This is a genomic window from Limosilactobacillus ingluviei str. Autruche 4, from assembly GCF_000312405.1.
Lineage (GTDB): Bacteria > Bacillota > Bacilli > Lactobacillales > Lactobacillaceae > Limosilactobacillus > Limosilactobacillus ingluviei.
The window spans coordinates 886,705-943,674 of the sequence record NZ_HE997173.1; the positions used below are offsets into that span (position 1 = coordinate 886,705).

The window sequence follows — 56,970 nt, forward strand, 5'->3', positions numbered from 1 at the left end:
ATAAATATGTCGTGTGTCAGTGGCGGCGCCGATGGCAAAATTTGTGAAATTTAACTTTCCGGTTGTAAATTTTTCGCCGCTAAAACGGGTAGCCAGTGGGGTTGCGCTTTCTCATTAAAATTTTACCGTTCACAAAAATAATTTTCGGGCCAAAAAACGTATATATAAGTTAGGGGGAGCTTTCCCTACTACTTGATTTTCAGGAGGTCATGTTATGACAACCAGTCTGGCGCAATTCCAGGCCACCACCCGCCAACTCTGGCAGGCTTGGCAAGCCAAAACGATCACCAGCGATCTGATCTTTGAGATGGTGATGCAAAATCCGACCCTGTGTACCGAGCTCGTCCAGCGGGCCCTCCCCGAACTGGAGGTGGGCCCGTTGCACTTGGTCAATCCCCAACAAGACGTCCACAGCGCCTCTTGGCCCGGGCGGTCCGCTACGACATCTACGCCCAAGACGAAGCGGGGCGGACCTTTGTCTTAGAGATGCAAGTCAAAGATGAACGCGACTTAGCCGAGCGGATTCGCTATTACCAGGGCATGATGGACCAGTTGCTGCTACGCTCTGGCGACAGTTACCGCCAATTAGCGACTTTCCCGACCTACGTCATCTTTTTCTGCCAGTTTGACTACTACGGCCGCGGCTGGGCGCGCTACCGCTTTGAAGACCGGGAAATTACCGATCCCTTGATGACCGCGCACAACGGCCAACACAGCGTGATCTTTAACGCTACGGCCACCGACCACCGCCGCGCCGGCGCCCTGGGTCCCTTTCTTGATCTGATGGCCGGGAACGTGAATAATAAGGATAAGTTTATCGCACAAATTCAAGCCGAAATCAAATCGATCAAAATGAACCAAGAAAGGTGGCTGGAAAATATGCTTTATGAATTGAAAATGCAGGAACGCTTTGATGCCGGGGAAGAACAAGGAATCCAAAAGGGACTAAACTCCGAACGTGAACGAACGGTCCAGAAGTTTATCACTTGGTCTCGCCAACGCGGAGCGGATCAAACGACTGTGATTACCGATCTCGCTGAGCTCTATGGTATTTCAAAGCAAGAAGCTCAGCGCTACTACGACCAAGCGCAACTTACTAACAGCCACTAAGCTAACATCACTGTCAAAATGGACCAAGAAAGGTGGCTGGAAAATATGCTTTATGAATTGAAAATGCAGGAACGCTTTGAGGCTGGGGAAGAACAAGGGCTGAAAAAAGGTATCCACCAAGGCTTAAGTACCGAACGCAATCGGACAATTCTCAAACTCATCACCCGGGCCCAACAACGCGGCGCTGATCATGCCACCGTTATTGCCGATCTCGCTGATTTTTACGATATTTCAAAGGCAGAAGCCCAGCGCTACTACGACCAAGCGCAACTTACTAACAGTCACTAGTTCTTAAGCCCCATTCAAAAACGGCCAGTCCGCGCGGACTGGCCGTTTTGCTATGCTTCGGGATGCTGTTGATTGACCCAAGCTTCAATCTCGTCGTAATCAAAGCCCTTCCGAAAGAGGGACTGTTTAACCTTCATCGTCAACTGGTAACCACTGGCCTTGCGGGCATAGCGCTGCCAGATCTTCTCACCCTCCCGGGCCAAGAGTTCGGTCGTATCGACTGACACGGCTGGTGACTGGGCGGCCGCCAGCGCCGCTGAGATCACGTCGCTTTCGTAGCCCTGGGTGCGCAAGCCCAGCTGAACCTTTTCGCGCTGACGGCGGGCCGGCTGGCGCGCATACCGGGCCAAGAGCTTCGTCGCCAGCTTGGTGGCGTTGGCCCGCTGCTGGTCGGGGGTAAATTGGGCCAGGGCGTCATCAATTTCTAATTCCCCGACCCGCTTGGCGCGTAATTTTTGGCGGATCACCGCTGGTCCCTTCAGCTCGGTCTTCATCACCGTGCGAACAAAGGCGGCCGCGTAAGCCCGGTCATCCAGCAACCCTTCCGCGCGCAACTTCTTGCACACCATTTCGATTCGCGCCGGTGGCACCCCCTGACCCAGCAATTTCTGACTGACTTCATGTTCGGTCCGCAACTGGTAGGACAAATAATCGAGTGCCGTACCGTAAGCCTTGGCAATTTCATCATCCGTGGTAATCTGGGCAATTTGCGCCTTGTCCAGCACCCGCCCCTTGAGCAAGCGGTGCTTGATCAAGACACTTTCCGCAACTGGAAAGGCATATTGCCCGTCCAGGTAAATATTATAGCGCCCCGCCTGCTTCTGGGCGGCAATTTGGGTAATCGTTGGCACTACTTATTCCCCCTTCCGGCAAAGACTTGCCAAAAATACTTCCGTTCCTTGATTTGCCCTTCGATCGCATCTTGCAAGGTCGCATTGACCGTCGCCCCAAACATCACTAACATCCCCGACAAATCCAACCAGATCATCAACAGGATAAAGGCCCCAATCGTCTTGTAGGAAGTGATATTGTGGGAGAAAAAGCGGGTGTACAAGGAGAACAACCGCGACACGCCCATCCAGGCCAAGGCCACTACCAAGGCCCCGACCACCACGTAGCGCAGGCGCACCCGGGCGTTCGGGACAAAGTAATACAGCAGGGTTAAGGCAATAAAGAGCCCCCCAAACGTGATCGGCCAGCGAACCTGGGCAAAGAAGTTCACGTAGCGGGAACTAAAGTTAAAGACCCCCTGTAGGGCTAACATAATCTGTTCCCCCAGCCCGTAAGCAAAGTTCAAAATGAAGATAAACAGCAACAAGACCAAGACCCACACGAAGGAAGCGACCCGGTTAATCACCGGATTTTGGTAACGGGCAACCCCGTAGGCGCGGTTGACACTACGCTGAAAGGCGGCAATCCCCTGGCTGGTCGACCAAACGGCCACCAGGGCCCCGGTCGTCAGCAACCCGCCCGAGCCGCGGTCCAAAAAGTCGTAAATCAAGGGGCGGATAAAGTCGTAAATTGACGGCGGGACCGCCGTTTGCAAGTACGCTAAGACGGTCTTGGCGTTAAGCCCAAGCATCGGCAAAAGGTTCCCGATCACCAGGACGGCTGGAAAAATCGACAAAAGGGTATAGTAAGCCAGCACCGCTGCTGAGGTCGTAACTTCGGCCATCTGGAAGTGGTGCATAAAGAGGCGGTAAGTCCGCTGAATTTTTTGCCATCCGGTCATTGCAAATTCCCTTCACTGTTTCTTCTTTTTCCATTTTACCCGGCGGACGGGTGGTTTGCAAAGTAACCCCCGAAGGTCCCACCTTAGGCTTTGGCTCGACAACGAGCTACCCCGACTGGTAAAATTGGCCAACAAAAGCCCCAACAAACAGCTTTCTCACCATCCTAAAAACTGTGGAGGAAATCAGGAGGACTACTGTAAAACTTACCCATCAGGTAATTGCTAAAACCGAAGTCGACGTAATCATGACCCGTTACCAAGATTTATTTGACCTCTACCAACACGGCACGCCCGCTGAAATCCACACCGTCGGCCTGTACCAAACCCAGGAAGCCGACCGTATGCAACGGGAACTGCTTCACCAAGCCACCGCATTTCCCGGGAAATAATGAAGCGCCCTGCACCTGAAGTCGGGTGCGGGGCGCTTGCTTATTTATTTAAAGAGAAATTGCAGTAAAATTCGATCCACCTGCTTGTTCTCGCGAATTTGACTATGTGACAGCCCCTTGACCTGAACTTCCTGAAAGGTCGCGGCCCGGTGGGCAAACAAGGGATTCAACTGGCGGGAGCGCGCGTTGGGAATCCGCTGGTCGCCCGTGCTGTACAGGTTTAGGACTTTTAGGCCTTGAGGCACGCGCTGGCGCAGGTGAACAACCACTTCGTCTTCCCGCCCCGGCAGCAAGCCCCCGGCCAAAATTACCAAATGCTTGACCGGTGGCAAGGCCGGCGTTTCCCCGTAGCGATCCAGGTAGGCCAGGGTACTGAGGTTGCCCATCGAGTGGCCGACCAGGTTGATTTGTTTAAGGCTGGCTTGCCGGTTGACCGCCTGAATCACCCGGTGCAAAAGGGTCGCCGCGGCCGTGGGATCCGGGTTCTTATTGTCGGCGTAATTGACCTCGACTAAGGGATTGCGGGCTCCAGCGTGGATTTTACCGTGCAGGGTCACCGTCCCATCCTGGGCCACGTTGGCCCGGATAATCTGGTTGCTAGCGCCGTGGCCGACCAAGTACTTCGCCATTTGGTGCTCTGCGTGCCAACTGCTGCCGTAGCCGTGGATAAAGAAGGTCACCGTCAGCGGCCGGGCCGCCTGCACACGCCGGTGGTGGGCCACCCCACTGGCTAGTCCCGCTAAGGTGAGGACCAGCATGACAATTAACCACCGCACCCAATTTTTCATTGGGCTTCCTCCGCTACGTGGGCGGCGATGTCGGCCGCCGTTTCCTCTACCAACTGGGCGACCGTCAGCTGGGCCAATTGGGCTTCGACGCTCGCTTGAATTTCCTGAAAGTGCCCGGCTAAGACGTTCGGAAAGGCCACCCCGACGCTGCAGGATTGGGCGGTATTCTGGTCGACCACTAAGAGGTCATGGGCCGGTTCGCTGGCCCGGTAGACGTCTAAGGCCGTGATTTCCGTCAGCGGGCGGGTAAAGTGAATCTGGGTACTGCCCCGCTGGGTCTGCAACAGTCCGGCCCGGCTGAGCTGACCAATCATTTGACGCACCAAGCTGGGGTTGGTCTTGAGGCTGGCGGCGATCCGGCTGCTGGGGAGCTTTTCGCCCTCGTGAATCTTTAAGTAGACTAAAATTTGCAGGAGATCGCTTAAGCGGGTATTGGCCATTTTCTCACCTCATTTCTCATTTTTACCACTGATTTTCTTCCACTATATCATTTACTTTTTGTAAGTTCAATGCTTACGCTCCTTACTTACTGATGATTAGCCCCCACCTGTGCGCAGAAGATGGTATAATTATTTCAATTGAAACGATTTCATTGAATTTTAAGAAAGAAGGTTCCTCAATTTTATGCAAGCAACGTCTGATCCACTGCCCGCCACCACGAGCGGGGAGATGCACCGCAGCTTAAAGACCCGCCACCTGACGATGATCGCCTTGGGCGGCTCGATTGGGACCGGGTTCTTGATCGCCTCGGGTTCCGCGATTGCGACCGCCGGCCCGGGGGGCGCCCTGCTCGTCTACGCCCTGATGGGGGTAATGGTCTACTTTTTAATGACCAGCCTCGGCGAAATGGCGACCTTCCGCCCCACGACCGGTTCCTTTGTCCAGTATTCGACGGACTATGTCGACCCGGCCTTGGGCTTTGCGATGGGATGGAACTACTGGTTTAACTGGACGATCACGATTACCGTCGACGCCGTCTCCTGTGGGGTGGTCTTAAATTTCTGGCTCCCTCACGTGCCGAGCTGGGTCTTCACCCTCGGCGTTTTTATCTTGATCACGATCATCAATTGGCTGTCGGTCCGTTCCTACGGGGAAATGGAGTACTGGCTGTCCTTGATTAAAATCGTCACGATCGGTCTTTTTATCGTGATCGGCCTGGCAATCATCGTCGGCATCATGGGCGGTCACAGCGCAGTCGGCTTGCACAATTTCACCTATAAACAAGCCCCCTTTGTTGGCGGTTTCCCGGGCTTGTTTGCCGTCTTTTTGGTGGCCGGGATGTCCTTTCAGGGCACTGAAATGGTCGGGATTACCGCCGGTGAATCGGCCGACCCTGGCCACGCCGTTCCGAAAGCCATTCAATCGACCTTCTGGCGGATTTTGATCTTTTATTTGCTGTCGATTTTCGTAATGGCCTGCCTCTTGCCTTACACCGATAAGAACCTGCTGAGCCAAAACGTCCAGGACGTGGCGATGAGTCCCTTTACGATCGTCTTCCGCCGGGCGGGGCTGGCCGCGGCCGCCAGCGTAATGAACGCGGTGATCTTTACCGCCCTGCTGTCGGCGGCCAACTCCGGCCTCTATGCTTCGACCCGGATGCTCTACACCCAGGCCAAGGAAGGCTACGCTTGGCGGATCTTTGGTTACGTCAACAAGCGCGGGATTCCGATCTACGCGATGGTCGGTACCCTGGCGGTTTCCTTGCTAGTCTTTTTAACCCAGTTCTTAGGGCCGGCCGCTTACAGTTACTTAATCGCGGCGTCCGGGCTGAGTGGTTTTATCGCCTGGCTAGGGATTGCCGTCGCCCACTACCGCTTCCGGCGCGCCTTTTTAAAGCAGGGCCACCAATTGAGCGAACTCAAGTACCGGGCCCTGCTCTTCCCCTTCGGCCCCCTCTTCGCCTTTGGCCTCTGCCTGATCGCCGTGGCTGGGCAAAACGTGGACGCCTTTATCCACTGGAACTGGGAAAGTATCCTGATTACCTACATGAGCGTTCCGCTCTTCTTGATCCTCTTTATTTACTACAAGGTCAAGTACAAGACCCACCTGATTCCCCTCGACCAAGTTAAATTACGCTAAACACTAAAAGTGGCGGACCACAGCGGATCCGCCACTTTTTTATTACTTAGTTGCGTCAGTTTGGTGGTCCAGGTACTCAAAGAGCAAACCTTCTCGCAAACCGTTATTGGAGAACATGACTTCCTTCATCGACAACTGCCGCAAGAGCGCCATCAGGGGTAAGAGCCCGCCGACAATCACGTCGGCCCGGGCCGCCGAGATGCCACGCATCGCCGCCCGTTCTTCCTTGGTCGCCGCGACCAGACTGTGCATCAAGGCAAAGGCATCTTGGGTTTGCATCTTCAAGCCATGGACCGGCTGGACGGTAGCCGCTGAAGAGGCCAACTTCCAGCGGAAGAGCTTGGCCAGGGCCCGATTGGAACCGCCGAGGGCCACCACCCGGGTATGCCGGGCCCGGTTCAACCATCGCTGACTCGACAGGACCTGGTCAACCTTGACCACGGCATCGTAAAGGTCGGCCGGGTCGATCACATCCCCCAAGTGATATTGCTGGGACAAGAGCACGGAGCCGATCGGCAAGCTGACCACTTCTTCGGCCTGGCCTTCATCGACGAGGATCAATTCCATGCTGGCCCCACCGGTATCAATGATCAAACCATTTTCAATCGGCAAGGTCCGCGAAACACCGACGTAATCGAGGTAGGCTTCCCGCTCGCCAGAAATTACTTGCAGGTCAATGCCGACCTCTTGTTTCACCCGGGCCAAAAATTCGGCCTGGTTGGTGGCTTGCCGGACCGCTGCGGTCGCCACCGCAATCAACTTGGTGTCAGCTTGCGCTTGGCATTCCGCCGCAAAACGCTTTAACACCGCCAGGGTCCGCTCCACCGGGGCCGGTTGCAAGAGCTTGGCTGGGCCCATATTTTCCGACAGGCGGACAAATTCTTTTTCGTATTTTATGAGCTGGTGCTTGCCGCCCGGGTAAATTTCGCTGATCCGCAAGCGACAGGAGTTGGAACCTAAATCAATAATTGCCAGTTTGGTCATCTTAATCTTCCCCTCCGGTGGACTTTAAGTGCAAATTGGAGACGTGGCGGGTCAAGGTCTCAAAGACGTTCGACAAGCGCTTGTGGTTCTTGGCCTCCCGCGCTAAGCCGGCGACTTGTTTTTGCGCTTGCTTAACGAAGTATTCTTGGGAGTCAAAGCGCTTGCCCTCTGGTTCGAGCCGTTCGTAGACCGTCCCGTGTAAAACGCGGGTCTTGACGTTGTCTTTCCACATCGCTTCGAAAATGGCGATCGCTTGGGCCTTGGTGTCATCTTCCGTAACCGGATAGAGCTCTTCGACCCGCCGGTTTAAGTTCCGCGTCATCATATCGGCACTGGCCAGGTAGATTTCCTCGTGGCCGTCGCCTTCGAAGTAGTAGATCCGCGAGTGCTCTAAGAAGCGCCCGACAATTGAGTGAACCTCAATGTTATTGTGCAAAATCGGCAGGTCGTTGCGCAGACAAGTGATCCCGCGAATCAACAAGCGAATCTTGACCCCGGCCGCCGCCGCTTGGTAGAGGTGGGCGATGATCTGCTTATCGGAGAGCGAATTCATCTTCATGCTGATTCGGGCCGGATTGCCCCGCTTGGCGATCGCAATCTGCTGGTCAATCTTTTGGTTGATGAAGTCGCGAATGCCGTCCGGCGACGTGTGCAGCTTGTGGAAGTACCGGGTCCGCGCAAAACCAGATAAGGCGTTAAAGAGGTTGGTCAAATCCTCCCCGAGTTCGTAATCACAGGTCAACAGCCCCATGTCGGTGTAGAAGTGGGCGGTGACGTCGTTGTAATTCCCGGTCCCCAGGTGCATGTAGCGCCGGATCCCATCGTCATCGCGCCGGATGACCAGGGCGATCTTACAGTGGGTCTTTAAGCCGACCAACCCGTAAATTACGTGGCAGCCCATTTGTTCCAAGCGCCGGGCCCAGCGGACGTTATTTTGCTCATCAAAGCGGGCCTTCACTTCTACGAGGACCGTGACTTGCTTGCCCTGCTGAGCGGCTTGGCCCAGGTACTTGATAATCGGCGAATTCCCCGAGACCCGGTAAAGGGTCATCTTAATCGCCAGGGTCTTAGGGTCTTCGGCCGCCTGGTGGATAAAGTTGACCACCGATTGGAAGTTATCGTATGGGTGCTGCAGGAGGTGATCCTTTTCCCGGATCGCGGCAAAGATATTGTGGTCCATATCCAGGGCTGGATCCTGGTAGGCCTGGTAGGGAGCGTAGCGCAAATCTGCGTGCCCTTCGACCATCCCGCTTAACTTCTTTAAGAAGGTCAGATCGACCGGCCCGTTGACCCGGTAGACCCAGGCTTCATCGACCTGGAGGCGGTCAATCAAGTGGTGCTCCAGCCAACCATCAAAGTCTTCTTCGATTTCCAAGCGCATCACGCTCCCGTGCTCACGGGCCCGCAATTGGTGTTGGACGGCCCGCAAGAGGTCGGAGGTATCTTCTTCGGCCACGTCGAGGTCCATGTCCCGCATTACCCGGTAGGTCCCCGTCGACAAGACCCGGTAACCAGGGAAGAGCTTGGCGATAAATTCCTTGATGACATCATCAATCAGGACCAGGGCATTGCCGGTGGGCAGCTTGATCAAGCGCTTGTAGATATCGGGGACCCGGACCGTCGCAAATTTTTCCGCCGGTTGGTCACCCTTTTCGTGCATCGTGGTTTGATTTTCGGTAACTTCTTGGTCCCCTTCCAAAACCTTGCGGGGCTCCAACTGCTGGGTCAGGTCGCGAATCAATTTCACCGCCACGTTCAAGGAATTGTTGGCAATGAAGGGGAAGGGCCGCGAGGAGTCGTCGGCCATCGGGGTGAGGACCGGCATCAACTCGTCTTCAAAGTAGCGGCTGACAAAGTCGTATTCGGCTTCATTCAAATCCGTGACGTGCTTGATAAAGATTTCCTGCTTGGCCAAGGCCGGCAATAATTGCTCGTTGTAGACCTGGTAGCGTTTTTCGACCATCTGATGTTCCTTGTCATTGACGGCCGCCAGTTGTTCCTTAGGCGTCATCCCCGAGGCATCGGTCGTCGTGACGTTAAAGGCCGACAGCTTATGCAAAGAAGCAACCCGGACCATGAAAAATTCATCGACGTTGCTTTGCGTGATCCCTAAGAAGTTAGCCCGTTCCAACAGCGGGTTTTCCGGGGCGACCGCTTCTTCTAACACCCGCCCATTAAAGTCAATCCACGAGAGCTCCCGGTTGACGTAGTTGCTTGGTTGGTAAAATTCTGCTTCCTTCATCTTACTTAGCTCCCTTCACGATTAACTCCGGTTGCAGGCCATAGACCTGGGTAAACAGCTGGTTCTTGCGTAAGAAGGCCCACTTTTCCAAGACCAAATCGTCGGTGGCCTTGGCTTTGATCAACAAGCGGTCGTCCTTGAGCTTGAGGCCGATTTCGGTAATCTTTTGCTGACGCGAATCATCCAGGGAATCGGCCACCCGCAAGATCGCCGCCAACTGGGCAATCGGCAAGCGCAGCTGGTCGCTTAACTCCCGGTAGTGGTGCTGGTCGATTTCTGGCGCCTCGGAGGAATGATAGCGCGCAACTTCGGCAATGATGTGGTTGTCCTCATCCGAAATCCCAATTAAGGGGTTCGCCTCTAAAATGTAGGCCGAATGCCGGTAGTGGCCCTGGGGATTGATGAAATTACCGATGTCATCAATCTTGCAGGCCAATTCCAAGAGCATCCGGTAGTGCCGATCGAGCCGGTGGATCGGGGCCAGGGCATCAAACAGCTGCATGGCAACCTTGGTCACGAAATCCTTGTGGTAGACATCAATCCCGTAACGCACCGCCATGTTGTCCGCCGCCGTAGTGACCAGGTCGCGGACCGGGGTGTGGTCGGTGTGATAGTGCAGCAGGCCGTCTGGCTGGGCTAGGCTGGTCACGTAAAGCTTGCGGGCCTTGAGCAGCTTCATCGTTTGGCGGACCACCAGGTAGCTGGGCAGGACCCAATCGACACTTTGTTCATCGACGTCGTACTGGTGAATAATGTATTGGTCCGACGACGACAAAATCCGCCGGAAGCGACGCTTAAAGGAAGCCGTGTCCACCGGCGCCAAGACGTCCGGCGCCGTAATGTAGCGTTGGGCCAAGGTTTCGACCCCCTGCACCAAAAGGACCGGGGCCGGCTGACCACTTAATTCCGGCACCAGGTATTCCAACTTCGAACTGATGAAGTCCGTAATGATATCACTCGGTGTCGCCGTCGTTTGCCGTAAGTTCTCGGCCAGCTGGTTAATCCGGGCTTTGCCCAGGTCAATATCCCAGCAGGTCGCAAACTGGCCCTGGTTAAAATAAGCCAGGGTGCTGGTCGACAGCCCGACACACAGGACATAGCCAGTCAGCTGTTGGTCCCCCAGTTCATGCTTGAGCCGGGGCCACGTCTGGGCCAGGGTCTGGGCCAAGAGTTGATTTTTATTCAACCACTGAATCTGCAAGCCCACCCGGACTTCAATCTGGTCGGCCACGTACTGCGCCGAGACGCTGTCCAAGTCGTCGAGATCACCATAAAAGACCACGTCACTCTTCTTCACGGCGTACTCCTTGAGCACCCGCAAGAAGCCGGTCAGGTTGGTCGTGATCGCACCCATATTTTCCAAGTAGTTAGCGACTGTTTCATCCCCCACGCGCAAAGCGCCGGACTTGACCTGGGTTAAGATGGCCTGCTGGTCATCGCGAATCGTCAGCGTCAAGCGGTCGGGCCGCAACAGGATGATCCCCTCGTATTTTTTGGTCACCGCACTCAATCCCTTCTAAAGTTATGCCTGTTCTTTGGGCCAAAACCGGCCAAAGAACCGTTTCCATTACTTTAAGGATACCACTAATTTAATGGGCGCTAAAGACCTGTTAAAGCGACAAAGTGAAGAAATTGTTGAAAGTTTGCATAAAATTGCAGATCGTGATCTGGCCCGCTGATTTAATCACTCGTTCGGTCAAATGAAAAAGTGAATTTTCGCTTTCATGACGTATAGACGTATATAAGAAATAGGGGCTAAATTTAGTCCCGCAATTTTGAAGGAGGCGAAAATGATGCCAGAGAATTTAACATTGGAACGGGCGGCTTTGCGAGCTGAGTGGCAACAAAAGACGATCAAGGAACAAATTGAATTGCGCCGTCAACTGCGCAAGAGTCGGGAAGCAGAACGAAATAAAAACACGTTAGGGCTGATTAAAGCGTTAGAGAAACGTGGTATGCCTACCCCAGAGATCGTTGCCATGATCGCTGATGCCCAGTCAATTTCCCAAGCCGAAGCCCAGAAATATTATGATCAGCTAGTTGTTGTCAGTTAAATTGCCCTAGCTTTAAGCAGTTTAACCAAAAACCAGCCCCACCGCCAGGTTCGCTCCTGACCGTGGGGCTGGTTTGCTAAATCGATGGTGCATCAATAAATTCCACCGGCACCAGGCTGGTGGCAGAGCGGGTCGTTCCGGCCGCAATCTGCTTCAATAAATTCCGGGCCGCCAAGTTGCCCATCGTTTCCATGTCTTGCTTGACCAGGCAGATCCCGTCGCCAACAAAGCGCGACCAGGCCCAGTCGTCGTAACTGACCAAGCCCACATCCTGCGGAAAGTGCCAGTTTAGGTCCTGAAAGATCGCCAGCAGGTCAAACAAGACCGGACCCATCAACGACACAATTACCGTTTTGCCCCGCAAGCTGGTTACCCATTTTTGCAGCTGATCGGCCAAGGTCGCTTGGTCGGTCCCCTTTTGCGTTGCTAGATTCAAGTAATTGATCCCAGTCTGATTTGCGGCCGCTTTAAGCCCCGCCATCCGGGGAATTTGCCCCGAAGCCTCGGCGTACTGGGCACTAACCGAAATGATATTTTGGTAGCCCCGGGCCGCCAGTTGGCAGCCCAGGTCGTAACAAGCCGTCAGATTCGGGCTGGTGACCTTGCCGACGGCTAACGGTTGGTTGGGCACTTCCCGGTCGACCACGACCAGGGGAATCCCGGCATCAATCGCCGGCTGGTACTGGGCAAAGTCCTTGGCGCTGGGCTGGACAATAATCCCGTCGACTTGTTGGGCGTACAGGCGGTTGAGGGCCCGCGCTTCGGTCGCCGTTGAATCATCGGTGTTCATCAACAACACGTCGTAGCCGGCTGGCTGTAAGACATCATAGACCCCCTTGGCCAGCATGGTTGAAAAGGGGTTCCCGACGTCCCCGACTAACAGCCCGACCAAGTGGCTTTGGTCTTGGCGCATCCGCCGGGCCGATGCCGCCGGGGCGTAATTTAATTTTTTGATCGTGGCGGCCACCTTTTCCTTGGTTGCCGCACTCATTCGCTCGTAGCGGCCGTTTAAGTAGCGCGAAACGGTCGTCACCGAAACCCCGGCCTGCTTGGCTACTTCTTTAATCGTTACGTGTTGTCGCATTTTCATTTCCCCCGCAAAGTCAATATTAGTTTATGCTAACCCGTTTGCCGCGAAAAGACAAGCAGTGGCAATGCAAAAAAGGACCATCACCACCCGGGTGACAGTCCCTAGAAAAGTGTTAGAGTTTGGTGATCCTAGACGAACATCGCCATCACCATGACCGTGGCTAAGCCGGCTACGGCCAGGACACAAGTCAAGGTCGTCCACGCGATGAAGTTTTCCTTCAAAGAGAGCCCGAAGTATTCCTTGATCATCCAGAAACCGGCGTCGTTGACGTGCCCACCGAAGACGGAGCCGGCACCAACCGCCAGCACCATCAGTGCGGCCATCGAGGAGTTAGCCCCGAATTGGTGTGCCATTGGGGCGATCAGCCCGGCGGCGGTCATCGCTGACACCGTCGAGGACCCCAGGGCAATCCGCAAGATCGCCGTGATCAGCCAAGCGGCCACGATTGGTGACAGGCTGGTGTGAGCAAAGAGGTCGGAAACGTACTTGGAGATCCCCCCGTCGACGAGGACTTGCTTGAAGGCACCCCCACCCCCGATGATTAAGAGCATCATGGCAATTTGCTTCACGGAAGTGACCATGGAGTTGGAAATTTCTTCCATCTTCTTGTTCCGCATCAAGCCCATCGTGACGACAGCAAAGAGCAAGGAGATCAGCATCGCAGCATCCGGTGCCCCGACGAATTGGATGAATTCGTTGAACGGGTTGCCCTTAGGCAAGATGAAGGAGCAGATCGTGGCCACGGCGATCAAGATAACCGGCAGCATCGCCGTCAAAACCGAAATCCCAAAGCCTGGCGTTTCATCGAGTTCAAATTCCTTGTATTCCCCTAAAACAGCAATGTCTAAGTTCTTGCGGTAAACCTTTGGGTAGAGTTTGTGCAGGAAGTAGTTGTACAGCGGACCGGCCACAATGATCGTTGGAATTGCGGCGATGATCCCGAGCAAAAGCACGTGACCCAAATTAGCCCCCAAGATATCGGTAATCGCCGTTGGGGCCGGGTGTGGTGGCAAGAAGGCGTGCGTGACGTTTAAAGTTGCCGCCATTGGAACCCCGAGGTACATCAACGGCATGTCCATTTCCCGGGCAATAATGAAGATGATTGGCAAGACCACGACCAGCCCAACTTCAAAGAAGAGCGCCAGCCCAATGATGAAGGAGGCTAAGATTACGGCCACTTGGATCCAGCGGCGGCCAAACTTTTGAATCAAGGTCGTGGCGATCCGGTAACCACCACCCGAGTCGGAGACCAATTGGCCCAGCATCGAACCGAACCCGAAGATCACGGCTAAGTGGCCTAATTGCCCCCCGATCCCGGTTTCAATCGTGGTTGGGATTTTGGCAATTGGAATTTGCAGCATCAAAGCGATTAAGAAGGCCGTAACCACCAGCGAAACGAAGGTGTTTAACTTCAGTTTGATGATCATAAAGATCAAGAGGGCGACCCCCAGTAAAACAATCAGTAATGGCATAATTTCACTCCTTTAGTTAGTTTCTTCAATCTTAGTGTGTGCCAGGTGCTTCTTTTTCTTGCAGTTGGGCAATCACGCCATAAGCCGGTGAAAGCAGTTCTTCCACTTGCTTGAAGAGCGGCAAGTACTCTTGGTAGGTTGCCACCGCGGCCGCTTGGGGTTGGTAGCTTTCAACTTCCCCAATCAACTCAGTCACGGCGCTCAGGTCATCAATCAGCCCGAGGCTCTTCATCGCCATCGTGATCGCCCCCAGGCAACCAGATTCAAAGGAAGCCGGGATGTTGACCGGGACATTTAAGATGTCAGCCATCATTTGCTTCCAGACTGCTGATTGGGCAAAGCCCCCGGTTGCCGTCACGCTGGCTGGTTCGCCAACCAACTCGCGGACGGCGGCAAAGACCGTCGCGATGTTCATGTTGATCCCTTCCATCACTGCTCGCAGCATGTCGGCGCGGGTGTGTAATGGGGTCAAGCCGAAGAAGGAACCCCGGGCATTGGCATCCCACAGCGGGGCCCGTTCCCCACCCAAGAAGGGGTGGAAGAGCAAGCCATGGGCGCCAGCTGGGGCCGTTTCAATCACTTGGTTGGCCAAATCATAAGCATCGCCGCCGTTTTGGGCTACCGCAGAATTGTCTACCAGGTGTTCAACCGCCCATTGGAAGACGTCGCCCCCGTTGTTGATCGGGCCGCCGACCACGTAGAAGCCTTCGTCGATTGCGTAACAGAAGAGCCGTTCTTGCGGGTCGATCACCGGGTGATCCGTGGCGACCCGAACCGCCGCCGAGGTCCCGATCGTAATCGCGACCGTGTCTTGCTTGATCGCGCCGACCCCGAGGTTGGACAAGGCGCCGTCAAAGGCCCCGTAGACAAACGGCGTGGTGGCCGGAATCCCTAATTCGTCCGCTACCGTTGGGACCAAACCAACCGCTTGCGTCGTCCCGCTGACGATTTCCGGCAGCTGGGCGGCACTGACACCGGCTAATTCTAGGGCTTGTTCATCCCAATCACTGGTGTGGAGGTTAAACAAGCCGGTACATGACGCAATCGAAATGTCGACCTTGAAGGTGTGGAAGAGTTCCCAGAATAAGTAGGACTTAATGTCGGCCACGTAGGCGGCTTTGGCCATCAGCGCGGGTTGATTTTCGTTCAGCCAAATCAACTTAGTAAATGGTGACATCGGGTGCAGGGGCGTCCCGGTGTGGGAGAACAAGGTCTTGGCGACCAAGTGCCGCCGCATCCGTTCAGCGACCCCGCGGGCGCGGGTGTCGGCCCAAGTAATCGACCGGGTCAGTGGTTGGTGCTGCTCGTCCAACAAGATGACACTTTGATTAGCACTAGAGAAAGCAACCGCTAACAATTTTCCCTGGCTTAAATCGGCCGCGGCGGCGGCTTGTTTAATCACCGTCTTAACAGCAGTCACGATCGCTGCCGGATCTTGCTCCGCCATCCCGCTGGCGTCCCGGTAGAGAGTGTAGCCGGCTTTGAAACTGTCTAAGACCTGCGCGTGCTGGTCGTATAACACTGCTTTCGTTGACGTGGTCCCCACGTCAATCCCAATCAAGTAATCCATCTTTCTTCTCCTTCGAAACCGTTTTCAGTTTATCGATACACCAAGTATAATATGCCACCTTGGTAGCGGTGTCAACACTTTGGGACAAATTAGTGTAACGTTTTCCTAAAGCGCTTTCTTCAATCCCCTGGCGCCCAAGGGATTCCGGAAATTAAAAAAAATCGCCAGCTCCTCACTGACGATTTAAACTAAGACAGATTGATTCAATTGTTTGGGTGGACATTCACCTTGACCACTTCGCCACTGACGACCGTCCGGGGCCCCGTGGGCGTTGCGACCACCAAGGCGCCGTGCGCATCAATTGCCACCGCTGGGCCGGTAATCGTCTCGTGGTGCCCCCGCAGCTCAACTTCTTTGCCCAAGACCAAGGAATGCTGGCGGTAAGCCGGTAAAAAGGCCCCGGTCTGATAATCACCGACCCGCTGGATGATTGCATCCAACAGGGCCGCGGCCAACTGATTGCGATCAACTTTCTCGCCTGGCCCAAGCGCCCCAGCTTTGGCCGTTAAATCAGCCGGAAAGGCGTCGCCGGTCAGGTTCATCCCGCAACCAATCACCACCGTCTGGGCGGTTTGGGTTTCCAAATCCATCATTGCCTCGGTCAAAATCCCAACTGCTTTTTTCCCGTTGCAATAAACGTCATTCACCCACTTCAGGCTCAACGCGGCTTGGGGATAGAATTGTTGCAAGACCGTCCGGACGGCTTCGGCAATCCCCGTGGTCAACAAGCCCGGGTACTGGAGGGGCTGGGCCAGCCGGCAGGCCAAACTAAAGTACAAGCCCCGCTGGGCCGGCGAATAAAACGCTCGCCCCCGCCGGCCGTAACCAGCGGTCTGTTCTTCAGCCAACCAAACCTGGGGCGTCGTCAACGTGTGCCGGCTCAAATAATTTTTCGCCTCATCCTGCGTCGACGGGGTCGTCGTCAGCACGGTAATCGCCCCCTTGAATTGGCGACAGGCATGCTCAATCACCTGGGCAGCCAACTGCGCTGTCCCTTGGTAGCAATAGCCCTTGGCGGCCTGACCCTGAATTTGAAAGCCGGCCTGGCGCAAGGCTTGAATCGCCTTCCAGATACTTTCCCGGCTGAGGTTGAGCTGGTCCGCCAACGCCTGGCCGGTCACAAAGGTCCCCGCGTGGTTCAGTAAGTAGGCCAGCACTTGTTCTTTGGTCGATTGCATTTTTTGTCCCCCATCCCATTTGCTGGCTTTAGTCTACCACAGGCTTAACGCACCGCCCAAATTTTCCGTAGGCGCCGGGCCACGATCACACTCAAAGTGGCCTTAAGCACATCCCCTGGCAAAAAGATCAACTCGGCTACCAAGGCCTGCCCAAAGCCAAAGTGGAAGAAAGCAGCTAACCAAACTACTTCGGCTAAGTTAATCAGTACCACCCCGAAGACGAGCAAAACCAGCCATTCCCGCCACCACGTCGCCGTAAACCAAGGCCACTGCAAGGTCAAGCCAATCGCCAGTGGCGCCACGACCCACGCCAATAACGCGCCCCCGGTTGGTCCTACGAGACTGGCAATCCCGCCATGGCCGCCGGATAAGAAGGGAAAGCCCAGTGCCACCAAAACCAAAAACAACCCCGCCGCAAGGGTGCCTTGCTTGGCCCCTAAGACTTCCCCGGCCAACATGATCCCCAAATTTTGTAAGACGATCGGAACCGGCAAAAAGCCGACCGGCAGCCCCGGAAACAGGCCTAACACAATAATCACGGCCAGCATTAGGCCGGTCCGGGTAATTTCTTTAATTGCCATTGGTTGCATCATTAAAATTCCTCTCTTTCTTGTGTAACCCTATTTTATCACAATGGGTTACAAGGTGGATAAAAAAGAAGGCTGGCAGCCCAGCCCCAGTGTTAAATTAAGTGGACGCCTTTATCAACGTAAATGACGTCCCCAACGATCCCCGTTGACAGGTCACTCATCAAAAAGGCACAGGTCCCCCCGATTTCGGCCAGGGTGACACTCTTGCCATCCGCGGTCCGTTCTTGGGAAACCTTCAAGAGGTCGCTGTGCCCCTTGATTCCCGTCACCGCCAAAGTCTTCATGGCGCCGGCCGAAATCGCATTAACCCGGATCCCGGTGGTACCCAAATCGCGGGCCAAATAGCGCACGTTGGCTTCCAAGGCCGCCTTGGCCACCCCCATCACATTGTAATTCGGGATCGCCCGCTCGGAGCCAAAGTAAGTCAAAGTCACGACACTGGCCGGATTCTTCAACAAGGCCTGGCGCTCGGCTTCCTTCATCACGGCCAACAGGGAGTAGGCTGACACATCTTGGGCCAGGGCATAGCCCGCCCGGGTGACGTTGGTAATCGAGCCTCCCAATTCCTCTTTTTTAGCGTAAGCAATCGCGTGCACCAGCCCGTCCAGCTGACCAAAGCGGGCCTTGATCGTGGCAAAGGCGGTTTGAATACTTTCATCGCTGGCGACATTGCATTCAACTAAGCGCGTATCATCAGTCACCAGCTTCGCCACACTCTTCTTCATGCGTTCGTTTTGGTAGGTGTAGATCAATTCCGCCCCTTGTTCAGCCATCACCTGGGCACATCCCCAGGCAATCGAGCGCTGGTTGGCGACCCCCATGACCAAAATCTGCTTTCCCGTTAATAACTTTCCCATTTTTCTTTCACCCCTTCAAGTTAAATTTGACTGCATTAAAATTTTCGGTAGCGTTGCTGCCGCTTGGCCAATAAATCCGGCACTGCCAGTTGTTGCAAAGCTTGCAAACGTGGTGCGATCACTTTGTCAATGGCGGCAATGACTTTTTGGTGGTCGCGCGGTTCGGGAATAATCCCTTCAATTATTCCTGCTTGCTTAAGGGCAGTTGGCGTCAGCTGCATGAGTTCCGCCGCTTGATCAGCCTTGCGACTATCCTTCCACAAAATCGAAGCAAAGCCTTCCGGCGACAAGATCGAATAGGTACTGTGCGCCAGCATCCAGACTTCATCACCTCCGGCCAGCGCCAAGGCCCCGCCACTGCCACCTTCCCCAAAAATCACGGTCAGCACCGGCACTGGTAATTGACTGAGCGTCAATAGATTTTGGGCAATTGCCGCCCCCTGCCCATTTTCTTCGGCCGTTTGCCCCGGGTAAGCGCCCGGGGTATTGACCAAACACAGGACCGGGCGGTGGAAATGCGCCGCCTGTTCCATTAAGCGCCGCGCCTTGCGGTATCCCCCGGGACTGGGACAGCCAAAGTGGGTCGCCATTTTTTCTTCCGGCGTGGCGCCCCGGTTGGTCGCAATTACCGTGAGCGGCTGCCCGTGAAACCGCCCGATCCCACCAATAATGGCGAGGTCATCACTGCCCAAGCGATCACCGTGCAGTTCAAAGAAGTCGGTAACCAAGCCGTTAATCAACTCCGGCCCCGTGACTTTCTGGTCACTGCGGGCAGCTTTGACCACCTCAGCGGCCGTCATTGTTTGCGTCATCTTGGCGTCCCCCCATCTTCAGTAATTGCACCAGAACGGTGCGCTGCTTGGCCCGCGGCACGATTTGATCAATGAAACCGTGGCGCAGGACATTTTCGGCTTGTTGCAAGTCGTGGGCGATTTGCTCATGGGTGGTTTGTTCAATCACCCGCCGGCCGGCAAAGCCGACCAGTGACCGCGGTTCGGCCAGGGTAAGATCGGCTTCCATCGCAAAACTAGCCGTCACCCCACCGGTCGTCGGGTCGGTTAAAACGACAATCGACAGTAACCCGGCCGCGTGGTGCTGAGCCAAGGCCCCGGCCACCTTTTGCATCTGCATCAGGGAATGAATCCCTTCTTGCATCCGGGCGCCCCCCGAGGCGGTGTAGATCACCACGGGCTGCCGCTGGGCCGTCGCTCGCTCGATCAAGCGGGTCAATTTTTCGCCGGTGACCGTGCCCAGCGAGCCCATGATAAAGGTCGGATCCATGATCGCTAAATAAAAGGTCGTATCTGCAATCGTCGCTTGCCCCGTCCAAACCGCATCGTTCAACCCGGTGCGCGCCTGGGCCTGGGCGACTTTAGTCGGATAACCCGGAAAGGCCAAGGGATCCTTGGTCTGCAAATCCTGATCAAAGGGCTCCGCCGTATCGACCAGCCACGCTAACCGGGCGGCCGCGGCCAGGCGAAAACCGTACTCACACTGCGGACAAGTTTGGTACTGATCCATTTGGGCGGCCGCAAAAACGGTTTGGCACCGCGGGCAGCGCCGGTAGATCCCCTCCGGGACCCGTTCGTCGGCTTGGGGATCGACTTTGACGACCCGCTCACTTAAGGTATTGGCTTTTTCATAGAGCTTCATCGTTTTCCTCCTTCCAAGCCGGCAGGACCGTTTGTTCCAAGAAATTAGTGGTGGCTTGGCCACTTAGCCAGCCCGCATTTTGTAAAATCGCCAAGTGGAAGGCCTGGTTGGTCGCCACCCCGCTAATCACCATTTCCTGCAACAAGCGCCGCATCTTGGCAACCGCCGCGGTACGGTCTTCACCATAGGCGACGACCTTGGCAATCATCGAATCGTAATACGGACTGATCATCGCCCCCGGGTAAAGGGCGGTATCGATCCGGGTCCCTAAGTTGCCGACCGGCAAATAGAGGTCCTCAACAACCCCCGTGCTCGGCCGAAAGTGATGACGGACGTCTTCGGCGTTGATCCGGCATTCAAGCGCGTGCCCTTGCATTTGCACCTGGGCTTGGCGCACCGGCAAATCAGCCCCGGCGGCGACTTGAACCTGCATTTTCACCAAATCCAGGCCGGTCACCATTTCCGTAATCGTGTGTTCTACTTGGATTCGGGTATTCATTTCCATAAAGTAAAAATGATGGGCCCGATCCATCAGAAATTCCAGCGTCCCGGTATTAACATAATCCAAGGCCGTGACGGCTTTCACGGCCAGCTCGCCCAGGGCTTGGCGTTGGGCGGGCGTCACCAGCTGACACGGACTTTCTTCAATCACCTTTTGCTTATTGCGCTGAATTGAGCAGTCTCGTTCCGGAAAGTAGAGGACGTGGCCCGCTTGATCCCGAAAGACCTGGACTTCAATGTGTTTAACGTCGGTCATGATCTTTTCCAAATACATCCGGTCATCCCCAAAGGAAACCCGCGCTTCTTGCTGGGCCTGGGCAAAGACTTCCTGGAGCTCGGCTGGGGAGGCAACCCGGCGAATCCCCTTGCCCCCGCCACCAGCCGCCGCTTTCAGCAGGACCGGATAGCCGAGCTGTTTGGCAATCAAATGGGCATCCGTCACGCGGTTAACGTAACCATCACTGCCGGGAATCACCGGCACCCCGGCTTTTTTCATCTGTTCACGGGCGTGTTCTTTATTCCCCATCAGATCAATTGTCGCCGGGCGCGGCCCAATAAAGGTGATCCCGCAAGCCTCGCACAAGCGGGCAAATTCCGCATTCTCCGAGAGAAAACCATAGCCGGGGTGGATCGCTTCAGCGCCCGTCCCCACGGCCGCGGCCAGGATATTTTTCATGTTCAAGTAGGAATCCTTGGTCCGTGGTCCCCCCACACAAACCGCTTCATCCGCCAATTGTACGTGCAGACTATCGCGATCCGCAGTTGAATAAATCGCCACGGCCGTGATTCCCATTTCCTTTAAGGTCCGGATGATGCGGACCGCGATTTCACCCCGGTTCGCCACTAATACCTTCTTAAACATGCCGTTCACCTACCCAATCATAAAGGTTAGTTCTGCCGTGCAAGCCCGCTGGCCGTCGACGGTCGCGACTCCTTTGCCGACCCCAATGTGGCCTTTGACTTTTTCCAATTCTACTTTTAAGCTCATTTGATCCCCGGGCCGCACCACGCGGCGAAATTCCGCGCTCTTAATTCCCCCGAAATAGGCGGTTTTGCCCTTAAATTCCGGTTGGCTGAGCAGGGCCACCGCCCCGGTCTGGGCCAAAGACTCCACGATTAACGCCCCGGGCAAGACCGGGTTGTGGGGGAAATGGCCGTTAAAGACTTCCTCATTGACGGTCACGTTCCGCTTGGCAAGCGCCATTTTCCCGGGAATGACTTGATCAACGTGGTCAATCAATAACATTGGGTACCGGTGGGGTAAGATGGCTTGAATTTGGTTGACATCTAAATCTGTTAACATCGCTTTTTCACCCTTTACTTATTCAACCGTAAACAGTGGCTGATCAACTTCCACCAACTGTTCGTCTTCGACCAGCACTGCTTTGACGGTGCCGGCGACCTGGCTTTTGACCTCGGTCATCATCTTCATCGCTTCGATCACGCACACCACGTCGCCTGCATTTACCTGCTGGCCGACTTGGAGGTACGGCTTAGCGCCCGGTTTGGGCTGCAAATAGACCGTTCCCACTAAGGGCGCTTTGATCGTCTGCGCCACCTCCGCCGCTTGGGGGGTAGCTGAGGTGGGCGCAGGGGCCGCCGGCGCCGGGCTTGGCGTAGCTTCAACTGGCGCCGGGCTGGCCTTAGCCGCCCGATTCTTGCTTAAGCGCAAGTGAAAGTCGCCATCCGTCAGTTCCAATTCGCGGGCGGTGGAATCTTCAAATTGTTCCATTAACTTTTGGACCGCAGTTAGTTCCATTTTCATCCCTCCCAACGTTTAAAGGCGATAACGGCATTGTGACCCCCAAAGCCAAAGGAGTTGCTCAAGGCATAGCGGCTCGGGTGGTGTTGGTTGTGTTTCGTGACCAAGGTAACCGGGCAGGCCGGATCTTGGTGTTGGCAACCAACGTTAGGCGGCAAAATGCCCTTTTGCAAAGCGGCCGCCGTAATCACGGCTTCAACCGCCCCAGCCGCCCCCAACAGGTGACCGGTCATCCCCTTGGTCGAACTGACCAAGACGTCATGGTCGCCAAAGACCTGCCGAATGGCTTGGGCTTCACCAGCATCGTTGGCGGCCGTCGCCGTCCCGTGGGCATTGATGTAATCAATGTCTTCAGGGGTCAGCCCGGCTTCTTGCATGGCCAAGGTCATCGCCCGGGCAGCTTGGGTTCCGGCTGGATCTGGCGAAGTGATGTGGTAGGCATCCGAGGTCGTCCCGTAGCCGACAACTTCCCCTAAAATCTGCGCTCCCCGGGCTTGGGCGTGATCCAAGGCTTCCAGGACCAACGTCCCCGCCCCTTCACCAAGGACAAACCCATTGCGCGCCTGGTCAAACGGCCGCGACGCCTGGGTCGGGTCGCTGGTCGGCGAGAGCGCCGTCAAGGCCGCAAAGCCCGCAATCCCGATTTCATTGACGGAAGCTTCGGCCCCACCGGTGATCATAACTTGGGCGTGGCCGGCCTTAATGTGGCGGAAGGCTTCCCCAATCGAATTGGTAGCACTGGCACACGCGGTCACGATTGACGTACTGATGTTTTGAGCTTGAAAGCGAATCGAGAGGTTCCCGGCCGCCATGTTGGCAATCGCCATCGGAACAAACATGGGCGACACCCGCTTGGGCCCCTTTTCGTGCATCTTGATAATTTGGTCTTGAATCGTGGTTAAGCCCCCAATCCCCGAACCATAGATCACCCCGAGGTCTTCCGGACGGGTGTTGGCGGGCGTGATCTTGGCCATGGCCATCGCTTGTTCGGCGGTTTGCACGGCGTATTGCGAGTACAGATCCATCCGCTTGGCCGCCTTTTTGCCGACAACGGCTTGCGGGTCAAAATCATTAATTTCCCCCGCCACGCTGATTCCCGTAGCGTGGGCATCAAACTTGGTAATTGGCTTAATCCCAATCTTACCGGCCAGGGTATTTGCTACAAAGGTTTCATAACCATTTCCGTTTGGGGCAATTGCCCCCAATCCGGTAATCACAACTCTTGTCATTTCTGCTTGTTCATCCCTTTACTTTGTTTCAACCTGCTCATTCCTGACGGGCGGCCCGTTACATCGTCATGCCACCGTCAACGACCATGGTTTGTCCGGTCACGTAATCATTTTCGACTAAGAAGCGGGCCGCGTGGGCAATTTCGTTCGGTTGACCCAAGCGGTGGAGCGGAATTTCGGCGATCAGCTGAGCTTGAATCTTTTCACTCAAGGCCTGGGTCATCGCACTGTCAATCATGCCCGGAGCAATCGCGTTCGCCCGCACCCCCCGGGCGGCCCCTTCCCGCGCTAAAGTCTTGGTAAAGCCGACCAACCCGGCCTTGGCCGCCGCATAATTGGCTTGGCCCGCGTTACCGTGCAGGCCGACGACACTGGCTAAATTAATCACGACGCCGGCCCGCTGTTTGAGCATCTTTTTAAAGACCAGTTGGGTCAAGAGCATTGGCGCCCGCAAATCAACGGCTAAGACGGCGTCAAAGTCCGCCGGCTTCATCCCGAGCAACAATTTGTCGCGGGTAATCCCAGCGTTGTTAACCAAAATATCAATCTGCCCGTAGGCGGCCAGGGCCGCGTGGGCGACCTGCGCGATCCCTTCATCCGTCCCCAAGTCACCGGCGACGTATTGAAAATCACCGGACAAGTTGGCGGCGACTTCAGCGGGTAAGTCCCCCCGCCCGTTTAAAATGACCTTGGCGCCCGCCGCCAAAAATTCCTGAGCAATCGCCAGGCCGATCCCCCGGGTACTCCCGGTAATTAAGGCGACTTTATTTTGCAGTTCCATTCGCAACCTCCGTGACAAATGCTTCATATTCCGTCAAATTACTGATGTGGTAGTGGGCCAATTGGGGAACTTCCACCTTGGCAAAACTCGTTAACGTCTTGCCCGGCCCCAGTTCCAACGTCGCTTGCGCCCCCGTTTGTGCGACCAAACTTTGCAACCCGGTGCCAAAGTGCGTCGGTACCGCTAATTGGCGGGCCAATACCTCCCGCATGGTGGCCGCTTTAAAGGGTTGCCCCGTCGTATTACTGATAACTGGCACTTGCGGGTCCGACACCGGGGTCGCGGCCAACTTTGGCGCCAATTGGCGACCAGCCGGCGCAAACAGGGCGGTGTGAAAGGCCCCGCTGACCGCCAAGGGGATCACCCGACTGGCCGCGTGGGCCGCTTTAATCGCCGTTACGGCTTGGGCCACACCTGCCGTGGTCCCACCAATCACGACTTGTTTGTGGGTATTACAATTGGCGATTGCCACCAGTTCGCCCGTCGCGCTAATTTCCTCACATAGGGCGGCCACGGCCTTGACATCCGGCTTTAGCAGGGCCGCCATCGCCGACGGGGTCGTGTCGGCAACGGCTTGCATGTACCGCCCCCGCGCCGCCAACAGGGCCAGTCCGCTGGTAAATTCCAAACCGCCACTGGCCAAAAGCGCGGCGTATTCACCCAGCGACAAACCGATCATCCCAGCCACCGCCAAGTTCGTATCGCGCTTGAGCATCCGGTACAACCCTAGGCTGACTGCCACAAGGGCGGGCTGCACGTTTTTGGTTTGGGCCAACTCGTCGGCTTTGTCCTGCATGATTTTGACCAGGTCTAACCCCGTCGCCGTGCTGGCGGCTTGAATCGTGCTAGCAAAAAGGGGATCTGCCATCAGGTCGATCCCCATTCCCTTTTGCTGGGCGCCTTGGCCACTAAATAAAAGCGCCGTCTTCATTACTTCGCCGCTAATTGCTTGGCCACAAAGTCGACCACGTCTTGGATCGTCGTGACCCCTTCGTCCACGTCCAATTCAATTTCAAACTTGTCTTCCAATTCGTTCATGATTTCAAAGACGTCGAGGGAATCGGCGTTTAAATCGTCCTTGATCTTGGCATCCAAGGTTACCTTGGCTTGGTCAATGTCCAATTCTTCAGCCGCAATTGCTTGAACCGTTGCAAAAATTTCTTCTTTCGTCATCTTAATTTCCTCCAATTGGTTACTGTTTTAATTTTTTAATACTGCATTACAATCGTCGCGGTACTCAGCCCACCACCAAAGCCGCTCAAGACTAAGCGGTCCCCCCGCAGCAAACGCCCCGTTTGGATACATTCATCCAACAAGATCGGTTCGCTGGCAGCTGCGGTGTTGCCATAGCGGTCGATATTCAACGGGAACTTGGCCGCCGGCTGCCCCAAGCGCTTGGCAACTTGGGCAATAATCCGGGCGTTGGCCTGGTGCAACAAGAAATGGTCAATTTGGGCTTTAGTTACACCGGCCTGGGCCAACGCTTGTTCAATCGCTGTCGGCACGCGATGGGTCGCAAATTTGTAGACCGCCCGGCCATTCATCGTCAGCGGGGCCAACGTCGGCAGCGGATGGGGCAAGGTCGCCCATTGGCCCTGTTGCTTTCCGGCCGTCAAGTAGGCGCCCAACTCACCATCCGTAGTCAAGCACATCCCCCACGGCCCGGCCGCGGGCGTGCGTTCGAGCAAGACGGCCCCCGCCCCGTCGCCAAATAAGACGGCCGTGGCGCGATCATGCCAGTCCACCAAGGTGGACATCGTATCGGCCCCAATCACCAGGACCCGCTGAAAGGCTGGATTGACCATCATTTGATTAGCCACCGTCATGGCGGTAATAAACCCCGCACAAGCCGCTGACAAATCAAAGCCCGTTGCCCGCCCCGCCTTTAAGCGCCCCTGCACGGCGGCCGCCGTGGAAGGCATCAAAGTCGCAGGCGTCATCGTGGCCACAATAATCAAATCCAACGTCGCCGCCGCCCACTTGGCGCGCCCTAAGGCCTGTTGTGCGGCTTGCGTGGCTAAGTCGACCGTGGTTTCACCCGTACTGATGTAGCGCTGGGCAATCCCGGTCCGCGTGGTAATCCATTCGTCACTGGTGTCCAACCAAGCCGTTAACGCTTGGTTGGTGACCACCCGCTCGGGGGTAGCGCGACCGGTGGCGACAATTCGTAAATTTTGTGCTGTCATGTTAGGCATGTTCATCAACAAAGTTTTCCAAGTTTCGTAACGCTTTGCGCACGGTCTTCATTTCTTCATCGGTCATTCCATCCAAAAATTGGGCCACCATCATATTGTGAAAGGCCCGGTGCGCCCGGTAGAGGACGCGGCCCTTCTTGGTCAAATACAAGCGCACAATCCGACGATCTTGCTCGTCACGCACCCGTTTGACATAACCTTTTTTAGTCAAGCGATCGGCCGTGGCCGTCATCGTCCCCGGCGTTAAGTGTAATTTCTTCGCGACCGCAGAGGCCGTTTGGTGGTCGTACATGCTGATGGCATCAATTGCGTGCATTTCCTTAATCGTCAAATCGGCGAAGGTACTCTTGCGCAATTCATGTTCTTCAATCCACATGATCCCACTGTAAACTTTGATCAACGCTTGATTAATTGCTTGGTAGTCCCGACTTTCGTTCATAATGCATTCCCCTTTCAATTCTTTGATTGCTCAAATAATTTGATTTCCAAAATACATTATAAACCGAACCGCCGCTAAAGCTTGGCTTGCCGCTCGGCAACAAAAAAGACCAACTTGGCCGTGCAGACCCGCTGCCCGGCCACTGTCGCAACGGCATCGACCATTCCCATGTTGGCCCGGACCTTTTCCATTTCAATCGTCAAAGTCAACACATCGCCCGGCCGGACCATCTGCCGGAACCGGGCGTTGTGAATCGCACCGAGGTAGGCGGTCTTTTTATAAAATTGGGGCGACTTGAGGATTAAAATCGACGCCGCTTGGGCGAGGGTCTCAATGATCAAAACCCCTGGCATGACCGGATTATCGGGAAAATGCCCTTGAAAGAATTGTTCGTTGATCGTGACGTTTTTCTTGGCCACGATGCGCTGATCGGCCACCAATTCCTCAACCGCATCGATATAACAAATCGGATACCGATTGGGAATCAAGTCCATCACTTCTTGGGCTGTCATCACTGGCACAGCTTGCACCTCACTTCGCAAAAGTATTTCGAGTATCAAAATATCCGATGGTCGAATTATATGCAAAAAGTATTTTGGTTGTCAAACTAATTTGGCGATTTTTTATTAATCAAAACCTGATTTATCAATATTTTGAAGGTTCAAACTATCAGGTGAAAGTAATATGAATATTAACCCTTCTACGTTTTCAGAAAATTGGCGGGCACGGCTGAAAAAATTTTTTTGCTTTTTGGGCAACTAAAAAGGCTGGAAAAAAGCCTTGCCTTCTTCCAGCCCCTGATTTTTCACTTTTTAATCCACTACTTGGACCCCAGTTTGGTCGACTTGCAACTGCCAGACCTGGCCCGGCAAGCCGGCTTGTCGCACATGATTTTGAAAGGCCGCCACCCGGGTCGGTTTCAACAGGGTCATCACGGTTGGCCCGGCCCCACTGAGGTAGGTCGCCACCGCGCCAACTTGGTGGCCAATTTCACGCAACTGGGCCAACTCTGGCACCAATGCCGCCCGGGCCGGTTCGTGGAATTGATCTGCCTCCATCAAGGGCCCCACTAAATCATAACGCTGGGCAAACAACGCCGCCACTAAAGTATTAGCAATCGCACTGGCATGTGTGGCCACGCCAAAAGCTAAGTGCGCTGGCAAGGCCGCCCGAGCCGCCTTCGTAGCCAGGTTGTACTTCGGGATGTAGGCCACTAAGGCTACCGGCGGTACCGGGGCCTGAACAGCCACAAATTTTTCGGCCAGACTGGTGCCAACGACCACCCCGCCTAAAATAGCCGGGGCCACATTATCCGGGTGTCCCTCTAATCTGGCCGCATGCTGAACTTTAGCCAGCGGGGTCAGTTGGAGGTCGGCCAGCTGATTGGCCAATTCGATTCCAGCTACAATCGCCGCAGAAGACGAGCCAAGGCCGTGGGAAAGCGGAATTTCATTTTGCACCAAGAGATGGTGCGGGGGCAAGGCGGGCGTTAGTTGCAACGCAGCTTGCACAATCATGTTTGTCGCCCCATGGCTGACCTGAGGCAAGTCATGGTCCACCGCCCACGTCTTAGTCGGTTCTAAGACCGTTACTTTTAAGTACCGATCGACCGCCAGGCCAATTGAATCAAAGCCCGGCCCCAGATTAGCTGAAGAAGCTGGTACCTTAATTTGCATTGCCATCGTCCCCTTTACTCAATTACCCGGTAGGCACAGTGCAACGTAGCGGTCTTCAAGGCCGCCAGGGCGGCTTGCAATTGGGCCAATTGCGCCTTGCTCATTTCGTGGGTAATGATCATCACCCGGGCTTGGCCATTCTGGCCGGCTTGTTGCACGATCTGTGAGAAGCTGGCGTTGAGTTTGGCCATCTCCGTGGTCAGTTTTTGCATTTCTCCGGGTTGGTCCGGCAAAGTCAACGCCAAGTAATAGCGGTCCTTCACCGCCGCTGACTCCGCTAAGGTCAATTGCTTAGAATAGCGGTTAAAGGAATTGCCGTTTGTCTTTAAAATCATATTCTTCATGACCGTGGTAATGTCGGATAAGACACTATTCGCCGTCGGCAAGCCCCCGGCCCCGGGACCGTAAAAGAGCGTATCACCGACGGCTTGGCCCTTGACCATCACCGCGTTATTCTCATTATTGACTTCAGCTAAGGGGTGGTGGCGGTTTACCAGGGCCGGCGCAACCTCAACAAACAAACCGTCCCCGGCTAAGCGGGCCACCCCCACCAGTTTAATCGTATAGCCAAAGGCCGCCGCTTGCGCCACGTCTTGGGCAGCCACCTGGTCGATTCCTTCGGTTGCCACGGCCGCCACTGGGACCCGGGTCCCAAAGGAGAACTGGCTGAGGATCACCATCTTGTAGGCGGCATCCTTGCCCTTGACATCGTTGGTCGGATCGGCTTCGGCAAAGCCCAATTCCTGGGCTTTTTGCAGGGCCTGTTCGTATGACCAATATTGTTGGGCCATCTGGGTCAAAATGTAATTGGTCGTCCCGTTGACAATCCCCTTCACCTCAGTAATCTGGTCAGCGGCAAAACTGTCGGCAATCGTCCGCAAAATCGGGATCCCCCCGGCCACACTGGCTTCGTACAAGAGGTCACAGTGATTGGCGCGCGCCAACTCAATCAATTCGGCCCCTTCCGTGGCAATCAAATCCTTATTGGCCGTCACCACATGCTTATGGGCGGTTAATAACTGGGTAATGACTTCCTTGGCGGGGTGAATTCCGCCCATGACTTCCACCACGATTTGAATTTCGGGGTCCGTCAAGATTTCATTCAGATCCGTCGTCAGGTGCACCTGCTGGGCGACCGCCGCGTGTTTGGCCAAATTACGCACGACCACCGTCTTTAAGGCCAATTTGCGCCCCGTCACCGCGGAAATCTTCGCCGCGTGCTTTTGGACCATTTCCAACACTCCACTGCCGACCGTGCCGAGGCCAACCATCCCTAATTTAATTTCCTCCATCCTGTCTTCCCCGTCCTTTCTTTAAAATTACAATTAATTTCTTCTCATCATTTTTTAAAGTTTACCACAGAAACCCGGTCAAATGGGGTATAATAAAGCAAAAGTAACCAGAAAAATTGGCCCAAGGAGGATCTATCAAATGAATTACCGCAGTACCCGTGACCCGCAAGCCCAGCCCGTAACGAGCGCGGCTGCCATTATCAAGGGCTTGGCCCCGGATGGTGGCCTCTTTGTCCCCAGCACGTTTCCCCAGCCCAGCTATGATTTAGCTCCGTTTACCACCCAGCCCTACCAGGCCATTGCCCAGCAAGTTTTAACCTGGTTTTTCCCCGATTTAGCCGCCTTGCCGGGGGCCGTGCAGCGCGCTTATGGTACGCAATGGGATGACCAACAAATTACCCCGCTTTCCGCGCGCCACGGGGGCAACTATTATTTAGAACTGTTCCACGGCCCGACCCTCGCCTTCAAAGACGTGGCCTTGCAGGCCTTACCGCAACTGCTGCAACTAGCCAAGGTCCAAACCGGGGAAGACAGCGAAACGATCATTTTAACGGCCACCTCTGGTGATACCGGTACGGCAGCCCTGCGTGGCTTTCAAAACGTGGCCGGGACGCAAGTGATCGTCTTTTACCCGCGCGACGGGATCAGCCCGGTCCAAAAAGCCCAAATGCTGGGCCAAGCCGGGGCCAACCTGCACGTCGTCGCCGTAACTGGCAACTTCGATCAAGCCCAGACGACGGTCAAGCAGCTTTTTAGCGACCAGGCCCTGGCCCACGAATTAGCTGCCCGCCAGCAACAATTTTCGTCCGCCAACTCGATGAACGTTGGCCGCTTAATCCCGCAAATTGCCTACTACTTTGCCGCCTACGGGCAATTATTGCAACGCCAAGAAATTCAAAGCGGGGACTCGGTCAACTTTGCCGTCCCGACTGGAAACTTCGGTGACATCCTAGCTGGGTACTACGCGAAAAAATTGGGGCTGCCGGTCGGGAAGCTGATTTGTGCTTCCAATGCCAACAATGTCTTAACCGACTTTTTTGCCACTGGGACCTACGATAAGCGCCGCGAATTTTACGTCACGAATTCACCATCCATGGACATTTTGGTCTCCTCTAACTTAGAACGCTTGCTGTTCGACGTCAGCGACCACGACGCCGATCTGGTGGCTCAACTGATGAACCAATTGCAAACCACCGGTCACTATACCGTGCCAGCTGAGGTGCATCAGCGTTTAACAACAACTTTTGCCGCTGGTTATGCCACCCCCATGCAGCTGCAAGCCGAAATCAAGCGGGTCTTTGACGCTGATAATTACCTGATTGATCCGCACACCGCCGTGGGATCGTTCGTGGCCCGCCAATACCAACAAGTCACCGGCGACCAGCGGCCGTGCGTGGTCTTGGCAACGGCCAGCCCGTACAAGTTCCCCGAAACGGTGTTGGATGCCATCAGCCCGGCCCCGGTCAGCTCCGGGTTAACGGCGATCAAACAACTGGCCGAATTTGATGCCGCCCCCCTCACCGCGGGGGTGCAAGAACTCTTCACCAATCAGCCCCAATCCCAAGCCGAGGTCGCCCCGGCCGACATGAAAGCCATTGTTCAACAAATCCTACAAGGATAAGCAAAGCCCCCGGATCCCCGGGGGCTTTATGCTATCCGTAATGCTGTTGTAGGGCGGCTAAGATCCGTTCGGCAGCGTGTCCGTCACCAAAGAGAGCCTCATCTTCATTTTGCATGGCCCGGTAGGCCCGCTTGTCGTGCAAAAGCTCAAAGACCGCTTGTTGCAAACTGGTCGGGTCGGTCCCAACCACCCGGGTGGTTTGGGCAAAGAGGGCTTCGGGCCGCTCAGTATTTTGGCGCAACAATAAGACCGGCCGGTGAAAGACCGAGGCTTCTTCGACCGTCCCCGCCGAATCGGTCACGATCAAGTAACTGCGGGACACCGTATTGATAAAATCACGCAGGGCCAGCAAAGGTACCAGGTGAATCCGCGCCCGGTTGGCCAAGAGCCGCTGGGCCAAGGGAAAGCCCCGCGAATCCAAGGCCATCGGGCACAACAATTCCACGTCGGGATTGGTTTCCACCACATCGCGCATCGTCCGTAAAATTCCTTCCAGGGGCAGACCGGTATTTTCTACCCGCCCAATGGTCAGTAGCAACAAGCGCCGCTGGGGTGGCAACTGAGTTAGCAAGGGACTGGTGTAATCGGCTTGGTAGCATTGCTTTACCACGTCGACAATTGGATTCCCCGTCACCACGATTTGGGCTTCCGCCCGGTGCTCAAACAAGAGGTTTTCCTTGGCCGCAGCGGTGGGCGCCAGGTACAGATCCGCCAAGGTGTCCGTGAGCTGACGGTGCATTTCGTCCGGAAAGGGCTCGGCTTTATCAAAGGTCCGCAAGCCCGCCTCCACGTGAGCCACCGGGAGCCGGTTATAAAACCCGACCAGACTGGCGGCCAGGGTCGCCAGCGAGTCCCCTAAAGTTAAAATTAAGGCCGGCTGGGCCGCATTCACCACTGTCTGCAAGTGGTGCACCAAGCGACTCAACTCGTCCGGGCGCCCCCGCAGTTCGGCTGGATTAACGGCCAATTCAAAATCCGCGGTTAAGGCAAAATCCGCTAGCACCGTGTGCAATTGTTGGTATTGTTGCGAAGCCACCACAATTACCGGCTCAAAATCCTGGGGTGCTTGTTGCATTAATTGAATCACCGGGGCAAACTTGATCACCCCCGCCCGTGTACTCAGGGGGATCATTACTTTCAATTTTGTCATCATCCCCCCTCCTTTCTTGGGGCCTGGTTTATTTTTTAGCCGGCTGCTTGGCAGTTGGTTTCTGGGGCGCGTAGAGTTCCGCGACGCGGTCGACCATCGTCAGGAAGTTATCAGCATCCAGGCTGGCCCGCCCGATCAAAACCCCATCAATATCACGCTTGCTCATGATTAACTGGATGTTTTCGGGGTTCACGCTCCCCCCGTACAGGATCCGAATCTTATCGGCTACCTCATAGGAGTAGGTATCCGCAATGCTGCGCCGGATCAAGCGACACCCTTCTTCGGCCAGGGTCGGGTTGGCGTGTTGCCCCACCCCGACGGCCCAACTTGGTTCGTAGGAAATGATGATATTTTTCACTTGATCAAAAGAAACCTCACTCAAAACATCCATCAGTTGGGCAAAGACATAGTGAACTTCACCGTTGAATTCCTGTTGGACCATCGTTTCGTCAGTACAGATAATGGGCGTCATCCCGCATTGCAAAACCGCCGCCACCTTTTTAGCTACCATGGCATTGTCTTCGTGAAACAGGGTTCGCCGTTCAATGTGACCACACATCACGTATTGGACGCCGGCCGCCGCCAAGGCCCGCGGACTGACTTCGCCGGTGTAGGGCCCCGAAAATTCACCGTAGGAATTTTGGGCAATCACGCCGAGGTTGATCCCCTTGGTCTTTTGCACCATCGGGTACAGGGCTAAAAAGTGCGCCGCAATCCCGCAAGTTAAAACATCTTCACTTGGTAAGCGGTGTTGCACTTCTTCGACAAATTTAACGGCGTCTTCGACCGTCTTGTGCATCTTCCAATTCGCCGCAATAAAAGGCTTTCGCATCCTAGTGCCTCCATTTCAGATAAAAAGTTACAAATTCTCGTACGTCCAGTGTATCATAAATAGGCAAGGACCGGCTTCTTCTTTTGAAATCGGTTTCAAATTCTTTGAAGGGAAGTGCCCCCATGCGATTTCACCGCTTTGTCACCGTCCTCTTTTACACTCTGCTGTTTAGCGGTGGCATTTGGTTTTACCAAACCAATCAACCCTTTCAAAACCGGGTTAACCTCACCGCGACCCAAGCCCAACAGGCCGTGACAAATCTGGGGCGGCGCTTGACGGGGCAAAAAACCACCCACCAAGCTGCCAAGGCCACCCATAATGACATCAACGGCGCCGACAGTGGCCAGTGGACCACTAATCAAGCTACCATCTATTTAGACATGCAAAATGAAACCCTGCAAACGGCAATGAAAGAAGCCATCCTGACGTGGAACGCGACCGGCTGTTTCACCTTTAAGATCGTCAACCAAAAAAGTCAGGCCAATTTAATTGCCACCACCATGGATAAAACGGATGACCAAGCTGCTGGCTTGACCGACATGGCCGTGAACACGACGACGGGTTACTTCATCCGCGGCCACGTCTACTTAAACACCGCCTACCTGCTGAATCCGGCGTATGGTTACACCCATGAACGGATCGTTAATACCGCTGAACACGAACTCGGCCACGCGATCGGGCTGAGCCACACCGGCCAAATTTCCGTCATGCAACCGGCTGGGTCCAACTACTCAATTCAACCCGCGGACGTGGCAGCAGTACAAAAGCTTTACCAACCGGCCGCCAAGCAATAAGCTGACCTCCCGTTCCCAACCAGGGGAGCGGGATTTTTGCTTTGGATAATGATTAATCATGTTATAATAAAAAGGATTTTGCATAAAGGACGGAATTTAATTATGAAGAAGCTGAAGCTTGAAGACGTGGCGGCTTTAGCCGGGGTTTCAAAAACCACGGTTTCCCGGGTCATTAACCGGCGCGGCTCCCTGAGCCAAAAGACCATTGATAAAGTCGAAGCCGCAATGGCCCAGCTCAACTACCACCCCAACGTGATCGCGCAACAATTGCACACCCAGCGCACCAATTTAATTGGCATTTTAGTCCCCTCCGTGGCCAATCCCTTTTTTGGGGAATTAACCATGTACCTCGAAGACGCCCTTTTTCAGCGGGGCTACAAGGTACTGATCAGTGATGCTCTGAACCAAACCGCCAAAGAAGAGCGCTACCTCAGTCAACTCATGGGCCACCAAGTCGATGGGCTGATCATCGCCACGCATAATAATAAGCTGGAGGAATACCAACACGCCAATTTACCGATTGTCGCGATCGACCGCTTCTTGCGGGCTGACATTCCGGTCGTGGCTTCCGACAACTACGCGGGCGCAAAGCTGGCGACCGAAGCCTTAATTCAGCGGGGCTGTCAGCACATTATTCACACCTACACGACCAACCCTTCCAACTGGCACGATAATCAGCGGGAAAAGGCCTTTCAAGCCGTGATGGCCGACCACCATTTACCGGCCATCACTTACACCACCGCTTTTGACTGCCCGCCCGCCGAACGAACGGCGCGATTTGAACGCTTATTTGATGAACACCCCGCGGTCGATGGCATCTTTGCCAGCAACGATCTTGACGCCGCCCGCCTGCTTAGTCTAGCGCGCGCCCGGGGCTACCGGGTCCCAGCTGACTTGCAAATCATTGGTTACGATGGGGCCCAAGCGACCCAAGAACTCGTGCCGGAACTGGCCACAATCATCCAGCCGATTGAACAAATGGCCACCTACGCCGTTAAGCTGTTGGCGGACCGCATGGCCGGCGAATTCACCCCGACTTCAACCGTCCTGCCAGTTAATTTAAAAACTGGCCAAACCTTGAAAACTTTGCCATAACACAAATCCCCTGACACCATTTGGCGCCAGGGGATTTACTTTGCACTTAACCTTTTTAATACCAACCGTTGGCTTGCCAAAAGGCTTGCGCGGCACTCCAAGAGCCGTAACGGGAGGCGACGTATTGATCAGCAACCCGTTCTTGGTTGGCTGGGGAGTAGTCACCGCCCAAGTAAGCGGCTGACAATTGGTACTTCCCGATGTATTGACCATTGCGGGCGTTGTAGTTGCCCCCGGATTCACGGGCCGCAATCCACGCCTTTGCGGCGGCATCGTTGCCGGCCACGCTCGACGTGTAACCACTGTTAGCTGTGTTCGCCGTGGCTTGGGCTGGCGTAGTCGCATTGGCGGCCACGTCTTGCGCGGTGGCCGGCTTGATTTCACCGTTGTCTTTAATCACCAGCTTTTGTCCCACGTAAATCAAGTTTACGTTTTGAATGTTGTTGTCTTGGGCTAACTTGGTTACCAAGCTGTTGTCCTTAGCAAACTTTTGGGAAATGCTGGACAGCGTGTCCCCCGCTTGGACGGTGTAGATCGTGTCCGCGTTGGCGGCGATGGTTCCAGCCGTCAATCCTAATGATGCTACAGCAGCAGTTGTCAACACACTCTTCTTTAACATAGGTTCCTTAACCATCCTTTACTTAAACCGTTCATTTCTTCAACGCCCTCTATCATAAGCACTGAATGTTACCAGGAGGTCACAGGAGAGTTGCTTTTTGCCCGAAGCGGGGGGCTTTTTTGTAATCTTTTGTAACATTGACCAGTCGCTCCCGCCACGCTGGCGCGTAATCCCATGGCGCCCACCGGGTTGGCTGTTGGGGCCGTCAACCGGTTTGCCGGGCGGCGCCCACAAAAAAATTCCTGATTTGCTCATTAAAGGGTTAAATTAACCCCCCTTTAAAACCAGGAATCTTCATTTTTACTTGTTTTATTGCAATTCTTTTACAAATGTCTTGGTTAAGTAATCCGCCACCCCGTCTTCATCATTCGACGTTGTCAAGTGGTCGGCGACCGCCTTGACGGCCGGGAGCCCGTTGGCCATCACGACGCCATCACCGGCGCCAATGATCATCTCCAAATCATTATCGGCATCGCCAAAGGTCATCAGCTCCGCGGCTTGCCAACCAAAGTGGGCCAAGAGATGATTTAGTCCCACCATTTTATTGACCCCGAGCGGCAGAAATTCCAAGATATGCGGTTGCGATTGCACCACCCGCAGCTTGGCCGTCACGGCCGCTGGCACCTGGGCCTTGGCTTGGGTCACCTTAGCCGGCTCAGTTGCCAAGACCACCTTGGCAAAGGGATGCTCAGCGCCCGGCAGGTCGGCCATCGTCGTGTCAACGAATTCAATGTTTTTGACCGTTCCTTTGTAGCGGGCCGGCCCCAATTCCGTCAATTCGTAAACCCGGTCAAAATCCAAGACGTCCATGGGTAACCCTTGTGAGCGTAAATAGTCATAAACGGCTTGCAAGTCCGCTTTCGTCGTCCCCTGGGCGTATAATGGTTGCTTCGTCTGGTTATTAACGACCAGCCCCCCGTTAAAGGTAATCGTAAAGTCATCCGGCTGGTGAAGATCCAATTGGTCGATATAATGGCCAATCGCATTGATCGGCCGGCCCGTACACAGGACCACTTTAATCCCGCTTTCGTGCAGGCGCTTCAGCGCGCGCTCATTAGCTGGGCTGATCTCCTTTTGGCTGTTTAACAAGGTGTTATCTAGGTCTAAGGCAATCATCTTAATCATATTACTTTCCCTCTTTTAACATCGTGACTACCAAGAGGCGGGTAAACTGGGCGTTCCCGACCTCATTCATGTGAACATTGTCTTTGCCGAACCAAGCCGGGTGGTCAGCACTCTTGGCGTTCCAAGCGACCTCGTGCACATTCTTGCGGGTCCGGGCCAATTCGTGCACCTGCTTGACGACTTGCTTTTGCCACGGCTTGGTCGGTACGTGGGGCGTGATCCAGTACAGCTGCCGGTCGCCGACCGTCGCAATAATTTCGCGAGCCGTCTGAGCGCTGATTGCCCCGTTGGTCCCTAAGTTGACGACTACCTTGGGGGCGAGTTGATCTTTGGCGGCTAAATCCTTTAAGACGCTTAGCCCACCGTCACCTTGACGCCCCACTTGGGCATCGACAATTGCATGCGGCATCACTTCTTGCAGGTCACCAGCCGCATCCACCATCACGGAATCACCGACCGCCGTTACCTGCCACGTGCTGGCCTTAGCCAACTGTTGCTTGGTCAACTGGTATTTCTTTTGTAAGGACGGACTGGAAACGTCGACTTGCGGCACCTTGCCCGCTTTGATTTGCTTGTTGCGGGCAGCCGTCGCCTGTTTGCTGTGCTGTAACTGGGTTTGGAGGGCCGATTTGGTTGGCTGCGGTTGGGGACCAAAAATCCCAACCAGGGCCACCCCCAAAATTACCAGCGCGCTCACCAAACTGCCCCAGGCCATTTTAGTCTGGGGCCGCCACGCCAGCCAATCGCGCCAATTACGACGGGCGGTCGGCAACTCAATCAATTGGTAAGATAATTCACTGATCAACAAGATCAGAATGATCTCGGTGCCAGCACTGAGGAGGGGATGATTCCCCACCGGAAACAAGGCTTCGTAAAAGACCATCACCGGCAATTGATAGATGTAAATCCCGTAAGAACGTTGGCCAAGGTAGCGAAAGACCGGATTGGTCAACCACTGGTTCACCCGGGCACCAGGGTGAACAATCGTTGCCAAGAGGATCATCCCAAGTAAACTGGTCACAAACATGCCGCCCCGGTAGGTACTGGCCGCTTCTCCGTTCACCACCAAGAAACTGGCCACCGTCAACCCTAAGGCCACCAGCCCCACGCCTTCTAAGATCCGGCGGGCAGAAGGCTGCAGCTGGGTCGTCAGCTGCTGGCGGGGCCAAACGAGGGCCAGCCAGCTCCCCAACAGCATGGCAAAGGCCCGGGTATCCGTCCCGTAGTAGACCCGGTTGATGTTTGCTGGATCGTACAAAATCGCCATGGCCACGGCCGATGCGATCGCCAACCCCAAGGTCAGCCAGCGAGTCTTGGTCAGGCCCAAATGCTTTAAGCTAGCCAGTAATAAGACCGGCCAAAGCAGGTAAAACTGAGCCTCCACCCCGAGCGTCCACAGGTGAGTAAAGGGCGAGACGGCCGTAAAGCGATCAAAATACGACTGGCCGTGCCCAACGGCCCACCAGTTATAAACCCAGGTCAAATTCGTGACCACAATCGTCCGCAGGTGAACCAAGGCGGGGCGATCAAAGAGGGTGATATAGGCGCTGGTCGCCATCAACATCCCCACTAAAGGCGGGTAGAGCCGACTGAAGCGGCGCCGGTAAAATTGCCTTAAGCGCACCCCTTGGCCTTGCTGCCAACGGTTCGTTAGCTGATTGGTCACAAAATAACCCGAAATCAATAAGAACAAGGGCACCCCCAAAAAGCCCCCGGGCATTCGATTCGGCAACAGGTGATAAATAATGACGGCAATTACCGCCAGACTACGCAGCCCATCGACCCCGGTCACAAAACGCGGTGGGGTTTGGGCGTGGGCGAGTGGCCCTTGCGATTTCATTGAAATCCTCCTCTGTCATTTGTTTTACACGGTCTTAAATTTTCCCTTTCAATTATAAGCGTCTTACCCAAGCTTGACCACTCTCGGGCCAAAAAAGCCGAGTGAAAAAGCGCTTCGGTCCTCCCGAAACGCTATTGCTTACCCCACGTGATTTTCCTTTAAGATGGCCGCTACCAGGTCGGCCATTGCCGCCGGCTTTTCCCACTCTTCAAAATGATCCATTGCTTCAGGTTGGACGTAGTAGTGCTCATTAATGTATTCTTCGTATTTAATCACGTTTTGGGAATGGGGAATATTGAGCTTTAAAATCCGGACTTGCTGGATAAAGCCCCGTTCCGCCGCCAGTTCTGAGCGACCATTATGCACCATGTTACCAATTTCATAATATGTCGACCCATCCTTGCGGGTAATTTCTTCAATGATGTCTAACGTTCCCGGTCGTTTTTGTGCTTCACTCATGGCTGATTCCTTTCGTAATTTAAGCCGGGCTGGGCCGAAGAGTTTAACCAGTCTTCATCCCAGTCGGCTTTTCGATGTTTATTTAATTGTAAAACCAAACTGTCTCGCCGCCAAGTCGCCCTTCCGCTCAAGCAAAAAAGCAGGACTCCCGTAAGAGTCACTGCTTGTAATCTCAGCTTTGCTTTTGCCGGGCCCGTTCCAAGCGGTGTTGCTTTTGGCGGGCGCGCTTGGCCTTGCGTTGCTTGTGACGTATTTCTTGCTTGGCCTTTTGGCGTTCATCTTCCTTGATTTTGGACTTGATCTTCTTCTTGTAGCCAGGCTTAACCTTCTTCTTGGTCTTCTTCACGTACCCCTTCAAGGTTGGATCCAAAGCGGCCTTGCGCCGCTTGTAGCTTTGCCGCCGGTTGCGGTCGTAAGTCGTTACGACACGGCCGTTTTGCAAGGTCTTGGGGGTAAACTTGATCCCCCGCTCTTCCAGTTTGGCCACCAGTTCGTCTTCGGCCGGCGCATACAGGGTGATCGCCGTCCCGGTTAAATTCCCCCGGCCGGTCCGCCCGACCCGGTGGACAAAGTATTCCAAGTCACTCGGAATATCATCGTTAATGACCAAGGACACCCCGTCTAAGTCGATCCCGCGGGCCGCCAAGTCCGTTGCCACAATAAACTGGAAGTCCATGTTGCGAACTTGGCGCATCGTCTTCTTGCGTTCCCGGGGTTCCAAGCCCCCGTGGATCAAGGCCACTTTTAAGCCCCGCTCCATCAAGTAGGCGTGCAAGGCTTCCGCCCGCTCCCGGGTATTGGCAAAGACTAAGGCTAAGAAGGGATCCCCCATTGTCAATAAGCGGTAAACCAGATCGTTTTTATCGCGGCCCTTCGTTGACAGCAGCCAGTTTTCCACGTTCGGGTTGATGACCGTTTCAGTCGGGATTTCTTCGACCACCGGGTTTTCCAGGTACTTCTTTAAAAACGGCCGCAACCCTTGGGGAATCGTAGCAGAAAAGACCATCATCTGCAGGTCACTCGGGAAGTGAGCCGCGATTTGGTCGACTGGTTCCAAAAAGCCCATGTCCAAGGTCATGTCGGCTTCGTCAATCACAAACTGGGTCGCCAAGTGAATGTCTAAGGCTTGGGAATTGATCAGATCCAAAATCCGGCCTGGCGTCCCAATCACCAACTGCGGTTGCTTGCGTTCCAATTGTTCAATCTGGTGGGCCTTATCGGTCCCGCCCACGTAATTGTGAATCGTCAGCGGAGTCGGCGCAAAGCGGTTTAACTGCCTGGCCGCTGCGTAAATCTGGTAGGCCAACTCCCGGCTCGGGGTGGTGATCACGGCTTGGACCCGTTGGTTGGCCGGGTCCAGTTGGGTAAAGATCGGTAACAAGAAGGCGTGCGTCTTCCCGCTCCCGGTCTGGGATTGACCCACAACACTCTTCTTTTGCAAGACCAGCGGAATCACCCGTTCTTGAACCGGGGTGGGCTGGTGGAACTTCAAATCGTCAATCGCCGCCATCAACCACGGCGCTAAGTTTAATTCAGCAAATTGTTTTGGCATTTTGTCATCCTTTCTGCTTGCCAGGCCGGTACTCCTTCACCAATTGGGTCAATTCAGCAATGACCTGCTTAATTTCGGCGTGGTCAGCCGCTTGGGCGCCACTGGCCAAGGGGTGTCCGCCCCCGTGGTGGGCCTTGGCTAATTCATTGATCACGGGACCCTTGGACCGGAGCCGAATCCGGTAATGGCCATCCCCTTGCACAACAAAGATCGCCCAAGCCAGTACATCACTGATCCGCCCCGGCAACGAAACGATCGCCGAGGTGCCGGCTTCGGTGATCCCAAATTGGTCCAAGACGTCCTGTTCAAGGATCAAGTACCCGGCCCCGGCCTGAATTTGTAAGTTCTGGTAGACGTAAGCCGACAAACGGGCCGCCGGCAGCGACATTTCGTTTTCTCGTTGGCCAATCTTGGCCGCCTCCGCGCCAGCGGCCATCAGCGCCCCGGCCACCAGCATCGTCCGGGCCGACGTTGCCGGGTACAAGAACCGACCGGTATCGCCAATGATTCCCGCGTACAGGGCGTTCGCCGCCGCCTTCGGTAAGGTCAGCTTTGCGGTAAAGTGCTGATAAAAGTCGTAAATCATTTCCGAAGTGCTAGAGGCCTGATCTTGCACCCACATCAAATCCCCGTAGGGTTCATCATTAGGGTGGTGGTCAATCTTGATCAGTTGACTCCCGTTATCAAAGCGCCGGTCATCAATCCGAGGCGCATTGGCCGTGTCGGTGACGATCACCAAGGCGTTGGCGTACTCGTCACTTTCGATTTCATCCATCGTGCCAATCCAGCTCAAGCTGGGAATTTCCTTGCCGACCACATAGATTTCTTTGTATGGGAAGGACGCCTTTAAAATTTCGGCTAACCCGACTTGCGAACCAATCGCATCGGGATCCGGGCGTTGGTGGCGATGAATAATGATCCGCGAGTATTTTTCAATCTGTGCATAAATTGCTGCCAGTGTGTCCATAATTGGCTTCCTTTCTACCGTTAGCGTTAGTCACTGTTCCCAATTATAACAAACTTTCCGGCTTCCCGGCAGTCAGTTGCGCAAAAGAAAACAGCCTGGTCCCAAGTGGATCAAGCTGTCTGATGACCAACATTCTTATTTGTCTTCCGTGGCCTTTTCAGCCGGCGCTACTTCTTCCGGTTCCGCAGGCTGCTCAACGTCAGCCTTGGCCGTTGGTTCCACCTTGGCTTCCGCTTCAGCATCGGCAGCTGAGGCCGGAGCTTCAGTCGCTTGGGCTTCAACCCGTTGGATAGCGCCCAGATCAAAGACCAGGTAAACCCCTTCGCAATCCAGCGTTACCGTCCGCTTTTGTTGGTCAATTTCGGCCACGACCCCGTGGAGCCGTCCGATCGTCACCACGTGATCGCCCGGCTTTAATTGACTCATCATTGATTGGTGCTTCTTTTGTTGCTTTTGTTGGGGCCGAATCATGAAGAAATACATCAGGGCCACCATTAAAACAATTAATAAGATACTTGACATTCCAGAGCTTTGCAACAGACTTCTTCCTTTCTATTCTTTCTGCGTTCTTTTACAACAATACCAGAAATGGCGGGAAAAGCAAGCGCCATTCTGCTCATTAAGCCAGGGTCGCTTGCAGCGCTTGTAAATTGGTCAGGGCCAATACTTGTTTGGCCACGGCCACGTTGGCGTGCAACATCTGGTGCAGACTCGCCAATTGGAAGCCTGTCGTCCCCAATTGCCGAACATCGGTGGCAAAAGCGTGATGACGCAAGTTCAACACCTCACCGTTCACCAACACCTTGCCCGCCCAGCCGGCTTTTAGTGGCCACGGGGTAATAATTCGGTCAATTTGACAGGCGTGCGCCAGTTGGATGACCGCGAAATCATTCGCCACTACCGCGGTCTTGGTCCCCGCTGGCAAGAGCTGTTGGGTCAGGGTGACGATTCGCTGCCACTCGGCTTGCTCTGAAGCCGGCGGTAGATTGACCAGTAGGGCGCCGGCCCTCGCCGGGCGGGCCGCCAGGCTCGCTTGCCGCAATTCGGTCAGCCCGGCCCCTAAGACTGGGTACCAGACCCCCGGCGCCGCTTGGGCCCACGTCCGATTGGCTTCGACCGCCCGGCGCAAGTCATCGACCGGCGCATAATAGTCGGGAGTTTGGTACATTGCGACTGGCTCTTGGGCTTGGGCCGCCTGTTGCCAGGCGGCCGCTTGCTCCGGCGTTAAGGTTAACTTGGCTTGGTTGTGCGGATCAACGTAGTGAATCCCGACCCGGGCGGTATTCTTTTTCACCTTTAGCAAGGGACCAAAAACCCCGGCAAAGGTCATCAACTTCCCCGGCCAGTTCAATACCGTCGCCAGCCCGCCCTGGTCCTTAATGGCCGCTAGGCCCGGTTGCATCTGGTAATCAACCAGGTTGACGGCCAGGGTGCGAATCCCGGCGGCGGTTAGCTCACTTGGCTTCACCGGCACAAAGGGCGCCGTCAAATAAGGCACTAATTCACTCATGACTAATCCCCCTCATTTGGAAAAGCGATCCCGAGGTGCTCGTATGCTGCGGGAGTGACCAGCCGGCCGCGCGGGGTGCGGCTGATAAAACCAATCTGCAGCAAGTAGGGTTCGTAAACTTCTTCGATCGTCGCCGCTTCTTCCCCAATATTGGCCGCAATTGTTTTGACCCCGACTGGTCCCCCACCGTAGTAATTAATCATCGTTAGCAACATCTTACGGTCGGTAGCGTCCAACCCCCGCTGGTCAACGTCAAGCAAGGTTAACGCCTGGTCAACACTGGCTTCATCAATGGTCGCTTTCCCCGCCACTTGGGCGAAGTCCCGGACCCGCTTCAACAAGCGGTTGGCAATCCGGGGGGTCCCCCGCGAGCGCCAGGCCAAGGCTTTCGCCCCCGCGGGGTCGATGGCGGTTTGGAAAATGGCCGCACTGCGGTTGATAATCTGGCCTAATTCAGTGGGCGTGTAGTAGTTCAAGCGCTCAATGATCCCAAAGCGATCCCGCAGCGGCGCCGTTAACAACCCCACCCGGGTCGTCGCGCCGACCAAGGTAAAGGGTGGCAAAGGAAAGTGAACCGGGTGAGCGGTGGGACCTTCGCCGACCACAATATCGATGTAAAAGTCTTCCATGGCCGAATAGAGCATTTCTTCCACCACCTTAGGCAAGCGGTGAATTTCGTCGATAAATAAGACATCCCCCGGCTGCAATTCGTTTAACAAGGCCACCAAGTCCCCGGGCTTTTCAATCGCCGGCCCCGAGGTCGTCTTGATCCCGACGCCCATTTCATTGGCAATTATCATCGCCAAGGTCGTCTTCCCCAACCCTGGTGGGCCATACAAAAGAACGTGATCCAGGGCTTCTTCGCGACCCTTGGCGGCTTCAATGTAAACCTGCAATTCGGCCTTGAGCTTGGCTTGGCCAATGTAGGTCGCTAAACGTTGCGGGCGTAAGCTGACTTCCAGCTGCCCTTCTTCATCACTGGCGACGTCGGCACCCATCAGGCCGTGTGCTTCATCTGCCATGGCAGTTCCTCCTTTCGACTACTTATTCAACAAACGCAGCCCCGCCCGCAAGTATTCGGCCGTCGGCTGGTCTGGTTCCTTTAGCAGTTGTTTTTCCACCCGCTTGATATCCCGTTCGGCATAGCCTAATGAAGCCAAAGCGGCCAAAGCATCGGCCAGGGCGGGACTTTGCGCAGCGCTGGTCGGTCTAACCGTAAAGTCAAGGGTTAAGTCCGGCCACAGGGCATCGACCTTATCTTGCAGCTCAACAACGATCCGCGCGGCGGTCTTTTTCCCGATACCCGGAAACTTGGTCAGGTAATTGACGTCATTGTCGCCAATCGCTTGAATCAAGGCCTGGTGATCGGGGTTGGCCAGGATGGCCAGGGCACTCTTGGGGCCAATTCCCGAGACCCCCAAAAGTTTCTCGAAGAGCTGCTTTTCATTGGGATCGCTAAAGCCAAAGAGGGTCAGACTATCTTCTTTGACGGCTTGGTAAACATACACCCGGACCGCCGTTTGCTGGTCTACTTCATACGCGTAGGGATTGGCCACCGCAATCCGGTAACCGACGCCATTCACGTCTAAGACAATATAGGTCGGGGTGACCATTGCAACCTGCCCATTTAAGTATTCGTACATTCCGTATCCTTTCTGAGAAGCCCCCCGCTTCCCGCTTAAAACTCATGGTCATCAAATTCGCCCGCAAATGGTTCGTGACTTTCCTGAATTCGTTTGAACAGTTTTTCCAGGTCCCGGTCGGTTAAATGAATCAAGACCGGCCGACCGTGGGGACAATTAAAGGGATTTTCACAATCCGGCAAGGCCGCTAAGAGGGCCACGGCTTCGCGGTCCGCTAGGTGGTGGTTGGCCTTGATCGCCCGTTTACAACTCATCATAATGGCCGTTTTGGCCCGAAAATCCGCGATGCTTAAGCGCCCATCGGCCAAGACCCAATCGACCATTTCCCGAATCGTGTCCTCTTCTTGGCCTTCGATTAACCAGGTCGGGTGACTGGCCACCATGAAACTGTTTTGGCCAAAGGGGCTCAGGTGTAGCCCCGCTCCGGCCAGGGTCGCCAGGTGGCGGTTAATTTTCAGAGCCTCTGCCACTGAGTAGTTTAAAATCAAGGGGGTCAAAAAGCTCTGCTGATCCGCGCTAACCTCCCCGATTTCGCGCCGAAAGCGTTCATAGTTGATCCGCTCTTGGGCCGCGTGCTGATCGACGATGTAGAGGCCATCGGAAGCTTGCGCCAATAAAAAGGTCCCCTGTAACTGCCCAATGTAGCGCAAGGTTGGGAAACGCTGGGCGCTGCTAGTGTCGTCGATTGGTAAGGTGCCCTGTTCGGCCTTCGGGGCGGGCGCAGCTGAGGAAGTAGGCACGGGCGCCGGCGTTGGAAACGGCGGTTTATCCCCTTCACCTTGGTAACGGGCATCAAATTCTTGCACCAGTGGACTTTGCAGCTCACTAACCTGATGGATAATAATGGGTGCCACGGCTCGAGCGGTTGGCTTTGGGGTTTGGGCCGGGGCAGGCGGCAAAGCTTGGGCCTCTAGCGGCGCCGCGGGTTCTTGATAGGCTACCACTTGCTCTTGGACCACCGGTGGCACTTCCGCAGCCGCACTGCCGGCCAAGAGTTGGTCCGTTTTTTCTCCCACATCCGGAATTAAATTTTCCTGGGCCAGCCGAGCTTGAATCGTGGTGGTCAGCAATTGTCCTAGTTGCGCTTCCTTGCTCAACCGCACCTCCCGCTTGGCCGGGTGAACATTCACGTCGACCAATAACGGATCCAAATTAATATCGATGACCGCGAAGGGATAGCGACCAACCATTAATTTAGAACCGTAACCTTCAATGAGGGCCTTGGTCAAATTAAAGTTACGCACGTAACGGTGGTTGATCAGCAGGGTCTGATATTTGCGCCCCGCCCGGGTCAACTCTGGCAAGGACACGTAGCCATGAATGGTAAAATCATCATCCTGGCCTTCAATGGCCACCATTTTACGGGCCACTTTAACCCCATAGATAGCCGCAATTACCTGTTGGAGATTGCCGTTACCGGCCGAGCGAAACAGCTCCTTGCCATTATTGGTTAGGGAAATGGCGACCGTCGGATTGCCCAGGGCCAAGCGGTAGACCATGTCGACAATCTGGCTCAACTCAGTTTGGGGCGACTTTAGGTACTTTAAACGCGCCGGCGTATTATAAAAAAGTTGGCTGACGGTCACATCCGTCCCAGGCCGGGCGGACGCGACGCCTTGCGCCAGCACTTCGCCGCCCCGGACGTGATATTGGTAGCCATCTGCGCCCGCCACGGCCGTCACCATCGTCAGGTCCGCCACCGAGGCAATACTCGGCAGGGCTTCGCCCCGAAAGCCCATTGTCGTGACCCGAAACAATTCCCGTTTAGAAGTAATCTTGCTGGTCGCGTGGCGGCGAAAGGCCAGCGGGACTTGGTCCGCCGGAATCCCTGCGCCATCGTCAATCACCCGAATTTCGGCTAAGCCCGCTTCTTTAACTAAAACGTCGATACGGCGGCTGTGCGCGTCAATGGCATTTTCCACCAGTTCTTTGACGACCGACGCCGGCCGTTCAATTACTTCCCCGGCCGCGATTTGGTCCGCTAAAATGGCCGGTAATTCTTGAATTTGCGCCATTGCGTTCACCTACTTCAACTTTCTTTGCCATTGATAAACCTGATTCATGACTTCCATTGGTGTCAGTCCCATCAAATCCAATTCCTTGAGTTGGGCCAACACCTGGCCGGCTTTTTTGTCCGCTGGCTTGGCGGCCGGCGTGGGGGCCGGACCGAACAATTCTAATTGTCCGCTGGCTTCTTCCACCAACTGTGGGGCTGAGGATGGCGCAACCGGAGGTGTGGCTGGCGTTGGGGCCGCCGCCGTGGTCCCTTTTTCCAGCTGACCTAAAATTACATCCGCCCGGGCCAAGAGACTGGCCGGCAACCCCGCTAATTTCGCCACGTGCACCCCGTAGGACTTGTCAGCCGGTCCGGGTTCCACCCGGTGCAAAAAGACCAGCTCACCGTTTTCTTCACTCGCGCCGACGTGAACATTTTTCAGTTGCGCCAAGCGCTGATCCAGTTGCGTCAGCTCATGGTAGTGGGTGGAAAAAAGGGTCTTAGCGTGGACGTGATCATGGACGTATTCAATAATTGCCTGGGCTAAGGCCATCCCATCATAAGTGGCCGTGCCCCGCCCGATCTCGTCAAAGAGGATCAAGGAATTCGGGGTCGCATTTTGCAAGGCGTTATTGGCTTCCATCATTTCGACCATAAACGTACTTTCTCCCGAGACCAGGTCGTCGGCGGCCCCGATTCGGGTAAAGATTTGATCAAAAATCGGCAAGTCGGCCGCATCCGCGGGCACAAAACAGCCAATTTGGGCCATCACGGCAATCAGGGCTAATTGCCGCATGTAGGTACTCTTCCCCGACATGTTGGGCCCGGTGATCAAAAGGATCGCCGTTTGCGGATCCATCACCACGTCATTGGGAACGTAAGCTTGGTGGCCCAAGAATTTTTCCACGACCGGGTGGCGGCCGCCGGAAATCTTCAGTTCGTGGCGTTGATTTAAGGTTGGCCGCACAAAGTGGTAATCTTCACTGACCACGGCAAAGCTCTGCAAGACATCCAATTCTGCCAAGTTTGCAGCCAGGGCCTGCAGGCGGCTGATTTGGGCTTTGACTTGGTCGCGGACGGCTACAAACAAATCATATTCCAAGGACGTTGACTTTTCTTGGGCTTCCAGGATGATTGCTTCTTTTGCCTTGAGCTCCGGCGTGGCAAACCGTTCGGCATTGACCAGGGTTTGCTTGCGTTCATAACGATCAGCCGGCAGCTTGGCAATGTTGGCCTTAGTCACTTCGATGTAGTAACCAAAGACGTGGTTGTAGCCAATTTTTAAGTTATTGATCCCGGTTGCGGCCCGTTCCTTTTCTTGCAGTTCCGCAATCCATTGCTTACCGTTCTCCATCGCATCGCGGTAGGTATCCAATTGCTGATTGTAACCCGGCTTGATGATTCCCCCCTCGGTAATTGCCACCGGGGCATCCTCAACCACGGCCCGGTCAATCAAAGCCGCAATATCGCTCAGCGGATCCAATCCCGCCGTTAGTTGGTCAAAGACTGGCGCCGCCAAGGTTTCCAAAACGTATTTAATTTTCGGCACTTGTTGCAAGGACGTTTTTAATTGCACTAAGTCCCGGCCGTTGACACTGCCATAAGCTACCCGCCCGGCTAAACGTTCTAAGTCATAGACCTTGGTCAATTCGGCCTGCAGGTTGCTGCGTTCAAAGTAGTGGTCTAATAAAACAGCGACCTTATCCTGGCGTTCCTCAATCTTGGCCTGATCAATCAACGGCCGGTCCAACCAGCGTTTTAATAACCGGCTCCCCATCGCCGTTTTGGTGGCATCCAGCAGCCAGGCCAACGTCCCTTGCTTTTTGCCACTGCGCATGTTGATCATCAATTCGAGGTTGGCCTTCGAATTGTGGTCAATTTTCATGTAGGCATTTAATTCGTAAGCTTGGGCGACTTGCAGATGGGCGAGGGCCCGCTTTTGGGTCGTTAACAAGTAAGAAACCAGTAACGTGACCACCGCAATCTCCCCGTCGTCGGTCAGCGCCTGGGTCAAGTAACTGATTTCTGCTTGCCCCGTTTGCGGCGTTTGGTGGGACAAGAGGAGGTTTTGCTTGGTCAGGACCGTGGTGAGGCTCGCCGGTAATTCCTGGTCATAAACGACTTCCTTGGTCTGCAGGTTGATCAATTCATTAATTACCGCCGCTTCGGTAGCGAGGCTGGTTACCTTTAATTCCCCCGTCGTCAAGTCAGCGTAGGCCAGCTTAAAGCCCGGCGCTTGCGGCAAAACGGCCGTTAGATAATTGTTGCTCTGGGCGGCATCCCCCTTGAGATCCATCTTGGTCCCCGGGGTAACCAACCGGGTAACGGCCCGCTTGACCATTCCCTTGGCCTGTTTAGGATCTTCCATTTGTTCACAAATGGCGACCTTATAACCCTTATCAATTAAAATATCGATGTAATTATCAACCGCGCGGTGCGGTACCCCACACATTGGAATCGGGTTAGCTGCACTGTGGTTACGGGTCGTGAGGGTCAACTCCAGGATTTGGGCCCCCTTAATCGCATCCTCATTAAATAGTTCGTAAAAATCCCCCAACCGGTAAAATAAAAAGGCATCTGGATACTGATCCTTCACCGCTTGGTACTGCTTCATCATTGGCGTTTGTTTTGCTTTTGCCACCTTATCCTCCTTATTTTTCCCGTGATTGAAAATCAGCGCCAACGAGGGCTTACATTGGCTGCTCATCCTTCGCTTGGCGCTGATTCATTTCTCTGGGCCCGCGGGCCCGTTTGACTACAAAGCCCCCGGTTACTTGGCGTAATCAACGGCCCGAACCTCACGGATCACCGTCACCTTAATGTGACCTGGGTATTCCAGTTGGTCCTCAATTTCTTGTTTCACATCGTGGGCCAGGACCGTTGCTTGCCGGTCATTGACCTTAGTTGGTTTGACAATCACCCGCAACTCCCGGCCGGCTTGGATCGCGTAGCTGTGATCCACGCCCCCATGGGCATTGGCAATTTCTTCTAATTGCTTCAGCCGTTGGATGTATTGTTCCAAGGATTCACTCCGTGCGCCGGGCCGGGCCCCAGAAATCGCATCCGCGGCCTGGACGAGCACGGCAATTACCGACGTGGCCGGCACGTCGCCGTGGTGAGAGGCAATCGTGTTGATCACGACCTGACTTTCCTTGAACTTCCGGGTCAATTCCACCCCCAGTTCAACGTGGGAGCCATCGACTTCGTGGTCGATCGCCTTACCAATATCGTGCAATAATCCAGCCCGCTTGGCCATCGTGATGTCTTCGCCCAATTCGGCGGCCATGATCCCGGCCAGCTTAGCGACTTCAATCGAGTGGTGCAGGACGTTTTGCCCGTAGCTGGTTCGGTATTGCATCCGCCCGATCGTCTTGATCAGATCCGGGTGAATGGAATGCAGCCCGAGGTCAAAAACGGTTTGTTCTCCGACTTCGCGCAGGTGGTTGTCCATATCCTTTTGGGCCTTTTCGACGGCCTCTTCAATCCGGGCCGGATGAATCCGCCCGTCTTGAATTAAGTGTTCCAAAGCCATTTTGGCGATTTCCCGCCGGACCGGATCAAAACCACTCAACACGACCGCTTCCGGCGTATCGTCAATGATCAGATCAATCCCGGTTAAGGTTTCTAAGGTCCGAATATTGCGGCCTTCCCGCCCAATAATCCGCCCCTTCATTTCGTCGTTTGGCAAATTAACAACCGAAACCGTGGCTTCTGATACCATATCTGCAGCCGAACGCTGAATCGCATCGACAATCAGGGTCTTGGCTTTGCGATCGGCCACTAATTGGGCCTCTTGTTCGCTGTCCCGGATCATCGTTTCGCGTTCGACTTGCAGCTCGTCTTTTAATTGGTTCAAAATCTGTTCCCGTGCTTGGTCACGGGTCAACTCGGCAATTTCTGCCAACTTGGTTTGTTGAGCTTGAACCAGTTCTGCTACTTGTTGTTGATCTTTTTGAATTTGCTCGTTTCGCTGGTCTAATTTCCGTTCGCGCGAACTGATAGCATTTTCTCGATGTTCAAGCAGACTGTCCTTCCGGTCTAAGGTCGTTTCCCGTTGCAGCAAGCGTTCTTCTTGTTTTTGCACTTCACTGCGGCGGCTCTTTAACTCTTGTTCGACCCCTTCACGATAGCGGTGACTTTCTTCCTTGGCTTCCAAGATAGCCTCTTTTTTGGCGGTCGCCGCTTCCTTTTTAGCGGAAGCAATAATCTCCTCGGCGCTATTGTGCGCTTGTGTAATCTGACGTTCAATAATTGACTTTCGAATTACATAACCGACAATAATCCCGACAACAATAGCGATGACGGCGGTAAATAAGTTATTCATACCCATTTTCCCTCCAAATCAACTATTATTCGTTGTTGGTCTTTTAAAAAGTTCGAAAATACGCGAAAATTTCACGTACAGATTTAATTTTAAACGGGACGAAAAGGGGTGTCAACATTAAGCCTTCGCTCCGGCTGAAAAATAAAAAGTAAGGCCACCGGAAAGCGCCCGGACCGGCCTTACTTATTCCAACTCAAGGTTTAGTTGCGTTTCTTTAATGTTTTTCCTTGGGGTTACTGGCCGTTTCTGGCGTGGTTGCTTCATCTTCGGCTGGTGCTTGGTCCATCCCATAGGCAATCCGCACTTGCTTCATCAAAGTCTGCATTTCCGTTGGGTGATCCGTCAGCCACTTCTTTGCGTTTTCACGCCCTTGACCAATCCGCTCTTCGCCGTAAGAATACCAAGCCCCACTCTTTTTGATCAGATCCTTTTCGGCCGCCATGTCAAGCAGTTCACCCATCTTGGAGATCCCTTCCCCGTACATGATGTCAACTTCCGCCTTCTTAAACGGTGGCGCAACCTTATTCTTGACCACTTTAATCTTGGCCCGGTTCCCAATAATATCGGAACCATCCTTGATTGGTTCACCGCGCCGGATTTCCAACCGAATCGTGGAGTAGAACTTCAAAGCCCGGCCCCCCGGCGTAGTTTCAGGGTTCCCAAACATGACGCCGACCTTTTCCCGAATCTGGTTGATAAAGATCGCAATCGTCTTGGTCTTATTGATGGTCCCGGACAACTTCCGCAGGGCTTGGGACATCAAGCGGGCTTGCAGCCCAACGTGCGCGTCCCCCATTTCCCCTTCAATTTCAGCCCGGGGTACCAAGGCCGCCACTGAATCGACCACGACAATATCAATCGCGCCACTGGAAATCAAGGCATCGGCAATTTGCAGCCCTTGTTCCCCTGTGTCAGGCTGGGACAAGAGCAAATTATCAATATCAACCCCTAAGGCCTTGGCGTATTCGGGATCCATGGCGTTTTCCGCGTCGATGTACGCCGCCGTGCCCCCCTGTTGTTGCACTTCAGCAACCGCGTGCAAAGCGACGGTCGTCTTCCCCGAACTTTCGGGCCCGTACATTTCAATAATCCGGCCCCGCGGGTAGCCCCCGACCCCGAGGGCCTCGTCAATTGCCAAAGAACCACTGGAAACCGTTGCTACCTTAGTATCAACGGCATCGCCCATCCGCATGATGGCGCCTTTCCCGAAGTTCTTTTCAATTTTCTTCAGGGCATTGTCCAGCGCTGCTTTTCGTTCGTCAGCCACAAGCTTCACTCCTTTTTATCAAATCCATGTTTCCATCATATCAGTTTTTGGGCTAAAAACCAAGCATTTTACGAACCTGCGTTCTAATTTTTGCCCTGTAATTGGTGGTAGAGCGCTAAAAGGACCAAGGCCACGCTTTGTTGGCGAATCGCTTGGCGACCCAAGCGGCCATTTAAGCGCAACTGCCAAGCCCGCGGGGCCGCGCCTTGCTGGGCAATCGCCACAAAGACCGTCCCGGCAGGATGTCCTTCTAAGGGTTCCGGGCCGGCCACCCCCGTAAAGGCGACTCCATAATCGACGGCCAACGCCCGCCGGGCCCCCTCGGCCATTTCCGCTGCCGTTTGCGCGCTGACCACGCCTGCCTGTTCAATCGTGGCCTGCCGCACCCCAATCAGCTGGTGCTTGGCGCGGGCGGCATAAGTCACAAAGCCCCCATCAAAGACGGCACTGGCCCCGCTGACGCTGCACAGGGTACTCTGAAACAGCCCCCCGGTCAGACTTTCGGCCGCCGTAATTTTGGCGCCGCGCTGGCGTAACAAGGCGACTACTTGCCCAGCTAAGGTCACCGCCGGGCCGCTGCCAAAGTAATACGCGCCTTCCTTAGCCACAATGGCCTGTTGCGCTTGATCCAAGAGCTGCTCGGCAACCGCCGGCGTTTTTCCAGTCACCCGCAAACGAACTTGGATTTCAGCTGGTTGGACGTAAGACGTTGCCACGACCGGCAAATCCCCTAACGCAGCGGCAATTTCGTCCATCAATAAGGACTCCGGCTGGCCCACAAAGTGCAGCACCCGGGTCTGGACTGGAGTCGTCGTCCCGTAGTGAGCCCGTAATTTAGGCAGGAGACTGGCTTGCACCATTGCCTTAAATTCCCGCGGGGGCCCGGGCAAGACGGCCACTGCCGCTTGCTCGCTCACCAACCAGGATCCCAAGGCCAGCCCCACCGGGTTGGCTAGCGGTTCGCCACCGGCCAAGTAGTAAGCTTGGCGAATATTTTCCGGCGTCATTGCCACTTGACGGTGGGCAAAGTCCGCTTGAATCGCCGCCCAGTGTTTCGTTGCCAAGGTTAAATCAACGCCCAGCGCGCGGGCCACGCTCGGCAGGGTTTGATCATCCGCCGTGGGCCCTAAGCCCCCACACACCAAAACCAGGTCCGCCCGCTGGCAGGCCAATTTGACGGCTGCTTCAATTTGAGCTGGTTCATCGGTCACCGTCGTTTGCCACTTGGCCACCAAATCCAATTGGCGCAGCTGGTCCGCTAAATAGGCAACGTTGGTATTAACGATCTGCCCGAGGATCAGTTCGTTACCCACGGAAATAATTTCTACTTCCATTTTTCCCCTCCTACTCTTTATATACGCGTTTTAGGTCCATTTTACACTTTTTTTCTGGTAAAAATTTAAAAAAAAAGAAGCTGGCCGAAGCCAACTTCTGCAGTCCTTATTTAAACCCGTCGCTAAAAATATCCTTGCTCTTGATAAAGTAATCAGCCCCAGAGTAAACCGTGAAGAACAAGCACAGATAAAGCATGATTTCGCCAAAGGGAATGTGCCAAATGGCAAACAGGGCGTTGTTTAACAATAAGAAGATGATCGCAATGAACTGGGTCGTCGTCTTGATCTTCCCCGGCATCTTGGCCGCCATGACTTCGCCATTTTGTTCGACAATCAGCAACCGCAGCCCCGTCACGGACAGTTCCCGCCAGATGATGATTGACGTCACCCACGCTGGCACACTGCCGCTGGCCGTTAAGACAATAAAGGCCGTCATGACCAATAATTTGTCGGCCAACGGATCGGCAAACTTCCCGAAGTTGGTCACCAAGTGATCCCGCCGGGCAATCCGCCCGTCTAAATTATCGGTAATCGTTGCCGCAATAAACAGGATTGTCGCCCAGAACTGGGCAACCGGAACCGTCGCCCCTAAAAAGCTGATCTCACCCCACCCCAAGGGAATGACCATCAGTAACAAGAAAAATGGAATGATGATTAACCGCACCACGGTTAATTTATTTGGTAAATTCAAACTAAATCCCCCTCAAAGAATGTTTAATGACTGGCCGCCGTAGTTTGATTATTCGTAGTGGCCGCCGGCGTAGTGGTTGAAGTCGTCGTCTGGGTAGTGGTCGTTGGGGTACTGGTCGAAGTTGTGGTCGTCCGTTGGGTCGTTTGCCCAGTACTCGTCGTCCCCGTAGTCGTCGTGGTCCGGTTGGTTTGGTTGGTCGTAGCCGTTGAACTCGACGTAGTTGCACTAGTTTGCGTTGTGCTGTTGCCCAGGCTCAGCGTAATAACCCGCGTTGATGGGTATTGGTTGTCATTGGTAAAGTTTAACGTCTGGTTGCCCAGCTTGATCGTTACCCCGTTGCCGGAGCCCAAAGTGATCACAATTCGCTTGGCCGTCTTACTTAAGGTCACCGTCCCGGTTTCCTTCGCTGACAAGGTCTTCGCCAACTGACTGACGTTATCAACATTAACGGCGGCATACACGGCCGTGTTCGCCGCTTTAATCGTCAGTTTAGTGTCCTTGCTTAAGGTTTGACTTGTCGTGTAGACCACACTAGTCGTGGTCCGCGAGGTTTCTTTGAACTTCAACTTTTGACTCTTGGCCTTAGGCTTGCTGGAAGCAGCCTTCTTTGGCGCATGACTGGATTCACCAGAAACCGAAACCGAACTGGAATCAATTTTGGTTGCCGAATCAGCCCGGTTCTTAATAATCGTGGTCGCCCAAATCGCCCCTAAAATAATGACGACAATCGCCCCGACAATCACGGTTGGGATGTACTTGCGGGCCTGATCAAAGCCATCAGTTGTCACCCGGTGACTGCCGCGCCGCGTCTCGACCGCTTGGGAAAGGTGTTCGGAGTATTCCGTCGTCTTGGTCTTGGGTAAATAATCATCGTAGTCCTTTAATAATTCATTGCCGTCCAAGCCAACGGTATCGGCATACTGCTTCACAAATGCCCGAACGTAGAAATCACCGGGTAGTTCCGCAAAATTTTCATCTTCAATCGCAATTAAATACCGCTTCTGAATCTTCGTCGCCTGTTGCAAATCATCTAAGGTATACCCCTTGGCAACCCGGGCCTCTTTAAGCCGTTGACCAATTTGCAACTGCTGTTCATTTTCGCTCATAACTTTGTTCCTCAATTCTTTTCACTAATAACCTAGGCTAGTATAGCACATCTAGCGCCCCGCAAATTTTAAAGATCCGTTAATTGCGACGTTAATTTTCCGCATCAATTTCGTAAACCGACAGACGGTCATGATCCATAAAGTCAGCCGCGGCTTGCTGGATATCCGCCCACGTTAAAGCCCGCAAGACCCGAATTTCATCGTAAATCGTCAGCGACCCGGTTTCTCTAGTCGCAAACCGGTTGACGATCGCTTCTGGTGAATCCAAGGCCCCAATCAAGCGACCAAGCGTGGCGTTTTTGAGCATGGCAAATTGAGTTTGTACCCTTGCCAGTTCAGCTGGCGCATTTTCAACCAAATTAGCAATTGCACCGCGAAAAGCCGCTTGCTGCGTCGTTTCGGTCGCAAACAGGGCAAAATCGAAGCCACGATTGCTTTCGTAACTAAACGAAAAGGAATCATCAATGATCCCTTGATCATACAAGGCCTGGTAGTGTTCCCCCGTATCATCAAACAATAATTCCAGCATCATGCTGATTGCCACTTGACTCTTTAAGCGGGCCAAGGGCGTGCCCGCTGGCAAATGGCCGCGCAAGCCCACCATCACTTTCGGCCGCAAAACTGGCATCGTTAAATGCCGGTAGGGCAACAGGTCATGCCCGCTGGGGTCGGCCGGAGTAAAGGTCAGTGGTTCTTGCAGGGGGGCGGCAAATTGCTTTGCCGCTTGATTTTGTTCAATCCAAGCCAAAGTTTCCGCCGGATCAAGGTTCCCTGCCACTTGTAAGGTCAGGTACTCCGGCCGGTAGTAAGCCGCATGAGTCTGGTACAGCAATTCCGGGGTAATCGTCTTAATTGACTCTTCGGTCCCGGCAATATCATCCGCCAGCGGATCATGGGGATAGAGGTTGCCCATCATCCCCATGTACAGGCGACTGTCGGGGTTATCATTGTACATTTTTATTTCCTGGGAAATAATGCCAATTTCCTTAGCGACCGTTTGCGCCGTAAAGTACGGGGTCTGGACAAAATCCAACAGTACTTCCAGGTTCTCCCGGAAATTGCTGGTGGTCGAGTACAGGTAACTGGTCTGGGTA

56 protein-coding genes (1 of these 56 only partly in view) are annotated in these 56,970 nt (G+C 54.5%); 9 read left to right on the top strand and 47 right to left on the bottom strand.

Annotation, left to right across the window (positions count from 1 at the left end; translation table 11 throughout):
* The first annotated feature begins 214 nt into the window (after positions 1-214).
* From BN54_RS10310 to BN54_RS04355, 3 genes are read left to right on the top strand one after another with little or no spacing between them, the layout of a single operon-like run.
* Positions 215-484, top strand: coding sequence for a hypothetical protein (locus BN54_RS10310; protein ID WP_019205932.1), 270 nt, complete (start codon positions 215-217; stop codon positions 482-484).
* Complete coding sequence (locus tag BN54_RS04350; protein ID WP_191976437.1) at positions 421-1,110, top strand: Rpn family recombination-promoting nuclease/putative transposase; 690 nt, start codon at positions 421-423, stop codon at positions 1,108-1,110. The genes BN54_RS10310 and BN54_RS04350 overlap by 64 nt, the downstream gene beginning before the upstream one ends.
* Before the next feature lie 45 nt (positions 1,111-1,155).
* Positions 1,156-1,398 carry a hypothetical protein gene (locus tag BN54_RS04355; protein WP_019205934.1) on the top strand — a complete coding sequence of 81 codons (243 nt, stop codon included), beginning with the start codon at positions 1,156-1,158 and terminating at the stop codon, positions 1,396-1,398.
* A gap of 50 nt (positions 1,399-1,448) precedes the next feature.
* Here the strand turns inward: BN54_RS04355 and recX are convergent, their stop codons facing one another.
* Both recX and BN54_RS04365 read right to left on the bottom strand, forming a co-directional pair.
* Positions 1,449-2,249 (bottom strand): recombination regulator RecX, encoded by an 801-nt coding sequence (gene recX / locus BN54_RS04360; protein WP_019205935.1) that lies wholly within the window; start codon positions 2,247-2,249, stop codon positions 1,449-1,451.
* Entirely contained in the window at positions 2,249-3,130 is an 882-nt protein-coding gene (locus tag BN54_RS04365; RefSeq protein WP_019205936.1) for a YihY/virulence factor BrkB family protein, read from the bottom strand. Before BN54_RS04365 ends, recX begins: the two co-directional genes overlap by 1 nt.
* Before the next feature lie 245 nt (positions 3,131-3,375).
* On the opposite strand from BN54_RS04365, the gene BN54_RS10215 reads away from it, so the two are divergent.
* A complete protein-coding gene (locus tag BN54_RS10215; RefSeq protein WP_019205937.1) occupies positions 3,376-3,519 on the top strand; it encodes a hypothetical protein in 144 nt (47 codons plus the stop codon).
* Between the two features lie 44 nt (positions 3,520-3,563).
* Here the strand turns inward: BN54_RS10215 and BN54_RS09820 are convergent, their stop codons facing one another.
* Both BN54_RS09820 and BN54_RS04375 read right to left on the bottom strand, forming a co-directional pair.
* The gene (locus tag BN54_RS09820; RefSeq protein WP_019205938.1) at positions 3,564-4,307 is read right to left on the bottom strand and encodes an alpha/beta hydrolase; all 744 of its coding nucleotides are present in this window, start codon (positions 4,305-4,307) and stop codon (positions 3,564-3,566) included.
* Entirely contained in the window at positions 4,304-4,747 is a 444-nt protein-coding gene (locus BN54_RS04375; protein ID WP_019205939.1) for an RrF2 family transcriptional regulator, read from the bottom strand. Before BN54_RS04375 ends, BN54_RS09820 begins: the two co-directional genes overlap by 4 nt.
* Positions 4,748-4,931: 184 nt before the next feature.
* Here BN54_RS04375 and BN54_RS04380 point away from each other — a divergent pair, with 184 nt between their 5' ends.
* Entirely contained in the window at positions 4,932-6,386 is a 1,455-nt protein-coding gene (locus BN54_RS04380; RefSeq protein ID WP_019205940.1) for an amino acid permease, read from the top strand.
* A gap of 42 nt (positions 6,387-6,428) precedes the next feature.
* Here BN54_RS04380 and BN54_RS04385 read toward each other — a convergent pair whose 3' ends face one another.
* From BN54_RS04385 to BN54_RS04395, 3 genes are read right to left on the bottom strand one after another with little or no spacing between them, the layout of a single operon-like run.
* Complete coding sequence (locus tag BN54_RS04385) at positions 6,429-7,370, bottom strand: Ppx/GppA family phosphatase (protein ID WP_019205941.1); 942 nt, start codon at positions 7,368-7,370, stop codon at positions 6,429-6,431.
* Position 7,371: 1 nt separating this feature from the next.
* Positions 7,372-9,612 (bottom strand): RNA degradosome polyphosphate kinase, encoded by a 2,241-nt coding sequence (locus tag BN54_RS04390; RefSeq protein ID WP_019205942.1) that lies wholly within the window; start codon positions 9,610-9,612, stop codon positions 7,372-7,374.
* 1 nt (position 9,613) lies between these two features.
* A complete protein-coding gene (locus tag BN54_RS04395; RefSeq protein ID WP_019205943.1) occupies positions 9,614-11,113 on the bottom strand; it encodes a hypothetical protein in 1,500 nt (499 codons plus the stop codon).
* Positions 11,114-11,405: 292 nt separating this feature from the next.
* On the opposite strand from BN54_RS04395, the gene BN54_RS04400 reads away from it, so the two are divergent.
* Entirely contained in the window at positions 11,406-11,666 is a 261-nt protein-coding gene (locus tag BN54_RS04400; RefSeq protein WP_155818279.1) for a hypothetical protein, read from the top strand.
* A gap of 76 nt (positions 11,667-11,742) precedes the next feature.
* On the opposite strand, the gene BN54_RS04405 is transcribed toward BN54_RS04400, so the two are convergent.
* From BN54_RS04405 to BN54_RS04500, 20 genes are all read right to left on the bottom strand, one after another.
* Positions 11,743-12,750, bottom strand: a complete 1,008-nt coding sequence (locus tag BN54_RS04405) for a LacI family DNA-binding transcriptional regulator (protein WP_019205945.1) — start codon at positions 12,748-12,750, stop codon at positions 11,743-11,745.
* 134 nt (positions 12,751-12,884) lie between these two features.
* Positions 12,885-14,228, bottom strand: coding sequence for a gluconate:H+ symporter (locus tag BN54_RS04410; protein ID WP_019205946.1), 1,344 nt, complete (start codon positions 14,226-14,228; stop codon positions 12,885-12,887).
* A gap of 31 nt (positions 14,229-14,259) precedes the next feature.
* Positions 14,260-15,798: a gluconokinase gene (locus BN54_RS04415; RefSeq protein WP_019205947.1), complete on the bottom strand. Its 1,539-nt coding sequence runs from the start codon at positions 15,796-15,798 to the stop codon at positions 14,260-14,262.
* Between the two features lie 203 nt (positions 15,799-16,001).
* Entirely contained in the window at positions 16,002-16,976 is a 975-nt protein-coding gene (locus BN54_RS04420) for a biotin--[acetyl-CoA-carboxylase] ligase (RefSeq protein WP_019205948.1), read from the bottom strand.
* A 44-nt stretch (positions 16,977-17,020) separates the two neighbouring features.
* A complete protein-coding gene (locus tag BN54_RS04425) occupies positions 17,021-17,569 on the bottom strand; it encodes a biotin transporter BioY (RefSeq protein ID WP_019205949.1) in 549 nt (182 codons plus the stop codon).
* 89 nt (positions 17,570-17,658) lie between these two features.
* Positions 17,659-18,423, bottom strand: coding sequence for an enoyl-ACP reductase FabI (gene fabI / locus BN54_RS04430; protein ID WP_019205950.1), 765 nt, complete (start codon positions 18,421-18,423; stop codon positions 17,659-17,661).
* A gap of 35 nt (positions 18,424-18,458) precedes the next feature.
* On the bottom strand, positions 18,459-19,235 hold the full coding sequence (gene accA / locus BN54_RS04435; RefSeq protein ID WP_019205951.1) for an acetyl-CoA carboxylase carboxyltransferase subunit alpha: 777 nt from the start codon (positions 19,233-19,235) through the stop codon (positions 18,459-18,461).
* Positions 19,210-20,076, bottom strand: a complete 867-nt coding sequence (locus BN54_RS04440; RefSeq protein WP_019205952.1) for an acetyl-CoA carboxylase carboxyltransferase subunit beta — start codon at positions 20,074-20,076, stop codon at positions 19,210-19,212. Before BN54_RS04440 ends, accA begins: the two co-directional genes overlap by 26 nt.
* A complete protein-coding gene (gene accC / locus BN54_RS04445; protein ID WP_019205953.1) occupies positions 20,063-21,439 on the bottom strand; it encodes an acetyl-CoA carboxylase biotin carboxylase subunit in 1,377 nt (458 codons plus the stop codon). The genes BN54_RS04440 and accC overlap by 14 nt, the downstream gene beginning before the upstream one ends.
* A 9-nt stretch (positions 21,440-21,448) precedes the next feature.
* Positions 21,449-21,880 (bottom strand): 3-hydroxyacyl-ACP dehydratase FabZ, encoded by a 432-nt coding sequence (gene fabZ, locus BN54_RS04450; protein WP_019205954.1) that lies wholly within the window; start codon positions 21,878-21,880, stop codon positions 21,449-21,451.
* Positions 21,881-21,898: 18 nt separating this feature from the next.
* Positions 21,899-22,336: an acetyl-CoA carboxylase biotin carboxyl carrier protein gene (gene accB / locus BN54_RS04455; RefSeq protein ID WP_019205955.1), complete on the bottom strand. Its 438-nt coding sequence runs from the start codon at positions 22,334-22,336 to the stop codon at positions 21,899-21,901.
* Positions 22,337-22,338: 2 nt separating this feature from the next.
* Positions 22,339-23,568 (bottom strand): beta-ketoacyl-ACP synthase II, encoded by a 1,230-nt coding sequence (gene fabF / locus BN54_RS04460; RefSeq protein WP_040469728.1) that lies wholly within the window; start codon positions 23,566-23,568, stop codon positions 22,339-22,341.
* 58 nt (positions 23,569-23,626) lie between these two features.
* Entirely contained in the window at positions 23,627-24,349 is a 723-nt protein-coding gene (locus BN54_RS04465) for a 3-oxoacyl-ACP reductase family protein (protein ID WP_019205957.1), read from the bottom strand.
* A complete protein-coding gene (locus BN54_RS04470) occupies positions 24,333-25,280 on the bottom strand; it encodes an ACP S-malonyltransferase (protein ID WP_019205958.1) in 948 nt (315 codons plus the stop codon). Before BN54_RS04470 ends, BN54_RS04465 begins: the two co-directional genes overlap by 17 nt.
* Positions 25,280-25,522, bottom strand: coding sequence for an acyl carrier protein (locus BN54_RS04475; protein WP_019205959.1), 243 nt, complete (start codon positions 25,520-25,522; stop codon positions 25,280-25,282). The genes BN54_RS04470 and BN54_RS04475 overlap by 1 nt, the downstream gene beginning before the upstream one ends.
* 35 nt (positions 25,523-25,557) lie before the next feature.
* Entirely contained in the window at positions 25,558-26,535 is a 978-nt protein-coding gene (locus BN54_RS04480) for a beta-ketoacyl-ACP synthase III (RefSeq protein ID WP_019205960.1), read from the bottom strand.
* Position 26,536: 1 nt separating this feature from the next.
* Positions 26,537-26,983 carry a MarR family winged helix-turn-helix transcriptional regulator gene (locus tag BN54_RS04485; protein ID WP_019205961.1) on the bottom strand — a complete coding sequence of 149 codons (447 nt, stop codon included), beginning with the start codon at positions 26,981-26,983 and terminating at the stop codon, positions 26,537-26,539.
* A gap of 74 nt (positions 26,984-27,057) precedes the next feature.
* On the bottom strand, positions 27,058-27,504 hold the full coding sequence (gene fabZ / locus BN54_RS04490; protein ID WP_019205962.1) for a 3-hydroxyacyl-ACP dehydratase FabZ: 447 nt from the start codon (positions 27,502-27,504) through the stop codon (positions 27,058-27,060).
* Positions 27,505-27,795: 291 nt separating this feature from the next.
* Complete coding sequence (gene thrB, locus BN54_RS04495) at positions 27,796-28,659, bottom strand: homoserine kinase (RefSeq protein ID WP_019205963.1); 864 nt, start codon at positions 28,657-28,659, stop codon at positions 27,796-27,798.
* Positions 28,660-28,673: 14 nt separating this feature from the next.
* Positions 28,674-29,951: a homoserine dehydrogenase gene (locus tag BN54_RS04500; RefSeq protein ID WP_019205964.1), complete on the bottom strand. Its 1,278-nt coding sequence runs from the start codon at positions 29,949-29,951 to the stop codon at positions 28,674-28,676.
* 139 nt (positions 29,952-30,090) lie between these two features.
* Here BN54_RS04500 and thrC point away from each other — a divergent pair, with 139 nt between their 5' ends.
* Positions 30,091-31,572, top strand: a complete 1,482-nt coding sequence (thrC, locus tag BN54_RS04505; RefSeq protein ID WP_019205965.1) for a threonine synthase — start codon at positions 30,091-30,093, stop codon at positions 31,570-31,572.
* A gap of 31 nt (positions 31,573-31,603) precedes the next feature.
* Here thrC and wecB read toward each other — a convergent pair whose 3' ends face one another.
* The gene (gene wecB / locus BN54_RS04510; protein WP_051014610.1) at positions 31,604-32,722 is read right to left on the bottom strand and encodes a non-hydrolyzing UDP-N-acetylglucosamine 2-epimerase; all 1,119 of its coding nucleotides are present in this window, start codon (positions 32,720-32,722) and stop codon (positions 31,604-31,606) included.
* A 28-nt stretch (positions 32,723-32,750) separates the two neighbouring features.
* Positions 32,751-33,554, bottom strand: coding sequence for a triose-phosphate isomerase (gene tpiA, locus BN54_RS04515; protein WP_019205967.1), 804 nt, complete (start codon positions 33,552-33,554; stop codon positions 32,751-32,753).
* A 122-nt stretch (positions 33,555-33,676) separates the two neighbouring features.
* Between tpiA and BN54_RS04520 the strand changes: the two genes are divergently transcribed.
* Both BN54_RS04520 and BN54_RS04525 read left to right on the top strand, forming a co-directional pair.
* Positions 33,677-34,348 (top strand): M57 family metalloprotease, encoded by a 672-nt coding sequence (locus BN54_RS04520; RefSeq protein ID WP_020693900.1) that lies wholly within the window; start codon positions 33,677-33,679, stop codon positions 34,346-34,348.
* A 102-nt stretch (positions 34,349-34,450) separates the two neighbouring features.
* A complete protein-coding gene (locus tag BN54_RS04525; RefSeq protein ID WP_019205970.1) occupies positions 34,451-35,443 on the top strand; it encodes a LacI family DNA-binding transcriptional regulator in 993 nt (330 codons plus the stop codon).
* A 55-nt stretch (positions 35,444-35,498) separates the two neighbouring features.
* On the opposite strand, the gene apf is transcribed toward BN54_RS04525, so the two are convergent.
* The 18 genes from apf to yfmH form a co-directional block, all read right to left on the bottom strand.
* Positions 35,499-36,077 (bottom strand): aggregation-promoting factor, encoded by a 579-nt coding sequence (gene apf, locus BN54_RS04530; RefSeq protein ID WP_040469729.1) that lies wholly within the window; start codon positions 36,075-36,077, stop codon positions 35,499-35,501.
* 294 nt (positions 36,078-36,371) lie between these two features.
* Positions 36,372-37,187, bottom strand: coding sequence for a Cof-type HAD-IIB family hydrolase (locus BN54_RS04535; protein WP_019205973.1), 816 nt, complete (start codon positions 37,185-37,187; stop codon positions 36,372-36,374).
* A 1-nt stretch (position 37,188) separates the two neighbouring features.
* Complete coding sequence (locus BN54_RS04540; protein WP_019205974.1) at positions 37,189-39,027, bottom strand: acyltransferase family protein; 1,839 nt, start codon at positions 39,025-39,027, stop codon at positions 37,189-37,191.
* A gap of 138 nt (positions 39,028-39,165) precedes the next feature.
* Complete coding sequence (locus BN54_RS04545; protein ID WP_019205975.1) at positions 39,166-39,486, bottom strand: hypothetical protein; 321 nt, start codon at positions 39,484-39,486, stop codon at positions 39,166-39,168.
* Between the two features lie 172 nt (positions 39,487-39,658).
* A complete protein-coding gene (locus tag BN54_RS04550; protein WP_019205976.1) occupies positions 39,659-41,038 on the bottom strand; it encodes a DEAD/DEAH box helicase in 1,380 nt (459 codons plus the stop codon).
* A 4-nt stretch (positions 41,039-41,042) separates the two neighbouring features.
* A complete protein-coding gene (locus tag BN54_RS04555) occupies positions 41,043-42,005 on the bottom strand; it encodes a DHH family phosphoesterase (protein ID WP_019205977.1) in 963 nt (320 codons plus the stop codon).
* A gap of 135 nt (positions 42,006-42,140) precedes the next feature.
* Positions 42,141-42,527: a preprotein translocase subunit YajC gene (gene yajC, locus BN54_RS04560; RefSeq protein ID WP_019205978.1), complete on the bottom strand. Its 387-nt coding sequence runs from the start codon at positions 42,525-42,527 to the stop codon at positions 42,141-42,143.
* 97 nt (positions 42,528-42,624) lie between these two features.
* The gene (locus tag BN54_RS09825; protein WP_019205979.1) at positions 42,625-43,515 is read right to left on the bottom strand and encodes a tRNA guanosine transglycosylase family protein; all 891 of its coding nucleotides are present in this window, start codon (positions 43,513-43,515) and stop codon (positions 42,625-42,627) included.
* Positions 43,516-43,517: 2 nt separating this feature from the next.
* A complete protein-coding gene (gene ruvB / locus BN54_RS04570) occupies positions 43,518-44,537 on the bottom strand; it encodes a Holliday junction branch migration DNA helicase RuvB (protein WP_019205980.1) in 1,020 nt (339 codons plus the stop codon).
* 18 nt (positions 44,538-44,555) lie between these two features.
* The gene (gene ruvA / locus BN54_RS04575; protein WP_019205981.1) at positions 44,556-45,158 is read right to left on the bottom strand and encodes a Holliday junction branch migration protein RuvA; all 603 of its coding nucleotides are present in this window, start codon (positions 45,156-45,158) and stop codon (positions 44,556-44,558) included.
* Between the two features lie 35 nt (positions 45,159-45,193).
* A complete protein-coding gene (gene mutL / locus BN54_RS04580) occupies positions 45,194-47,173 on the bottom strand; it encodes a DNA mismatch repair endonuclease MutL (protein ID WP_040469942.1) in 1,980 nt (659 codons plus the stop codon).
* Between the two features lie 9 nt (positions 47,174-47,182).
* Positions 47,183-49,771: a DNA mismatch repair protein MutS gene (gene mutS / locus BN54_RS04585; RefSeq protein WP_191976447.1), complete on the bottom strand. Its 2,589-nt coding sequence runs from the start codon at positions 49,769-49,771 to the stop codon at positions 47,183-47,185.
* A 153-nt stretch (positions 49,772-49,924) separates the two neighbouring features.
* Entirely contained in the window at positions 49,925-51,478 is a 1,554-nt protein-coding gene (rny, locus tag BN54_RS04590; protein WP_019205984.1) for a ribonuclease Y, read from the bottom strand.
* 214 nt (positions 51,479-51,692) lie between these two features.
* A complete protein-coding gene (gene recA, locus BN54_RS04595) occupies positions 51,693-52,745 on the bottom strand; it encodes a recombinase RecA (protein WP_019205985.1) in 1,053 nt (350 codons plus the stop codon).
* Between the two features lie 83 nt (positions 52,746-52,828).
* Entirely contained in the window at positions 52,829-54,079 is a 1,251-nt protein-coding gene (locus tag BN54_RS04600; protein WP_019205986.1) for a competence/damage-inducible protein A, read from the bottom strand.
* A 106-nt stretch (positions 54,080-54,185) separates the two neighbouring features.
* Positions 54,186-54,770, bottom strand: coding sequence for a CDP-diacylglycerol--glycerol-3-phosphate 3-phosphatidyltransferase (pgsA, locus tag BN54_RS04605; protein WP_019205987.1), 585 nt, complete (start codon positions 54,768-54,770; stop codon positions 54,186-54,188).
* Positions 54,771-54,793: 23 nt separating this feature from the next.
* On the bottom strand, positions 54,794-55,876 hold the full coding sequence (locus BN54_RS04610; protein ID WP_019205988.1) for a helix-turn-helix domain-containing protein: 1,083 nt from the start codon (positions 55,874-55,876) through the stop codon (positions 54,794-54,796).
* A gap of 91 nt (positions 55,877-55,967) precedes the next feature.
* Positions 55,968-56,970, bottom strand: partial view of an EF-P 5-aminopentanol modification-associated protein YfmH gene (yfmH, locus tag BN54_RS04615; RefSeq protein WP_019205989.1) — the 3' portion only. It continues 287 nt past the right edge of the window; the window shows 1,003 of its 1,290 coding nt (coding positions 288-1,290); the start codon falls outside the window, past its right edge; the stop codon is at positions 55,968-55,970.

What these genes read in the sequence shown, in the direction of transcription:
- BN54_RS10310 (WP_019205932.1), top strand. Translation starts at nt 215, where the DNA reads ATGACAACCAGTCTGGCGCAATTCCAGGCCACCACCCGCCAACTCTGG.
- BN54_RS04355 (WP_019205934.1), top strand. Translation starts at nt 1,156, where the DNA reads ATGCTTTATGAATTGAAAATGCAGGAACGCTTTGAGGCTGGGGAAGAA.
- BN54_RS04365 (WP_019205936.1), bottom strand. Translation starts at nt 3,130, where the DNA reads ATGACCGGATGGCAAAAAATTCAGCGGACTTACCGCCTCTTTATGCAC.
- BN54_RS10215 (WP_019205937.1), top strand. Translation starts at nt 3,376, where the DNA reads ATGACCCGTTACCAAGATTTATTTGACCTCTACCAACACGGCACGCCC.
- BN54_RS09820 (WP_019205938.1), bottom strand. Translation starts at nt 4,307, where the DNA reads ATGAAAAATTGGGTGCGGTGGTTAATTGTCATGCTGGTCCTCACCTTA.
- BN54_RS04375 (WP_019205939.1), bottom strand. Translation starts at nt 4,747, where the DNA reads ATGGCCAATACCCGCTTAAGCGATCTCCTGCAAATTTTAGTCTACTTA.
- BN54_RS04380 (WP_019205940.1), top strand. Translation starts at nt 4,932, where the DNA reads ATGCAAGCAACGTCTGATCCACTGCCCGCCACCACGAGCGGGGAGATG.
- BN54_RS04385 (WP_019205941.1), bottom strand. Translation starts at nt 7,370, where the DNA reads ATGACCAAACTGGCAATTATTGATTTAGGTTCCAACTCCTGTCGCTTG.
- BN54_RS04390 (WP_019205942.1), bottom strand. Translation starts at nt 9,612, where the DNA reads ATGAAGGAAGCAGAATTTTACCAACCAAGCAACTACGTCAACCGGGAG.
- BN54_RS04400 (WP_155818279.1), top strand. Translation starts at nt 11,406, where the DNA reads ATGCCAGAGAATTTAACATTGGAACGGGCGGCTTTGCGAGCTGAGTGG.
- BN54_RS04405 (WP_019205945.1), bottom strand. Translation starts at nt 12,750, where the DNA reads ATGCGACAACACGTAACGATTAAAGAAGTAGCCAAGCAGGCCGGGGTT.
- BN54_RS04410 (WP_019205946.1), bottom strand. Translation starts at nt 14,228, where the DNA reads ATGCCATTACTGATTGTTTTACTGGGGGTCGCCCTCTTGATCTTTATG.
- BN54_RS04415 (WP_019205947.1), bottom strand. Translation starts at nt 15,798, where the DNA reads ATGGATTACTTGATTGGGATTGACGTGGGGACCACGTCAACGAAAGCA.
- BN54_RS04420 (WP_019205948.1), bottom strand. Translation starts at nt 16,976, where the DNA reads ATGCAATCGACCAAAGAACAAGTGCTGGCCTACTTACTGAACCACGCG.
- BN54_RS04425 (WP_019205949.1), bottom strand. Translation starts at nt 17,569, where the DNA reads ATGATGCAACCAATGGCAATTAAAGAAATTACCCGGACCGGCCTAATG.
- fabI (WP_019205950.1), bottom strand. Translation starts at nt 18,423, where the DNA reads ATGGGAAAGTTATTAACGGGAAAGCAGATTTTGGTCATGGGGGTCGCC.
- accA (WP_019205951.1), bottom strand. Translation starts at nt 19,235, where the DNA reads ATGACGCAAACAATGACGGCCGCTGAGGTGGTCAAAGCTGCCCGCAGT.
- BN54_RS04440 (WP_019205952.1), bottom strand. Translation starts at nt 20,076, where the DNA reads ATGAAGCTCTATGAAAAAGCCAATACCTTAAGTGAGCGGGTCGTCAAA.
- accC (WP_019205953.1), bottom strand. Translation starts at nt 21,439, where the DNA reads ATGTTTAAGAAGGTATTAGTGGCGAACCGGGGTGAAATCGCGGTCCGC.
- fabZ (WP_019205954.1), bottom strand. Translation starts at nt 21,880, where the DNA reads ATGTTAACAGATTTAGATGTCAACCAAATTCAAGCCATCTTACCCCAC.
- accB (WP_019205955.1), bottom strand. Translation starts at nt 22,336, where the DNA reads ATGGAACTAACTGCGGTCCAAAAGTTAATGGAACAATTTGAAGATTCC.
- fabF (WP_040469728.1), bottom strand. Translation starts at nt 23,568, where the DNA reads ATGACAAGAGTTGTGATTACCGGATTGGGGGCAATTGCCCCAAACGGA.
- BN54_RS04465 (WP_019205957.1), bottom strand. Translation starts at nt 24,349, where the DNA reads ATGGAACTGCAAAATAAAGTCGCCTTAATTACCGGGAGTACCCGGGGG.
- BN54_RS04470 (WP_019205958.1), bottom strand. Translation starts at nt 25,280, where the DNA reads ATGAAGACGGCGCTTTTATTTAGTGGCCAAGGCGCCCAGCAAAAGGGA.
- BN54_RS04475 (WP_019205959.1), bottom strand. Translation starts at nt 25,522, where the DNA reads ATGACGAAAGAAGAAATTTTTGCAACGGTTCAAGCAATTGCGGCTGAA.
- BN54_RS04480 (WP_019205960.1), bottom strand. Translation starts at nt 26,535, where the DNA reads ATGACAGCACAAAATTTACGAATTGTCGCCACCGGTCGCGCTACCCCC.
- BN54_RS04485 (WP_019205961.1), bottom strand. Translation starts at nt 26,983, where the DNA reads ATGAACGAAAGTCGGGACTACCAAGCAATTAATCAAGCGTTGATCAAA.
- thrB (WP_019205963.1), bottom strand. Translation starts at nt 28,659, where the DNA reads ATGCAAATTAAGGTACCAGCTTCTTCAGCTAATCTGGGGCCGGGCTTT.
- BN54_RS04500 (WP_019205964.1), bottom strand. Translation starts at nt 29,951, where the DNA reads ATGGAGGAAATTAAATTAGGGATGGTTGGCCTCGGCACGGTCGGCAGT.
- thrC (WP_019205965.1), top strand. Translation starts at nt 30,091, where the DNA reads ATGAATTACCGCAGTACCCGTGACCCGCAAGCCCAGCCCGTAACGAGC.
- wecB (WP_051014610.1), bottom strand. Translation starts at nt 32,722, where the DNA reads ATGACAAAATTGAAAGTAATGATCCCCCTGAGTACACGGGCGGGGGTG.
- tpiA (WP_019205967.1), bottom strand. Translation starts at nt 33,554, where the DNA reads ATGCGAAAGCCTTTTATTGCGGCGAATTGGAAGATGCACAAGACGGTC.
- BN54_RS04520 (WP_020693900.1), top strand. Translation starts at nt 33,677, where the DNA reads ATGCGATTTCACCGCTTTGTCACCGTCCTCTTTTACACTCTGCTGTTT.
- BN54_RS04525 (WP_019205970.1), top strand. Translation starts at nt 34,451, where the DNA reads ATGAAGAAGCTGAAGCTTGAAGACGTGGCGGCTTTAGCCGGGGTTTCA.
- apf (WP_040469729.1), bottom strand. Translation starts at nt 36,077, where the DNA reads ATGGTTAAGGAACCTATGTTAAAGAAGAGTGTGTTGACAACTGCTGCT.
- BN54_RS04535 (WP_019205973.1), bottom strand. Translation starts at nt 37,187, where the DNA reads ATGATTAAGATGATTGCCTTAGACCTAGATAACACCTTGTTAAACAGC.
- BN54_RS04540 (WP_019205974.1), bottom strand. Translation starts at nt 39,027, where the DNA reads ATGAAATCGCAAGGGCCACTCGCCCACGCCCAAACCCCACCGCGTTTT.
- BN54_RS04545 (WP_019205975.1), bottom strand. Translation starts at nt 39,486, where the DNA reads ATGAGTGAAGCACAAAAACGACCGGGAACGTTAGACATCATTGAAGAA.
- BN54_RS04550 (WP_019205976.1), bottom strand. Translation starts at nt 41,038, where the DNA reads ATGCCAAAACAATTTGCTGAATTAAACTTAGCGCCGTGGTTGATGGCG.
- BN54_RS04555 (WP_019205977.1), bottom strand. Translation starts at nt 42,005, where the DNA reads ATGGACACACTGGCAGCAATTTATGCACAGATTGAAAAATACTCGCGG.
- yajC (WP_019205978.1), bottom strand. Translation starts at nt 42,527, where the DNA reads ATGTCAAGTATCTTATTAATTGTTTTAATGGTGGCCCTGATGTATTTC.
- BN54_RS09825 (WP_019205979.1), bottom strand. Translation starts at nt 43,515, where the DNA reads ATGAGTGAATTAGTGCCTTATTTGACGGCGCCCTTTGTGCCGGTGAAG.
- ruvB (WP_019205980.1), bottom strand. Translation starts at nt 44,537, where the DNA reads ATGGCAGATGAAGCACACGGCCTGATGGGTGCCGACGTCGCCAGTGAT.
- ruvA (WP_019205981.1), bottom strand. Translation starts at nt 45,158, where the DNA reads ATGTACGAATACTTAAATGGGCAGGTTGCAATGGTCACCCCGACCTAT.
- mutL (WP_040469942.1), bottom strand. Translation starts at nt 47,173, where the DNA reads ATGGCGCAAATTCAAGAATTACCGGCCATTTTAGCGGACCAAATCGCG.
- mutS (WP_191976447.1), bottom strand. Translation starts at nt 49,771, where the DNA reads ATGATGAAGCAGTACCAAGCGGTGAAGGATCAGTATCCAGATGCCTTT.
- rny (WP_019205984.1), bottom strand. Translation starts at nt 51,478, where the DNA reads ATGAATAACTTATTTACCGCCGTCATCGCTATTGTTGTCGGGATTATT.
- BN54_RS04600 (WP_019205986.1), bottom strand. Translation starts at nt 54,079, where the DNA reads ATGGAAGTAGAAATTATTTCCGTGGGTAACGAACTGATCCTCGGGCAG.
- BN54_RS04610 (WP_019205988.1), bottom strand. Translation starts at nt 55,876, where the DNA reads ATGAGCGAAAATGAACAGCAGTTGCAAATTGGTCAACGGCTTAAAGAG.